The organism is Pseudomonas sp. NFX98 (assembly GCF_047784845.1).
Lineage (GTDB): Bacteria > Pseudomonadota > Gammaproteobacteria > Pseudomonadales > Pseudomonadaceae > Aquipseudomonas.
The window spans coordinates 1-53,964 of record NZ_JBLNNF010000012.1 but is presented as its reverse complement, the minus strand read 5'-3'; the positions used below and the strand labels follow the sequence as shown (position 1 = coordinate 53,964).

Genomic DNA, 53,964 nt, shown 5'->3' with positions numbered 1-53,964 from the left:
AAACCGTGGCCATCGAAGTGCCGGGCCTGAGCCTGTTCTACGGCGACAAACAAGCGCTGTACGACGTCAGCATGAACATCCCGAAACAGCGCGTGACCGCCTTCATCGGCCCGTCCGGCTGCGGCAAGTCCACGCTGCTGCGGACCTTCAACCGCATGAACGACCTCGTTGATGGCTGCCGTGTCGAAGGTGAGATCAACCTGTACGGCAACAACATCTACCGCAAGGGCGAAGACGTCGCCGAACTGCGTCGTCGCGTCGGCATGGTGTTCCAGAAGCCGAACCCGTTCCCGAAAACCATCTACGAGAACGTGGTCTACGGCCTGCGCATCCAGGGCATCAACAAGAAGCGCGTACTCGACGAAGCCGTTGAATGGGCACTGAAAGGCGCGGCATTGTGGGACGAAGTCAAAGACCGTCTGCACGAGTCGGCACTGGGCCTGTCCGGTGGTCAGCAGCAACGTCTGGTGATCGCGCGCACCATCGCCGTAGAGCCGGAAGTACTGCTGCTCGACGAACCGTGCTCGGCACTCGACCCGATCTCCACGCTGAAAGTCGAAGAGCTGATCTACGAACTGAAATCGAAATTCACCATCGTCATCGTGACCCACAACATGCAACAGGCCGCGCGGGTTTCCGACTACACGGCGTTCATGTACATGGGCAAACTGGTGGAGTTCGGCGACACCGACACCCTGTTCACCAATCCGGCGAAGAAGCAGACCGAAGACTACATCACCGGTCGCTATGGCTAGTTGAGGCAGCTACAAGCCGCAAGCTTCAAGCGGCAAGATAGAAGCGGTGCGATTTCAGGACTTATACATAACTGCTTGAAGCTTGCAGCTTGAAGCTTGCAACTTTCGCGGAGCGAAATAGATGATTAGTAAAGAAGGCCTTACCCACCACATTTCCGCGCAGTTCAACGCCGAGCTTGAGGAAGTGCGCAGCCACCTCCTGGCCATGGGCGGGCTGGTCGAGAAGCAGGTCAACGACGCGGTGACCGCGCTGATCGAGGCCGACTCCGGCCTGGCCCAGCAGGTGCGCGAGATCGACGACCAGATCAACCAGATGGAACGCAACATCGACGAAGAATGCCTGCGCATTCTGGCCCGTCGTCAGCCGGCGGCGTCCGACTTGCGCCTGATCATCAGCATTTCCAAGTCGGTGATCGACCTGGAGCGCATCGGTGACGAAGCGACCAAAATCGCCCGTCGCGCCATCCAGTTGTGCGAAGAAGGCGAAGCGCCGCGCGGTTACGTCGAGGTTCGCCACATCGGTGATCAGGTGCGCAACATGGTTCGCGATGCGCTGGACGCGTTTGCTCGTTTCGACGCCGACCTCGCGTTGTCGGTGGCGCAGTACGACAAGATCATCGACCGCGAATACAAGACCGCCCTGCGTGAGCTGGCGACCTACATGATGGAAGACCCACGCTCTATCTCGCGGGTCTTGAGCATTATCTGGGTACTGCGTTCGCTGGAGCGTATCGGCGACCACGCGCGCAATATCTCGGAACTGGTGATTTACCTGGTGCGCGGCACCGACGTACGTCACCTGGGCCTCAAGCGCATGAAAGAAGAAGTTGAAGGAACAAGCGGCGAAACCGCTAATGTTCCGGGCAAAGCTGACGATAAGTAAGATTGCCCAAGTAAAGCGCCCGGCCTTTTGGCCGGGCGTTTTTATTTGCGGTCCACTAATTCGTAAAGCAGCACCCCGCGAACGAAAAGTCCGGCGTGACTGAAGGTTTTTGGCAATGTGCCATCAGCAAAGCGGTATGCTTGCCGGGATTTTTTAAAGGGGTTATGGATGAGTAAGGTCAGTGTGTTGGTCGTGGACGATGCCTCGTTCATTCGTGACCTGGTGAAGAAATGCCTGCGTAACTATTTCCCGGGCATGCGGATCGAAGACGCCGTCAACGGCAGAAAGGCTCAGGCCATGTTGGTCAAGGAAGCGTTCGACCTGGTTCTGTGCGACTGGGAAATGCCGGAGATGTCCGGGCTGGAACTGCTGACCTGGTGCCGCGAGCAAGAAAACCTCAAAGGCATGCCGTTCGTGATGGTGACCAGCCGTGGCGACAAAGAGAACGTCGTGCAGGCGATCCAGGCCGGTGTCTCCGGTTACGTCAGCAAGCCGTTCACCAACGAGCAGTTGCTGACCAAGGTCAAGCAAGCGCTGCACAAGGTTGGCAAGCTCGACGCCTTGATCAACGTCGCGGCGACCAAAACCAGTTCGGCATTCGGCAACGACTCCCTGAGCGCCTTGACCGGCGGCAAACCTGCCGTGGTTGCGGCGGCACCTGCTGCAGCACCGTCCCGCGGACTGCTCAACAGCCCACCGGTCAAGGCACCGGTGGCCGCTGCTGCGGCCGGGGGAGGACGTGGCCAGGGTCAACTGCGCCTGCCGAACGGCATCCAGCAATGCGTGATCAAGGCCCTGAGCCTCAAGGAAGCACTGTTGGTGGTCAAACGCGCCGACACCCTGCCGCAAGTCCTCGACAGCGCCGTGCTCGACCTGGAGCAGGGCGACAACGCCGAAACCGCGCGCCTCAACGGCTACCTCCACGCGATCGTCGCCCACGAGCAGAAGCCCGACAGCGAATGGCTGCAACTGACCTTCCGCTTCGTCGATCAGGACGCGCAGAAACTCGACTACCTCTCCCGCCTGATTGCCCGTGGTACTGCGCAGAAGCACTTTATTCCTGGGGCTTGATACGCTTCGCCTGAGCGTCCGCTATCGCGAGCAGGCTCGCTCCCACATTGGAATTCATTTCCCTGTGGGAACGAGTCCGTGTATCCGATCTAGCGTACACATGGCTTGATTTATATTGGTTCTGATATAGATTGGTGGGTAAGGTTTTGCGTTTTCTGCCATGCCTTGCAACACACCTCAGCGTCACAAATCGCTTTTGCCTATTACGCTTTTCCTCTCGGTAATGGGAGAAGTTGATGGCGAGACACAAGGACGTGGTGTTTGTCGGGAGTGCGCTCAAGGATCTGAGAGCGTTTCCGGTTGATGCGCGCAGGGCTGCGGGATTCCAGTTGGATCTTTTGCAACAGGGCGATGAGCCTTTTGACTGGCGGCCCATGAAAACAGTAGGGCGTGGGGTCAACGAAATCAGAATCACTGAGGAGTCGGGGGCGTTCCGCGTGTTCTATGTGGTCAACCGGCCCGAGGCAATCTATGTGTTGCACGCCATGCACAAGACCACTCGGAAAACCGAAGCTCGGGACATCGAACTGGCACGCGCCAGATATCAGGAAATAGGTTAATGCCATGAAGGATCATCAAAACCAATCCCAGCGTTTCTCGAGTGTCTGGGATGCACTGGAAGAGACATCGCAGGAAGCAGCTAATATGCGTCTGCGGGCCAAACTGATGCGCACACTTTGCGCGACCATTCGAGCCTGGGAGCTTCCGCAGAAAGACGCGGCGAAGCGTCTGGAGATCACTCAGCCCAGGCTCAACGATATGCTTAATGGCAAGATCGACAAATTCTCTCTGGATGCGTTGGTCAATTTGTCAGCCGCCGCAAAGCTGGAAGTTGATATTTGCTTCCTCTCGACCCAGACACTTCAGTTGGCCTGACTCGTTCAATCCCGGCAGCTCACTTCCAAAGGTGACATCAGTTCTGTAGGCGCGAGCCTGCTCCGGGCGGCGCTCCGACGAGGGGCCAGAACGATCACCGCTCATCCCCCGCCCCGCCCATTTTGAAACAACTGTCGACCACGCCGGTCCATTCCGACTGCTAGGCTAAATCCCAGGCCTTACTCGACAGAATCCTTCCCCATGTTCGCGCGCCTGCTGTTTTTCTGTGGTCTGTGCATGGCCTGCGCCTCGGCCATGGCCATGACTATCTACAAGTCCACCGATGCCAATGGCGTGGTCTCTTACAGCGATCGCCCCACAAAAGGCGCCAAGGTGTTCGTTTTTCGTGATCGGATGGTCGAAAACCTTGGGCGTCAGGTGTACTACGTGATCATGAAGAAGGACGGCATGGATAGCGTGTACGTGCGCAACGACCTGTATGCGCCGGTAGAGATCGAATTAAGTTTTGCCGGGGTGAAGAACGTCAGCGGCGCACCGGGCCGGCCGATCCGGCGGGTGATACCGCTGCGCACCAGCGTTCGCCTGGCGCAGCTCACGGCGAAACAAGCCACAAAGCCGCTGGCGTATATCCCCAAGCTCAAATATTCGCTGGGCGACCCCTCAGGCACCGCCGTGGGCTACCGGTATCCGTTGCCCTGGCGTGGCGGCCCATTCCGGATCAGTCAGGGCGCCAATGGTCCCTACAGCCATTTCGGGCCCAAGAGCCGTTACGCCATAGACATTGCCATGCCTGAAGGCACGCCGATCATTGCCGCACGGGGCGGGGTGGTGGTGAAAACCGAAAACAGCCAGGCTGGGCGCGGCACCGATGCGTCCGGCAATTTCGTGCGGGTGCTGCACAATGACGGGACGATGGGCGTGTACCTGCACCTGAAAAAAGGCTCGGTCAGTGTTCGAGAGGGGCAAAAGGTGGCGGTGGGCAGCGCCTTGGCGCTGTCGGGCAACACCGGCAACAGCACCGGGCCGCACCTGCACTTCGTGGTGCAGCGCAATACCGGGATGGGGTTGGTGTCGATTCCTTATCGGTTCAATCAACCGGTAGGGGCGCTGCCCAACTTTGCGTTGGGCAAGCAATAGAGGCTTGAAGCAAAAGATCGCAGCCTTCGGCAGCTCCTACAGGTTCATGTGTACACCTGTAGGAGCTGCCGAAGGCTGCGATCTTTTGGGATCAATGCGGTTTGACGAATCGCATCAATCCAGCATCAACACCTTGGCCAGAATGATCTTCGGCCCTTTCATCTTCTTGATGATGATCCGCAGCCCTTCGACTTCCAGCACTTCTTCCTCTTCCGGAACCCGCTTCAGGCTTTCGTAGACCAGCCCGGCGAGGGTTTCGGCTTCAACGTGGTCCAGATCGATACCCAGCAGGCGTTCGACCTTGAACAGTGGCGTATCACCGCGCACCAGCAACTTGCCCGGCTGATACGCGAGGATCCCGCGTTCGGCCTTGCGGTGTTCGTCCTGAATGTCGCCCACCAGCACTTCCAGCACGTCTTCCATGGTCAGGTAGCCGATGATGTTGCCGTCGGCCTCTTCGACCACGGCGAAGTGCGAGCCGCCCTTGCGGAACTGTTCCAGCAATTGCGACAGCGGCATGTGCCGGGAGACGCGCTCCAGCGGACGGGTCAGTTCAGCCAGGTTGAACGACTCGGGAATGTGGTCCAGGGCCGCCAGTTCCAGCAACAGGTCCTTGATGTGCAGCAGGCCGACGAACTCCTGGCGCTCGCTGTCGTACACCGGATAACGGCTGAACTTGTGGCGACGGAACATCGCCAGGATCTGCTTGAGCGGAGCGTTGAATTCCAAAGTCACCAGGTCTTCGCGGGAGTTGGCCCAGTCGACCACTTCCAGTTCGCCCATCTCGACCGCCGAGGCCAGCACGCGCATGCCTTGGTCGCTCGGGTCCTGGCCACGGCTGGAGTGCAGGATCAGTTTCAGTTCTTCACGGCTGTAATGGTGCTCGTGGTGCGGGCCGGGTTCCCCTTGCCCTGCAATGCGCAGGATGGTGTTGGCGCTGGCGTTGAGCAGGTAAATCGCCGGGTACATGGCCCAGTAGAACAGGTACAGCGGCACGGCAGTCCACAGCGACAGCAGCTCGGGTTTGCGGATTGCCCAGGATTTCGGGGCCAGCTCGCCGACCACGATGTGCAGGTACGAAATGATGAAGAACGCGGTGAAGAACGACACACCTTTGACGATCTCGGCCGATTCGACGCCCACGGCGCTCAGCAAAGGTTCGAGGATGTGTGCGAACGCCGGCTCGCCGACCCAGCCAAGGCCCAGCGAGGCCAGGGTAATACCCAATTGGCACGCCGACAGGTAGGCATCGAGCTGACTGTGTACGGTGCGCAGGATGTGGCCGCGCCAGCCGTGTTGCTCAGCGATGGCTTCGACCCGGGTCGAGCGCAATTTGACCATGGCAAATTCCGCCGCAACGAAAAAGCCGTTGAGCAAAACCAGGATCAGAGCAAAAAGAATCATGCCGAAGTCGGCGAAAATTGTAGCGAGGGTCAAACCAGGGGAAGGGTCCATGATGGAGTTTTGCGGTTTCCGTGTATTCGAAAGGAAAGAAAAATGTGCGCCTGAAGTGCAGGCACAAGTCAGCCAATGTAGCGGCTGACTTGGCGATTGCCTAGTGGCGCGTGCCGGCCGGTATCAATCGGCGGTGCTGATGACCCTGGATTTGCTGACCTGCGCGGGGGCGAAATGGCAGGTGAACGTGCTGCCGTGGCCCGGCACGCTGCTGATTTCCATCCGCGCGCGGTGGCGCAGCAGCACGTGTTTGACGATCGCCAGGCCCAACCCGGTGCCGCCGGTGTTGGAGTTGCGACTGGAGTCGACGCGATAGAAACGTTCGGTCAGGCGCGGCAGATGTTTGCTGTCGATACCGATCCCGGAATCCTGCACGCTCAGGTGCGCGCCCTGTTCATCGCCCCACCAGCGAATGCGGATATTGCCTTCGGCCGGGGTGTACTTCACCGCGTTGAACACCAGATTGGAAAACGCACTGCGCAATTCCGCTTCGCTGCCCTTGAGCAGAATGGTCGGATCGGCTTCCAGAGTGATGCGCTGGTTTTTCTGGCCGGAGAGTTGCTGCGCATCGCTCTTGATCGATTGCAGCAGACCGTCGATGGCCACGGGCTGGTTATCCGACGGGTAATCGGTGGCTTCCAGCTTGGCCAGCAGCAACAAGTCGTTGAGCAACGTCTGCATACGCCCGCCTTGCTGCTGCATTTGTTGCAGGGCGCGGGTCCAGCGTGGGTTCACTTCCTCGACATTGTCGAGCAGGGTTTCCAGATAGCCGCAGATCACCGTCAGCGGCGTGCGTAGCTCGTGCGACACGTTGGCGATGAAGTCTTTGCGCATCTGTTCCAGTTGATGGATGCGTGTCACGTCGCGCACCAGCATCAGGTGTTCATTGTTGCCGTATCGAGTGATGTACAGCTGAATACGTACGCGGTCGTTGGTCGGCGAAGGGATTTCCAGCGGCTCGGCGTAGCTGTCCTGCTCGAAGTACTCTTTGAAGCGCGGATGGCGCACCAGGTTGGTCACCGGTTGGCCGCTGTCCTGTGGAGTCTTTAGACCCAGCAGGGTTTCGGCGGCGCGGTTCCACCATTCCAGGTTGCCGTCGCTGTCGAGCATGATCACCGCGTCTTTCAGCGCGGCAGTAGATTCCTGAACCCGGTCGATCACCGCCTGCAAGCGCCCGCGTACCCGTTGGTCACGACGTTGCAGGTGATAGATGCTGTCGAACACCTCGCCCCAAAGGCCATAGCCGTCGGGCGGTGCTTCATCGGGTTTGTGCAGGCGCAGCCATTCGTGCAGGCGCAGCAGTTGCTTGAGGGTCCAGGCCAGGTAAAGACCCAGGCCTGCGGCGAGACTCCAGCCGTAGTAGCCGGTGATCAGGCCGATCACCAGGCAGGCGGTGACCAGCAGCAGCATGTGGCGAATCAGGGTGCCATGCCAGTTTTGGTTCACTTGACGCGCGTCCTTGTCAGCTTGTCGGGCGGTAAAGGTCCGGGTCAGGCTTTGGTAGAAAAGCGGTAACCGGTGCCGCGCACGGTTTGTACCAGATTTTCGTAGGCATCGCCGAGGGCTTTGCGCAGGCGACGGATGTGTACGTCGACCGTACGTTCCTCAACGTAGACGTTGCCGCCCCAGACCTGATCCAGCAACTGGCCACGGGTGTAGGCGCGTTCCTGGTGGGTCATGAAGAATTGCAGCAGACGGTATTCGGTCGGGCCCATTTCCGCTGGCTTGCCATCGATGGTCACGCGGTGACCGATCGGGTCGAGCAGCAGGCCGCCGACTTCAATCGGCGCTTCGCCATCGGTAGGGCCGGCGCGGCGCAGCACGGCTTTGAGGCGCGCCACTAGCTCGCGCGGGGAAAACGGTTTGGTGATGTAATCATCCGCGCCGACTTCCAGGCCCTGGATCTTGTTGTCCTCTTCACCCTTGGCGGTGAGCATGATGATCGGGATGTCCCCGGTCAGCTCATCGCGCTTGAGGCGGCGGGCCAGCTCGATGCCGGACGTGCCGGGCAGCATCCAGTCGAGCAGGATCAGGTCCGGCTTGCGGTCGACGATGATGGCATGCGCCTGCTGGGAGTTCTCCGCCTCCAGGCAGTCATAGCCGGCCATTTCCAACGCAACGGCGATCATTTCGCGAATGGGCGCTTCGTCGTCGACGATCAGAATGCTCCTGCCAACCATGCCTTAATCCTCTTGTCATTTAACTGTCTTGCGCGCATTAGATAACGGAATTATTGCAGTCGTGTGACAGTATTTTAGTCGACCTGCGATTGTCACGATCCTGGACTAAGCTCTAAGTCCGAACCCTGACAACCACAAACGGAAGGTTTCCATGAATCACATTGCTCAATCCTGGAAGGCTTTGCTGGTCACTGCTGCGCTAACGCTGCCGACACTGGCCTTTGCCGCTGAACCGGTGATGATGAAAGACGGCATGATGGTCGACCATAAAGGAATGACCGTGTACACGTTCGACAAGGACTCGGGCGGCAAGTCGATGTGCAATGACGACTGCGCGAAGAACTGGCCACCGATGATGGCTCCGGCGGGCGCCAAGGCCGAAGGCAAATTTACGCCGATCAAGCGCGATGACGGCACAATGCAGTGGGCCTATGACGGCAAGCCGCTGTATACCTTCGTGAAGGACAAAGCGCCTGGAGACATGACAGGCGACAAGATGAAAGACGTCTGGCACGTCGTCCACGAATCGCAAAAATAAACGACAGGGGCTTTTGTAGGAGCAAGGCTTGCCCGCGATAGCGATTTTGAAGGCGCCATCGCGAGCAAGCTTTGCTCCTGCAAAGGCGTGCTAGCGCAACGCGTAATCCAGCACGATCCCGACGAAAATCGCCAGTCCGGCCCAGTGATTGTGCAAAAACGCCTGGAAGCAGCGCATCCGGTCCTTGCCGCGGGTGTACCAGAACTCCCAGGCAAAGCAGCCTGCCGCCACCGCCAAACCGAGGTGGAACCAGCCGCCGAGCTCGAATTTCGACCCCGCCAGCAGCAGGCAACCCAGCGCCAGGCCTTGCAGGGTCAGGATGATCACCCGATCCGCGTCGCCAAACAGGATTGCCGTGGATTTCACGCCGATTTTCAAATCGTCATCACGGTCGGTCATCGCGTAATACGTGTCGTAACCCACCGTCCACAGCAGGTTGGCGATCCAGAGCAGCCACGCCGCCGCCGGCAGTTCCCCGGTCTCGGCGGTGAACGCCATCGGCATGCCCCAGGAAAACGCTGCGCCCAGCACCACTTGCGGGTAGTAGGTGTAGCGCTTCATGAACGGGTACGTGAAGGCCAGCGCCAACCCTCCGAACGACAACCAGATCGTCGGCGCATTGGTGCACAGCACCAGTAGAAAACTCACGCCCATCAGCAAAGCAAAAAACACCAGTGCCTCTTTCGAGCTGATCTTGCCGCTGGCCAACGGACGTTGCGCGGTGCGTTTGACGTGGCCGTCGACCTTGCGGTCGGCCCAATCATTGATCACGCAGCCGCCGGCGCGGGTCAGAATCACGCCGAGGACGAAAATCACGATGTTGGCCAGTGACGGCGAGCCTTTTCCGGCAATCCACAGCGCCCACAGCGTCGGCCACAGCAGCAGGTAAATGCCGATCGGCTTGTCCATGCGCGTCAGCTGAATGAAATCCCAGGCCCGAGGGTTCAAGCGGTTGAGGGACTTGAGCAGGCTCTGGTACATCAGCAGTTCTCCGGGTGGGCGCGGGCGGCGCTCCACAGGGTCGGCAGGAAAATCTCGGCCACCAGCACGCTCAAGGTGCCGCGATCGAAGCGCGAGCGACGGCCCCACAACTCAGGCGCCTGTACTTCCGTCGGCAGCCAGTCTTGAGGATAGTGGCAAACCTCGATGGCGCGGCGCTGGAACGCGTGGTCGCAAAACAGCAACTCGCCCAATGAGCGGCTGCCCAATTCGTCCATGTGCAAGCCGTCACCCTGCAACGCACTGCGCGATGCGACGCTGCGGGCAAACACCCATGCCTGGCCATGCCCGCGCAGATACACTTCGCGCACCCAGCCTTCGCTGCCTTCGGCCAGGTCCAGCGCGGCGCACTCATCGGCGCGCAAGGTCTGCCAGCCTTCGTACAGCGGCGTGACGCTGAAGCCGTCATTCGACAGACGGGTCAGGCGCCGGGTCAGCGATCCTTCATCGAACAGCCAGTCGAGAGTAGAGGCGTCGGGGAGCGGAGCGAGTTGGCTTCTGGGAACCCAGAACGGGGATTTTGAGTGCGGCACAGTACGTCATTATTGGCAGCAAAGGAGGCGGCGAGCTTAACATGTCAGCTGATAAATTTGAGTGATCCGGCCGCCCGTTGCGTCGAACAGGCTTGCATCTGCGCGGCCCCATCAGTACAAAACGCGCTGAGCCGAACGGCAGCGCTGCAATCATCGATCGTCCGGCCGGCAAAAGCCTGAACTGAGGAAGTACCTGAATGAAAAAGTGGCAATGTGTGGTCTGCGGCCTGATCTATAACGAAGCCGACGGCTGGCCGGATGACGGCATTGCGCCGGGCACCCTGTGGCAAGACGTGCCGGAAGACTGGCTGTGCCCGGATTGCGGCGTCGGCAAGATGGATTTCGAAATGATCGAAATCAACTAAGACATTAAGAGGAGTAAGGAATGAACGCACCTGTCGTGATCGTCGGCACCGGCCTGGCTGGCTACAACCTGGCCCGGGAGTTTCGCAAACTCGATAGCGAAACCCCGCTGCTGCTGATTACCGCCGATGACGGGCGCTCCTACTCCAAGCCGATGCTCTCCACCGGGTTCGGCAAAAACAAGGACGCCGACGGCCTGAGCATGGCCGAACCCGGCGCCATGGCCGAGCAGTTGAAGGCCGAAGTGCGTACTCACACGCGCATCAGCGGCATCGACCCTGGCCACAAACGCCTGTGGATCGGCGAGGAAGCGGTGACCTACCGTGACCTGATCCTGGCCTGGGGCGCCGAAACCGTGCGTGTGCCCATCGAAGGCGATGCGGCGGATTGCGTGTTCCCGATCAATGACCTGGAAGACTACGCACGTTTTCGCGCGGCGGCGGCTGGCAAGCGTCGGGTGTTACTGCTCGGCGCCGGCCTGATCGGCTGCGAGTTCGCCAACGACTTGAGCCTCGGCGGCTATGAGGTGCAACTGGTTGCCCCGTGCGAACAGGTCATGCCGACGCTGTTGCACCCGGCGGCTGCCGCGGCGGTCCAGGCCGGGCTGGAAAGCCTTGGTGCGCGCTTCCATCTCGGGCCGGTGCTCACTCGCCTGCAACGCGTCGGCGAGGGTCTGGAAGCGCATCTGTCCGATGGTCAGGTCATCCCGTGCGACGTGGTGGTCTCGGCCATTGGCTTGCGTCCGCGCATCGACATGGCCGCTGCGGCCGGTTTGCAGGTCAATCGTGGTGTGATGGTCGACCGTCACCTGAAAACGTCTCACGCCAATATCTATGCGCTGGGCGACTGTGCCGAGGTCGATGGGCTGAATCTGTTGTACGTGATGCCCCTCATGAGTTGTGCGAGAGCGCTGGCCCAGACCCTCGCCGGCAATCCGACGGCGGTCAGCTACGGCCCGATGCCCATTACCGTGAAAACCCCGGTGTGTCCATTGGTAGTATCCCCGCCGCCACGGGGTTTGGAGGGTGTCTGGACGGTTGAAGGGCAGGGCGCCGACATCAAGGTTTTATGCCGCGATGCCTCAGGCAAACTGCTGGGTTATGCCCTGACAGGCACGGCCGTCATGGAGAAACTGGCCCTGAACAAAGAGCTTCCGGCGCTGCTGGCGTAAATAGCGGTCGTTCTGTCGGAATCACCCCCATTTTGCCCATACATTGGCCGCGTCGACACTGGCGCGGCTGGGCGCTGCGTGCCATCCTCACTCCCGTCTGCCGCAGAGTAGAGCATCTGCGGCGCTTTGGGCGCTGCTCCGCAGAGAGCAGCACGGACATAACAAAAACAAACCGTCAAAGGGGCTTCACTAATATGCGTAAACCAGAACTCGCCGCAGCCATTGCTGAAAAAGCAGACCTCACCAAAGAGCAGGCCAACCGCGTCCTCAACGCCGTTCTCGAAGAGATCACCGGCGCCCTGCACCGCAAAGACAGCGTGACGCTGGTAGGTTTCGGCACCTTCCTGCAACGCCACCGCGGCGCCCGCACCGGCAAAAACCCGCAAACCGGTGAGCCAGTCAAAATCAAGGCCAGCAACACCGTCGCCTTCAAGCCAGGCAAATCCTTGAAAGACAGCGTTAATCCGTAATCGCGGTGATCTCCTTCCCGAATAGGGAGGACCGCAATAAAAAAATGGGCATACCGATTAAATCGGATGCCCATTTTTTATGCCTGAAAAAACTGTGCTCCCACTGGGTTTAGTGGTGCTGTTACTTGCGGTTCAGCATCACCGGCAACTGCGCCACCAGCTTCACATTGTTCAACGGTGCCCGAATAAACCCGCGCTGGGTCCCGTCCGGCCCGATCACCGCGAGGTTGCCGCTGTGGTCGACGGTGTAATTCGGTTTGCTGGTATCCGCCGGGATGAACGGAATGCTCACCGCATTGGCGACTTTTTGCAGTTCTTCCACCGATTTGGGCGTGAGGCCGATGAACTGGGGATCGAAGTAACCCAGATACTGCTTGAGCTGTTTCGGCGTGTCGCGGTTCGGGTCGACGCTGACCAGCACGATCTGCAACTTGTCCACCGCTTCGGGCGGCAGCTCGCTCTTGATCTGCCGCAGCTGGGCGAGGGTGGTCGGGCAGATGTCCGGGCAGAAGGTGTAGCCGAAGAACAGCAGCGACCATTTGCCTTTGAGTTCGTTGACCGCCACCGGTTTGCCGTCCTGATCGGTCATCGTCACATCCGGCAGGTTGCGGCTTTGCGGCAGCAGGATGATGCCGGCGTCGATCAATGCCGTCGGGTCGCCCTGGCCTTTTCCGGACAGCACTTTATTGATGGTCAGGCCCAGGACCAGCGCGATCAGGGCGACAAGGATGAAGACGGTTTTCTGGGTTCGAGTCATAGGTTCAACAATAAGTAGTGGTCTACGAGCAGCGCGATAAACAGCAGGAACAGGTAGTAGATAGAGTACTTGAACGTGTTGATCGCCGCGTGCGGCCGAGTGCCACGGTACAGCACCACGGCCCATTGCAGGAACCTCGCGCCCAGGCCGATCGCGCAAATCAGGTAGAGCAGGCCGCTCATGTGAATCACGTACGGCATCAGGCTGACGGCCAGCAGGGCGAAGGTGTAAAGCAGGATGTGCACCTTGGTGTAATGCTCGCCGTGGGTCACCGGCAGCATCGGAATGTCAGCCTTGGCGTATTCCTCTTTGCGGTGGATGGCCAGCGCCCAGAAGTGTGGCGGGGTCCAGGCGAAGATGATCAGCACCAGCAGCAACGGTTCGGCGCTGATGTGGCCGGTGGCGGCGGTCCAGCCGAGCAGCGGTGGAGCGGCGCCCGCGAGGCCGCCGATGACAATATTCTGTGGCGTCGCGCGTTTGAGAAAACCGGTGTAGACAACCGCATAACCGAGCAAGGAGGCGAGGGTCAGCCACGCCGTCAGCGGATTGGTGAACGCCAGCAACAAGGCTTGGCCAAGCACCGCCAACGCCAGCGCAAACGTCAGGGCCGCCGCCGGAGACACCCGCCCTTCAGCCAGCGGTCGTTTGTGGGTGCGCGCCATGACCGCATCGATCCGCCGGTCCACCACGTGGTTGACCGCCGCCGCACCGCCCGCACACAAGGCGATCCCCAGATTGCCGAACACCAGCACGGTCCATGGCACCCCGGCGCGAGTGGCGAGGAACATCCCGACCAGTGAGGTGATGAGCATCAGCACCACCACTTTCGGTTTGGTCAGCTCCAGATAGTCACGCCAGATCGCCTGGCTATGACGTTCGCCGATCAGAATCGCCATGGCATCTCTCCTTTTATTGTTATGGGCCCGGCTGAATGTTTACGCGGGCTGAAGCGCCAGCGCGAAGGTTGCTTGACCCGAACCAGACTGGTTCGCGCGTGATAATTGACCAGCACCATCGTCAGTAGCAGCGCCGCACCGCCGGCGTTGTGCGCGACGGCTACCGGCAGCGGCAGATGGAACACCACGTTGCTGATGCCCAAGGTAATTTGCGCCGCGAGGGCGACCAACACCAACCCCGCCAGTCGCGTCATGCCGACTACTTTCAGTTGCCAGGCCAGGCCGAGTAGCACCAGCGTCACCAACAACGCGCCTATGCGGTGGGTCAGATGAATTGCCGTGCGCGCATCGCTGTCGAGTTGCCCGCCGAGGTAGTTCGGGCCGATGTGTTGGGTCAGGTGAAAGCCGTTGGCGAAGTCAGCCGGTGGCAACCATTGGCCATGGCAGGTCGGGAAGTCGATGCAGGCCACGGCGGCGTAATTGGAACTGACCCAGCCACCGAGGGCGATTTGCCCGATCACCAGCAGCAGCCCGGCCGTTGCCCAGTGCTGCAAACGCCGTGGCACGGTCAGTGCCGGGAGCACGCCGGACAGGCGCAAGGTCAGCAGAAACAACAGGCTCAACGTGGCAAAACCGCCGAGCAAATGCCCGGTCACCACTTGCGGCCAGAGCTTGAGCGTCACCGTCCACATGCCGAACGCCGCTTGCGCGAACACCACCGCCAACAGGAACAGCGGCAACTTCACCGGTTGCCCCGGATGCCGGCGATGCGTCCATGCGCGAGCGGCCAGGGCCACAATCAACAGCCCCAGCGTGCCGGCAAAGTAGCGGTGGATCATCTCGTTCCAGCCCTTGTGGGCTTCGACCGGCGTGTCCGGGAAATGCAATTCGGCATGGGCCAGTTGGGCTTCGCTTTTCGGCACGCTGATGAAGCCGTAGCAGCCGGGCCAGTCCGGGCAGCCGAGGCCGGCGTGGGTCAGGCGGGTATAGGCGCCGAGCAACACCACAATCAGTGCCAGCAAGGTGGCAAACAGCGCGAGGCGAAATCCAGGTTTGGCCATGACGATGCCCTTATCCGATGTTGGACAGTTTCAGCAGGTGACGCAGGTCGTTCAGCAGATCCTTGCCCTTCACGGCGGGGTCGTAGCGCAACACCAGATTGCCGTGCGGGTCGATGATCCACAGTTGCGGCGCGGTCTTGTCGCCATTGGCCTTGCTGAAGGTGTTGAGGTCCAGCGGATAGCGTTGCAGCTGCGGGTATTCGCGGGTCAGCTTGGCCTCGTAATCGGTTGCCAACGGCTGCGCAACGGCGATCGCGTGGCTGGCGCGCCCGGCGTCGCGGCCCAGGCCGATCTGAACCTGCCGCGCCAGATACACCAGTTGCTGGCAATCGACGGCGCAATCCTTGGGCGCGGTCACCAGCAACTGCCAGCGGTCTTCCTGTGCCTGCACGCCTAGGTCGGCACGGGTCTGGCCGTTGCCGATCAGTTCGCCGTGATAGCTGCGGCCTTCCGGCACCCAGAATTGCAATTTGTACATGCCGGTGGCGAGGACCATCGGCCCGATGACCCCGAGCAGAATCAACAGCAACTGCAAACGTCCTTTGCGCCGGTTCACCGACGGTTTTGCCTCAGACATGCTGGGTGGATTCATGGCCGCTCCCATGGTGTTTCTCCTTTGCGTTGTGCCAGCCGAGGTAGAGATAAAGACCGAACAGAGCGATCGACATGGCGAACCACTGCACGGCATAAGCGATGTGTTTTTCCGGGCCCATGGCAACGACCGGCCAATCGGCCTGGTAAGTCGCCGGCCCAATTTCTGCGCGTAATTCGTAGGCGAAACCTTCGCGGCCAAGTGACGTCCAGAGTTTCGCCGGGTCAACCGCCGTGACCAGTTGCGGCCAGGTCGCGCTGTCGGGATCGGCGTGCAACTGGAAGGTCGCGCCGGGAGAAACGTAGACCCAGGCGTCGAGACTCAGGGCCTGAGTCGGGGTGGTGAATTGCGGCGGTGTACGCCGGTCCGGCCACGGCAGCCAGCCACGATTGACCAGCAGCCAGAGCCCGGTCGCCTGATCGTGGAAGGGTTGCAGCAACTCGACGCCAACCTTGCCATTACGCTGGCGGTTATCCAGCAACAGGCTGTGGGCGGCATCGAACTGACCGTGCAGGCGAACGCGGCGGAAGGCTGGATCGGCGCTGTGTTGCAGCTCGGTGCTGGCCATTGGTTCGGCAGCCCGGCGCTCGGTGTAGGTTTGCAGCAGCGCGCTTTTTTCCGCGCCCCGGCTCAATTGCCAGAACCCGAGCGACACCAGCAGCGGCAGCAACAGGGCGACCACCAGTGTCGGCACGATGCCCGGCCGGAAACGCTTCATGGCATCGCCAGAAAGTCAGTCGGTGCGATAGCTATACTCAAGTGCATCGCTAGTCCCCCGGAGTCTCACCATGCTCAAAGCAGCCATCGTCCTGATGCTGATTGCCACGGTTGTCAGCCTGTTCAGCGGCCTGTTTTTTCTGGTCAAGGACGACAGCAGCTCGAACCGCCTCGTCATTGCCTTGAGTGTTCGTGTAGCGCTGGCCGCCATTACCGTCGGGTTGATCGCCTGGGGTTTTTTCAGCGGCCAGTTGGTATCTCACGCCCCTTGGTAGCTGTAGGAGCGAGCTTGCTCGCGAAGGTGTATCAGTCGAAATCAACGTGTCTGACACACCATCGCGAGCAAGCTCGCTCCTACAGTACGTAAACAAATACGAACAGCCCGATCCACACCACGTCCACGAAGTGCCAGTACCAACTCGCTGCCTCGAAGCCGAACTGATGCTCGTTGTCGAAGTGCCCGCGCATGATCCGCATCAGCATCACGAACAGGATGATAGTGCCGATGGTCACGTGCGCGCCGTGGAACCCGGTGAGCATGAAGAACGTGGCGCCATAGATGCCCGAGCCCAGGGTCAGGCCCAGTTCGTGGTAAGCGTGCATGTACTCTTCGGCCTGAAAACCGAGGAACGCGCAGCCCAGCAACACGGTGATCGCCAGCCAAATCTTGAGGGCGCCGCGATGACCCTTTTTCAAGGCGTGGTGGGCGATGGTCACGGTGACGCTGGAACTGACCAGCAACACGGTGTTGAGCAGCGGCAGGCCCCAAGGGCTGATGACTTCCTTGGGCGGCGGAAAGAGTTTGGAGTCCGGGTTGTTCAGCAGCGGCCAGGTGAACTCGAAGTTCGGCCACAGCATGTGGGCGATGCCTTTGGCGCCTTCGCCACCGAGCGCCGGCCCGGAAACGTGGCGCACATAAAACAGCGCACCGAAGAAGGCGATGAAGAACATCACCTCCGAGAAGATGAACCAGCTCATACCCCAGCGGAACGAGCGGTCCATTTGCGCGCTGTACAAACCGCCGCGACTTTCCTTGATCACCGTGCCGAACCAGCCGAACAGCATGTAGGCCAGCAGCAGGCCACCGACGAAAAAGATCAGCGGGCCGTGAGATTCAGGCCGCGCCGCTTTCAGGTCGTTGAACCAGGTGGCCAGGCCGAATACGGTGACGAACATCCCGACCGTGGCGATGATCGGCCATTTGCTCTGGGCCGGAACGTAATAATGTTCATGAGTTGCCATTTATTGTTCTCCTTATCGGGCACGCTCAACCGCCAGTGTTTACTGCGACCGGTGGATGTCGGGCGGTGATATCGAACAGCGTGTAGGACAGCGTAAGGTGCTTCACATCCTTGGGCATGTCACGGTCAACGATGAAACGTACCGGCATCTCGATCCGTTGACCGGGCTGCAGCACTTGCTGGGTAAAGCAGAAACATTCGGTCTTGTGGAAATACGCCGCCGCCGCGCTGGGCGCGATGCTCGGTACGGCCTGGGCGCTCATCGGCTTATCGGTGGGGTTGTGCGCAATGAAGATCATCTCGTTCACCGCCCCGGGGTTGGCCGTCAGCTCATCGTGCTTGGGATAGAAATCCCACGACATGTCGGCGGAATTGGTCGACAGAAACTGCACGCGCACCTGCCGCGAGGTATCGACCGTTTGCTCGCCCTCGTACTGCCCGGCGGTCTTGCCGTTGATGCCGAATGCCTTGCACATCACGTCGTAGATCGGCACCAGCGCAAACCCGAACACAAACATCGCCACCACCACCAGCAACAGACGAGTGACCAGCTTCTTCATCGAAATCGAATCAGCCATGACCTATGCCCTCTACCGAGAACCCTGTGGGAGCTGGCTTGCCAGCGATGGCTGCATGCCTGACACACCGCGGTGATCCCATCGCTGGCAAGCCAGCTCCCACAGGAATTTCCACAAGGCAGAAATTGTTCATTTCACTTCCGGCGGTGTAGTAAACGTGTGATACGGCGCCGGTGACGGAATGCTCCACTCCAGGCCTTCCGCCCCGTCCCACGGTTTGGCCGGTGCAGGCGGGCCGCCGCGAATGGTCTTGATCACGATGAACAGGAAGAACAACTGCGTGGTGCCGAACATGAACGCGCCGATCGACGACACCATGTTGAAGTCGGCGAATTGCAGGTTGTAGTCCGGAATCCGCCGCGGCATGCCCGCCAGCCCCACGAAGTGCATCGGGAAGAAGGCCATGTTCATGCCGATGAACGACAGCCAGAAATGCAGCTTGCCGAGAGTTTCGTCGTACATGTGGCCGGTCCACTTCGGCATCCAGTAATAGGCCGAGGCGAAGATCCCGAAGATCGCACCCGGCACCAATACATAGTGGAAGTGCGCGACCACGAAGTAGGTGTCCTGGTACTGGAAGTCCGCCGGGGCGATGGCCAGCATCAAACCGGAGAAACCGCCGATGGAGAACAGGATCACGAACGCCACCGCGAACAACATCGGCGTCTCGAAGGTCAGCGAGCCCTGCCACATGGTGCTGGCCCAGTTGAACACTTTCACCCCGGTCGGCACCGCGATCAGCAGCGTGGCGTACATGAAGAACAACTCGCCCACCAGCGGAATGCCGACCACGAACATGTGGTGCGCCCAGACGATGAACGACAGGAACGCAATACTCGCCGTGGCGTAGACCATCGAGGTGTAGCCGAACAGCGGCTTGCGCGAGAAGGTCGGAATGATCGAGCTGACGGCACCGAAGGCCGGCAGGATCATGATGTACACCTCGGGGTGACCGAAGAACCAGAACACGTGCTGGAACAGCACCGGGTCACCGCCACCGGCGGCACTGAAGAAACTGGTGCCGAAGTGGATGTCCATCAGCATCATCGTCACGCAACCGGCCAGTACCGGCATCACCGCGATCAGCAGGAACGCGGTGATCAGCCAGGTCCAGACGAACAGCGGCATTTTCATCAGCGTCATGCCGGGAGCGCGCAGGTTGAGGATGGTGGCGATCACGTTGATCGCCCCCATGATCGAGCTGATCCCCATCAAGTGGATGGCGAAGATGAAGAACGTCACGCTTTCCGGTGCGTATGTCGTCGATAGCGGTGCGTAGAAGGTCCAGCCGAAGTTCGGCCCGCCACCGGGGGTGAACAGGGTCGACACCAGCAGGATGAATGCGGCCGGCAACAGCCAGAAGCTGAAGTTGTTCATCCGTGGCAACGCCATGTCCGGCGCGCCGATCATCAGCGGAATCATCCAGTTGGCGAGGCCGACGAAGGCCGGCATCACCGCACCGAAAACCATCACCAGACCGTGCATGGTGGTCATCTGGTTGAAGAATTCCGGCTGGACGATTTGCAGACCCGGCTGGAACAGCTCGGCGCGAATCACCATCGCGAACGAGCCGCCGAGCAGGAACATGGAAAACGCAAACCACAGGTACAGCGTGCCGATGTCCTTGTGGTTGGTGGTCAGCACCCAACGCATCAGGCCTTTGGCAGGGCCGTGGGCGTGGTCGGCATGACCGTGGTCATCGATTACGGCGCTCATGGCCTGTCTCCTGTAACCGGATGGGCTGGGCAGGCCGGGGCGCATTGCCCCGACCGGTTCCTGAGGTGAGCAATGGACCGGGTCATTTGCTTTCCGCCTGTTTCAGCTCCAGCACTTCTTTCGGCGTGACCATGTCGCCCTTGTTGTTGCCCCAGGCGTTACGTTCATAGGTCACGACCGCTGCGATATCGACTTCCGAGAGCTGCTTGCCGAACGCCGCCATGGCGGTGCCGGGCTTGCCGTGGAAGACAATGCTCAGGTGCGCGTCTTTTGGTCCGGTGGCGATTTTCGAGCCTTTGAGCGCCGGGAACATCGGCGGCAGACCCTGACCCTCAGCCTGGTGACAGGCCACGCAAGTGGTGTGATAGATCTTGTCGCCGCGCTCCTTGAGCTCGTCGAGGGTCCATTCCTTGCTGGTCAGTTCCTTGAGTTGCGCCGCTTCAGCCTTGCGCTCGCCCAGCCATTTTTCGTAGTCGGCCTTTTCCTTGACCTCGACCACGATCGGCATGAACCCGTGGTCCTTGCCGCACAGTTCGGCGCACTGGCCACGGTAGATGCCGGGTTTTTCGATGCGCGTCCAGGCTTCGTTGACGAACCCCGGGATCGCATCGCGCTTGACCGCGAAGGCCGGCACCCACCAGGAGTGGATCACGTCAGCGGAGGTCACAAGGAAACGTACCTTGGCGCCAATCGGCAGCACCAGCGGCTTGTCGACTTCGAGCAAGTAGTGCTCGCCCTTGGCTTCCTTGTTGTGGATCTGGTCGGCGGGGGTGGCCAGGTTGCTGAAGAACTCAACGTCCTGGCCCAGGTATTTGTAGTGCCATTTCCATTGATAGCCGGTGACCTGGATATCGATATCCGGCTCACTGGCGTCGTACATCTTGATCAGGGTCGCCGTCGCGGGAACCGCCATGGCCACCAGAATGATGAAGGGCACGATGGTCCAGAGAATTTCGACGGTGGTGCTTTCATGGAATTTGGCGGCCACCTGCCCGGTCGAGCGGCGATGCAGGATCATCGACCAGAACATGGCGCCAAAAACGATGATGCCGATCACTACACAGATCCAGAAAATGGTCATGTGCAGGTCAAAAACAGCGTGACTGATTTCAGTCGCTCCAGGCGCCATATTCACAGTCCAGGCCGCTTGCGCCTGACTGAAAATCGACCACAACAGGAGGCCCATCCAGACATGTGGATGTCGCATCATTGCGGGTTCCCCTTATCGTTCTTGTTATCCCGCCGGCTTTCACCTGCGGCAAGGGAGCGGCTGCATCAGACTACGAACTTGAGCACCGGGCCTTGCTGCATATGCAGTCGGGCGTCATCAGCTAACTCCATTCATGAGCGAGTATAGACAGCGACTCCCACCTCGCAATGTGAAGGCGTAAATCATCTGAAACAGCATTAACTTGCGTTGCAGGGCACGAATGGAGAAGGATGCAGACGAGTGGTGGCAAACCGATATAACGGGGGCGTCTCAAGGATGAAACATTTATGACAAATGCGTCTTAGCATTTATCGTAAGCCAGCTAAGTTATGTCTTCCCTATTTCATTGCCTTTGTTTCCTGGAGTTTTCATGAACACCGCCGCATTGCGCGAGCAGATCCAAAAAGCCCAACAACACGAAGCCGAAACCGGACTGCTGACTCGTCAGCTGGAAAGCAAACTGCCTCATTTACACCCGGCGATCCAATTACCGGAAAACGACGCCAATGGTGTGCTGACGCGTTTTGTCGCTGCTTACATTGATGAAGTTCCTGATCTGCTGGATGCAGCCAATGAAGTTGCCAGGGAAGCGGGTATCGAGTCACAGATCAAACCGGTGCTGAAAATCGCTGAACAGTACTTCCTCCAGCCGCCCGCCATCATGGCCGGGCACGTCGGGCTCGACAGCCTGCTGGACGAAGCCTATCTGGCGCACCGTTTTGTCGAAGAGGTCAACGACCTGTACATCAAGCATTTCGGCCAGCCACTGATCCCCTTGGACATGACTGTCGCCAACCTGATTGCTCACCAGTTGATCGGTGAGGAATTTGCCAACCAACTCGATGAGGTCGTGCATCACGCCTTCGACGAAATGTTGAGCGAGGAGAGTTTCGCGCTGGAGTCGGTGGAAGCCTACCGCGAGAAACTCAGCAGCCCGGACACCGGCGCCGCGTGGAAACGCTGGCCGTGCATGTCGCGCCGTTTGGGCGTGGGTCTGGAGCTGGATCAGACAGTCGCCTGAATTTCAGGCGACATTGTTCCCTGTGGGAGCGAGCTTGCTCGCGATAGCGCCCTGACATTCAACATCAATGTTGACTGAACCACCGCAATCGCGAGCAAGCTCGCTCCCACAAGGGATCTTCAGCCAGCCGCACCTATACCGGTATTAGTCCGTACCCGCCCTTCAAGCCTGCGCTTCAAACCCCGCGACTCAATCAACAACTTCGAGCCCTTGGCCGCATTCGCCCGACCCCATTCCTCCAGTAACTCCAGACACGAGTGATCGATGTAACTCAGGTTATTGAGCGGCACATGCACCGTCGTGCCCGGCGCAATGCTGCCCAGTACTTTGGTCAACGCCGGCACTTTGAGAAACGTCGCCGCGCCCACCAGACGCAACTCCATCTCGCCGTCCCGGGGCAGATCGATCAGGCTGATTTTCAACCGTGAGGCCTTCAGCGCCAGTTTCACCAGGGTCAGGCCGAAACCGATCAGCACGCCGGTCAACAAGTCAGTGAAGATGATCGCCAAGGCCGTCGCGGCGTAGGTGAACATCGGCATCCGGCCATAGCGACCCAAACCGCGAAAGGCCTTGAGGTCGACCAATTTGAAACCCGTGTAAACCAGTACACCGGCCAGGCTCGCCACCGGAATGCTTTGCAGCACACTCGACAGCAACAAAACGAACGCCAATAGCCAGAGGCCATGGAAAATCGTCGAGTAGCGGGTGGTGGCACCGGCCTGGACGTTGGCCGAACTGCGTACGATCACCCCGGTCATCGGCAACGCGCCGAGCAAGCCGCAGAGCATGTTGCCCACGCCTTGGGCTGACAGTTCGCGATCAAAGTCAGAACGTTGGCCGCTGTGCATGCGGTCCACGGCCGCGGCGGACAGCAAGGTTTCGGCGCTGGCGATGAACGCCACCGCGAATGCAGCGATCAGCAGGCTCGGGTCGGCGAGGTTGAGCAGGTCCGCCGGGCGCAGCCAGTCAATCGCCTCCGCCAGGTTCGCCGGAACCTCAACACGTTTGACGGGCAATGCCAGCACCAGACTGGCGATTGTCGCCAGACCCACCCCGAGCAACGCTCCGGGAACGAAGCGCAATGAATGCGGGCGGAATTTTTCCCACAGCCACATCACGGCGATGGTCGAGAGACCGAGCAGGCCGGCCTGCCAGCCGAACGATGGCAATGCCTGGGCCACCGCACCGGGAAACGCCGTGAGGTTATCTAGGCCGGACGGTTTCGGCGCTGCGTCGAGCATCACATGCACCTGCGAAAGTACGATCAGCACGCCAATCCCGGCGAGCATGCCGTACACCACCGCTGGCGCCGTGACCCGAAACCAGCAACCGAGCTTCAAGCGCCCGGCCACCAGTTGCAGAAAACCCGCCAGCAAAAGGATCGGCCCGAGCATGGCCACGCCGTGCTGGCGCACCAGTTCGAACACCAGAACCGCCAGACCCGCCGCGGGCCCGCTGACTTGCAGCGGAGAACCCGCCAACCAGCCCACGACCAAACCCCCGACGATCCCGGTGATCAGGCCTTTGGCTGGCGGTAGTCCTGAGGCGATGGCAATGCCCATGCACAGGGGCAGGGCGACCAGAAACACCACCACCGAAGCCAACAGCTCCCGTGGCAGAACAGCTTTGAGTTGCGCAGCACGCATGATGATTCTCCCGAAGTTTTCTTCAGGCATGGCAAAGCCGGACTGTCTGTTCGGCAGCCACGGCTTATCCACACAAATGTTTAGGAGGTTTTAGAAGCGCGCTTTGGGCGTCGCCACCGGAATGGGCAGGCTGCCATTAAGTGGCAGGAAACAACCCTGGTCGGCGTCGTAGGCTTTTATTTCACTGGTCTCGATGTCGTAGACCCAGCCATGGATGAACAGATGACCGTTCGCCATGCGCGAGGCTACCGAGGGATGGGTGCGCAAGTGCTGCAATTGAGCGATGACATTCTCCTCAGTGAGGATATGCATGGTCTCGTTTTCATCGGCGCAATTGCAGTTGTCGTGCACCATGGTTTTGGCGACTTCCGCATGCCGTAGCCAGGCTTTGACCGTGGGCATTTTTTCCAGGCTGTCGGGGTTGAGCACCGCCCGCATCGCGCCGCAATCGGAATGACCGCAGATGATGATGTGCTGCACACCCAGCGCTAGCACCGCATACTCGATGGCGGTGGAAACGCCACCATTCATCTGCCCGTAAGGCGGTACGACGTTGCCGACATTGCGGGTCACGAACAGGTCGCCAGGCGAGCTGTGGGTGATCAGTTCAGGCACGATGCGCGAATCGGCGCAGGTAATGAACATCGCCCTTGGCTGTTGCGCCGTGGCGAGTTTTTTGAAGAGTTCTTCCTGCTGCGGAAAGATCTCATGATGAAAATGCAAGAAGCCGTCAACGATATGCTTCAACGCTGCATCGGCGGTTTCCGCCTCGGGTTGGGCAGAAGCCGACGCAGCCAACGGCTGTTTATCCTTGTCACTCATGATTCATCCTCTTTGGCGGGCTCAGGGTGTTATCCCGTATGTCCGGTGTGAAGCCAGTGGCTGGTTAAAAAACATCCAGGCCGGAAAGCTCGACCCGTCAGTCACTCGATGAACAAGGTAGCGGCCGAATCTTAACTCAAACTGAATAAAACGCTCTAGGACGTGTGTTCCAGGTCACAAAAAACGTGACCAGCCTAATCCTTGAGCGCGTTCTCCAGTACTCAACCATAGGCCAATTGTCCTCAAATCAACGACATTTGGCGACCCGGCGGACAGAAGGCTTCGCAGTCCAGGTTAAAACCTTCCCGACGATTGAGCCCCAGCCGCTTGATGGCCTTGGCAAAGCGCTGTGCCAGCAGGTCGGCAAACGGTCCTTCGCCGCGCATCCGTGCGCCAAAGCGACTGTCGTAGAGTTCGCCGCCACGGCTCTGGCGAATCAGGCTCAGGACATGCGCCGCCCGTTGCGGATAGTGGGCGGCCAGCCATTCTTCGAACAGCGGCGCCACTTCCAGCGGCAGGCGCAACATCATGTAGGCAGCGCTTTGCGCTCCGGCCGCCTGGGCTTCGGTCAGCAGGCTTTCGAGTTCGCTATCGTTGATCATGGGAATCATCGGCGAGCACAGCACCCCCACCGGAATGCCGGCCTCGCGCATGACCCTGATCGCCCGCAACCGGGCCTTGGGCGCGGCGGCGCGCGGTTCGAGGATGCGTTTGAGCTCGTCGTCCAGGGTGGTCAGGCTGATCATTACCGCCACCAGCCTTTGTTCGGCGAGCTCCGCCAACAGGTCGAGATCACGAAGGATCAGCGATCCTTTGGTGACAATGGTCACCGGATGTCTGTAGCGCAACAGCACTTCGAGGGTTTGCCGGGTGATCTTGTATTCGCGCTCGATCGGCTGATACGGATCGGTGTTGGAACCGAGGTTGATCGGTGCACATTGATAGCCACGTTTGGACAGCTGCTGCTCCAGCACATCCACAGCGTTGGTTTTGGCGATCAGCTTGGTCTCGAAATCCAGTCCCGGCGACATGTCCCAGTAAGCGTGGCTTGGTCGCGCGTAGCAATAAATGCATCCGTGCTCGCAACCGCGATAGGGATTGATCGAACGATCGAAGGGCAGGTCCGGCGAGTTGTTTTTGGTGATGATGGTTTTCGCCGTCTCGATGCGCACTTCGGTGCCTTGAGTCACCGGCGCTTCCTGATACCAGCCGTCGTCCTCGGCCACCGAGCGGCTCGGAGCAAAGCGATTGTGCGGGTTGGCGGCAGTGCCGCGACCGCGGGGAGGCAGAGGAGTGGCCATCGATGGAGTCCTTGATCTGTATATTCATACAGTAGTCGAGGTTGCGCGTGTTGGCCAGTACCGTTCAGCCGTTGATTGGCTGGCAGATCTTCCAGACCGCACTTCCATGCTAACTAGTAAATTGACGAAACATATAGGTCATGGCTGGATTAAAAGTTAGCTCGTATATTCGGGTCTTCAAGTAACCCCACTACAGCAAACAAATAAAAGGATTTATTTATGTCGTTCTTTAATTCACGCGGTATTTTTCTTCAACTTATGCAGCCGGGCCCATCGGAACCTAATACCGTTGTTTCGCTGCAACTTGCTCGCAAGGAGCAAAGCTGGGATGCGCAGAATGAGCAACAAATCGAAGCTCTGGTTGATTCGGTTTTTTTCACGGCTACCTCCACAGACCTTGGCAACTCTTTCAGTATCCGCACCGTTGACAAGGATGTAGACGGGGACCGGGTCATTGATGCCGATGACAAAGCCAAGTTACAGGCATTGGCCAAGGCGTACGCCAGTATCGTCAATCCCTGATCCCTGCCTTTCAGATCACTGGAAAGCAACATTGTTGGATGCATGCGGACTTCGCGTGCATTCAACTCAGCCACGAGGATAAAAATGTCCACTCCCATAAAAGCTGGTGTTTATCTACGACAAATAGAGACATCCGAAAATGTGCAGGTAGTTGTCAAACTCATAAGGACAGGTGAGTATCCTGATAAAACAATGGATCAGTTCGCTGCTGTTCTTGCGAATGCCCCCACCGTGACACTTCATATAGAAGACTATGGCAAGACTACAAAGCTCGATTTTGACCCATGGTCAGATATCAATGTCACTCCAGACAATAGCACCGACGAAAAGGACATTGCCGCCCTCACACAACTTGCGCTCGCCTTTTATGATCAACTGGTAATTGCTTCAGACGGAATAGTGTACCTCTATCGTCTTCCCGCTGAACCACCCGAGTTTCGAGTAGCTGTTGAGGAGTTCGACATTGATGAGGATGATCTCCAACTGTATAGCCAGCGCGTGTACGAGACCAAAGCTGCGGATTCCGGCTCGCCATTTGAAGTTAAAGGGCGCAACCCTTTAACTGGACAGTTGTTTGACTATGGGACCGCACTGAACGGGTTGCTCCAGGCCTTCATCAAACTGAAACTATGAACTGGGCCATGGCTTCACGATTCTTTGACAGCCAACTCACAGCCCTTTGACCGCTCAAGGGGGATGCTCACCGGTAACTTCCCGTCCCTTCCTGAACGGTCACCCGAGCATGTCCCTACTGCGTTTTTTTCCAGCGATGTACCTGTCGCTGGTCGCACTGTTCAACCTTGCGCCTGCACTGGCTGACGACGGCACTTCGCCCCGCCCGGCAGAATGGGCACAATCGGTCGAGGTGCAATACAACCTCTATCAAATGTCCCCGACGCTTTATCGAAGCGGGATGCCGGACCAGGGAGCGGTGCCTTTACTGAAACGACTCAAGGTTGGGACCGTCATCACGTTTCTGCCCGAATCGGATTCGCGCTGGCTGACTACGGCTGATATCACCCAAGTACAACTGCCCTATCGCACCAACCACGTCGATGACGCAGACATACTCAAGGCCTTGCGCACCATTCAAACCGCTGAAGCCAATGGTCCGGTGTTGTTGCACTGCAAGCACGGTTCTGACCGGACCGGTCTGATCGCGGCGATGTACCGGGTGGTGGTGCAAGGTTGGAGCAAGGAGGACGCGCTGAGCGAAATGACCCAGGGTGGCTTTGGTGACAGCACCCATTTCAAGGACGGGGTTCGTTACATGATGCAGGCGGATGTCGACAAGTTGCGCACGGCGTTGGCCAACGGCGATTGCAGCACCAGTCCATTTGCAGCGTGTTCAATGAAAAACTGGTTCCAGTCGGCGCATCTTCAGCAATAACGCCTTCCCCTGCATTGCGCAGTGGAAGGCGTTTTCTGATCAATGCTGCTCGTCAGGTTTCTTTTTCAGCTTCGGGTTCGGGAAAAACTGCACGGCCTGAACCTTGGTGTCCGGTGCTTTCAGGGCGGACGTATTGACCCGGGTGCCCAATTCCTTGGGCACCGACAGACCTTGTTCATTCAGCGTATCGGAATAGCCACAGGCCACGCACTCGCGATGTGGCACGCTGTCTTCGTTCCACATCATCAACTTGTCCGGCTCGCTGCAGGCCGGGCAAACCGCCCCGGCGATAAAACGTCGTTTGGTAATCACGGGACCCTCACTCATGCTGCCGCGTCCTCACTCAGGCCGCTGTGGCGCAAGAGTGCGTCAATCGATGGCTCACGGCCACGGAAGTCGACGAACAGCACCATCGGCTCCTGGGAACCACCGCGCGCGAGAATCGCTTCCCGGAACGCGCGACCGGTGGCCGCGTTGAGCACGCCTTCTTCTTCAAACTTCGAGAACGCGTCGGCGGACAGCACCTCAGCCCATTTATAGCTGTAGTAACCCGCGGCATAACCGCCCGCGAAGATGTGGGCGAAGCTGTTCGGGAAACGGTTGTAGGCCGGTGGACGCATGACCGCAACTTCGTCACGCACGCCTTCGAGCACTTGCAGCACACTGCGGCCGTCGCCATGGGTGGCGTGCAGTTCGAAGTCGAACAGCGAGAACTCCAACTGGCGAACCATCATCAGGCCGGACTGGAAGTTTTTCGCCGCGAGCATTTTCTGCAGCAGGTCCTGCGGCAGTGGCTCACCACTTTCATAGTGACCGGAAATCAGCGCCAGGCCTTCAGGTTCCCAGCACCAGTTTTCCATGAACTGGCTCGGCAGCTCGACCGCATCCCAGGCCACACCGTTGATGCCGGAGACACCGGCATGCTCGACGCGGGTCAGCAGGTGATGCAGGCCGTGACCGAACTCGTGGAACAGGGTGGTCACTTCATCATGGGTCAGCAGCGCAGGCTTGCCGCTGTCGGCCGGGGTGAAGTTGCACACCAGGTTGGCCACCGGGCTTTGCAGCACGCCGCCAGCGGTGCGGCGACGGTCGCGGGCGCCATCCATCCACGCGCCGCCACGCTTGTTGGCGCGGGCGTAGAGGTCGAAGAAGAAGCGGCCGACGTGCTGGCCGTTTTCCTTGATTTCGAACAGGCGAACATCCGGGTGCCAGGTGTCGAAGCCTTTCTGTTCGGCGATTTCGATGCCGTACAGACGTTGCACGATGGCGAACAGGCCGCCCAGCACTTTATCGATCGGGAAATAGGCGCGCAGGGCTTCCTGGGCAACGCTGTAACGTTGCTCGCGGAGTTTCTCACCGTAGAAACCGCTGTCCCAGCTTTGCAGGTCCGGGCAACCTTGTTCGGCGGCGTAAGCCTTTAGTTGTTGCAGGTCCTGCGCGGCGAACGGTTTGCTACGCTGGGCCAGGTCGCGCAGGAAACTCAGCACCTGATCGCTGGACTCGGCCATTTTGGTGGCCAGGCTCAACTCCGAGAAACTGGCGAAGCCCAGGAGTTTTGCCAGTTCCTGACGCAGGTCGAGGATTTCTTCCATGACCGGGCCGTTATCGTTCTGCCCGGCATTCGGGCCTTGGTCCGACGCGCGGGTGCAGTAGGCGGCGTAGACTTCTTCGCGCAGGGCACGGTCGTGGGCGTAGGTCATCACCGCGTAGTAGCTCGGGAATTCCAGGGTGATCAGCCATCCATCCAGCTCTTTAGCCTGGGCAGCGGCGGCCATTTGCGCCTTGGCTGAATCGGTCAGGCCGGCGAGGACGGCTTCATCGGTGATGTGCTTGGTCCATACCTGGGTCGCGTCGAGCAACTGATTGGAGAATCGACTGCCCAGCTCGGAGAGCTTGCTCTGCACTTCGGCGTAGCGTTTTTGCTCGGCTTCCGGCAGGTCGATACCCGACAGACGGAAGTCACGCAGGGCGTGTTCCAGGATAGTTTTCTGCGCCACATCGAAACCGGCGGCTTCCGGGCTGTTGGCCAGGGCTTCATAGGCCAGGAACAGTTCACGGTTCTGGCCCATTTCGGTGGAGTAGGCGCTCAAGGCCGGCAGGCACGATTCGTAGGCTGCGCGCAGTTCGGCGCTGTTGCACACGGCATTCAAATGGCTGACCGGGCTCCAGGCAGCGCCCAGGCGATCGTTGAGTTCGTCCATCGCCAGCACCAGGCCGGCCCAGGTCGGTTGTTTGCCCTGAGTCTTGAGGATCTCGATAATGGCGGCGCGGTTGTCAGCCAGGATCTGTTCAATGGCCGGTTGCACATGCTCGGCACGGATCGCGGAGAACGGCGGCAGGTCGTAGGACTGCAAAAGAGGGTTGTTCACGCTCACGGTTGGCACCTTGGCTGGAAGAAACATGCAGCCATCTTAATTACAATCGACGTTCACCGCAGCTATCAGCAACAGAGAGAAACCCTATCGTGAACCTTCGCAAGTATCAGAACCACACGCCGCTGCTGGGCAAAGGCGCTTTTGTCGACCGTTCGGCGGTGGTGATCGGCGATGTCGAGATCGGCGAAGACAGCTCGGTGTGGCCATTGACCGTGATCCGCGGCGACATGCACCGCATCCTCATCGGTGCGCGCACCAGCGTGCAGGATGGCTGCGTGCTGCACATTACCCATGCCGGGCCGTTCAACCCTGACGGGTTCCCATTGCTGATCGGTGATGACGTGACCATCGCCCACAAAGTCATGCTGCATGGCTGCACCGTCGGCAGTCGGGTTTTGATTGGAATGGGCAGCGTCGTCATGGACGGCGCAGTGGTTGCCGACGATGTGATCATTGGCGCCGGCAGCCTGGTGCCCCCGGGCAAGCGCCTGGAAAGCGGATTCCTGTATGTCGGTAGTCCGGTGAAACAGATCCGGCCACTGACTGACAAGGAACAAGCCTTTTTCACCTACAGCGCGGCGAACTACGTGAAGCTCAAGGATCTGCATCTGGCCGAAGGCTACGATCAGGTCTGAAACGTCTCGCTACTGCCCAGGAATTTTCATGCATTACCAAACCGTTCTGTTCGACCTCGATGGCACCCTGACCGACCCGCGCGAAGGCATCACCCGCTCGATCCAGTTTGCCTTGAGCAAGCTCGGCATCGATGAACCCGACCTGACCAAGCTCGAACACTTTATCGGCCCGCCGTTGTTGCAGGCGTTCATGCAGTTTTATGACTTCGATGAGCCGAAAGCCTGGGAGGCGGTGAATTTCTATCGCGAGCGTTTCAAGGTCACCGGCCTGTACGAAAATCGCGTGTTCGATGGCGTCACGCCGCTGCTCGAAACCCTTGGCGGACAAGGGCGACAGCTGTACATCGCCACCTCAAAGCCATGGGTCTTCGCCCGGGAAATCGCCCGGCATTTCGACTTCGCCAAACACTTCAAAGTGATCTACGGCAGCGAGCTGGATGGCACCCGGACCAATAAAGTCGAACTGATCGCGCACCTGATGGCGGAAGAAGGCCTGGACCCGGCCAATACCCTGATGATCGGCGACCGTAAGCACGACCTGATCGGTGCGCGCAGCAATGGGTTGGACGCAGCGGCGGTTGGGTACGGGTTTGGCAGTCGGGAAGAGCTGAGTGCCGAAGCCCCGGCCTTCCATTTTGAAACGCTGGATGAGATGCATCAGGCGTTTTTGCGGCGCTAATTAAATCGCCATCGCGGGCAAGCCTTGCTCCTACGGATTAATGTCGTTCACAACATTGTGGTTCGACCTTACCTCCTGTAGGAGCAAGGCTTGCCCGCGATGGCGTACTTCCAGACACGTCCTGAACAACTGTTATGACTCCAATCTTCCTATGTCGATCTAGCCTGAAGACAGGCCCTGATCAAAGAGGACAATCAATGCCAAGCCAGCATCACGCCCATCGTCTGCGCACCGGACGTTACTCGGAGGAAGGGCAAATCTATTTACTGACAGCCGTCGTACTGAATCGTCAGCCCGTTTTTTCCAGCTTCAAGACAGGCCGATTGGTTGTAAACGCATTTCGAAAAGCTCAACAAGAGCAATTTGCCAACTCATTAGCCTGGGTTGTGATGCCCGATCATTTTCATTGGCTTATTGAACTGCAAAATGCCCCGCTGCGAACTCTGATGGCACGCACCAAGTCTCGGACAACTGTGACGCTCAACCGCGAGCTACAGAGAGCAGGTTCATTGTGGCAGCCTGGATTTCACGATCGTGCCATTCGTAGAGAAGAGGATTTACAAGCAATCGCTCGATACATCGTTGCCAATCCATTGCGGGCGGGATTGGTGGGGAAGGTTGGGGATTATCCGTTGTGGGACGCGATCTGGTTGTGAGTCTGGTCTAGCGAACACTCAAGGGCGCTATCGCGGGCAAGCCTTGCTCCTACAGGTTGGTGTCGAGCGCAGATGCTTTGAGCGACAACAAGTCTGTAGGAGCAAGGCTTGCCCGCGATGACGTCAGCCCAACCACATCAAATGTCAGAACCTGCCAAAGTCTTCAACTCTGCTTTGCGCTGATCAACCGGTACCGCGCCAAGTTTCTCGACTTCGGCATAAAACCTCGCCCAATCCCCACCTACCTGCTTGAACAGCGCACCAAACGCCGGCACCCATTGGTCATACAGACCAAACGGCAGCAACCGGGCATTGTTCATCGGCGCATTGATCCACGCGTCGTAACGTTTGTCCCCGGCCCATTGGCTATCGCGCATCTGTCGGTATTCGCTGCGTAGTTGCTCAAACGCCTCTGCTTTGCGCTGGCGCATTTGCTCGGGCGGCAGCGGCAGGGTGTACAGTTTTTCAAGGCGGGTACGGGTGTCCAGCACCAGCTGAATGAATTGATCCCGTTGTTGCGCCTGTGTCCCGCTTTCGGGCGGTAGGCTGCGGTAAGCGCGCCATTGGCGGGTGCCTTCCTGCTCGACGAAGGTGGCGAATGACTCGTTGAACTCCGTGTCGTCCTTCACATAAACGCGCTGGTGCGCGAGTTCGTGAAAGATCAGCGTGGCCAGGCGCTCATCGCCCCAGCCCATCATCGAGTTCATGATCGGGTCGTTAAACCAGCCCAGGGTGGAATACGCCTCGACACCGCCGATCGACACGTCCATACCCTGTAGACGTTGCAGCGCTGCCTCACCGCGAGCCGCACTCTGGTTGTAGTACCCGCGATAGGCCACGCAACCTGCAATCGGGAAGCAATGATTCTGCGGCTTCAGGGAAAATTCCGGCGTGACGAACACGTTCCAGACCACGTAGGGCCGGCCGATGTCGGCATAGAGGCGATAGCTCTGATTGTCCGGCAGGTGCAGCTGTTGGCTGGCAAAGGTTCGAGCCTTTTGTGATTGAACCAGGTGCGCACGCAGTTTCTGATCGCGCTGTGGGTCGGCAATCACCTTGGAAACCGGCTCCCGTGCCCGCAGCAGTTGCAGCTGACCGCTGGCCAATTGGCTGTAGTAGCTGACGCTGGAACAACCGTTGAGCAACAAAAACAACACACCCGGAAACAAAACGCGCAAAACGCGATCAAGTAACCCAGGGCCTGGACGCAGCCTTATCAAAATAAAAAATTCCCGGAGAGTCTGCTCGCAAGACTATCCCGCTTGACTGGAGCTCCGCTATGCGCAAATTGATGCTGACGGGAGGCCTGCTGACGCTGGCCGGTTGTGCTGGATTCGGATTGCCTCACCATGATCCGACGCAAGCATGGATCGATCTGGAGTCGCATCAGGAAGACACGGCCCTGCTGGCAGTGGAAGTAGATAATAAAGCGGCCACCGACAAACGCTATTTTGAGGTGCAGCCCGGTAGCCATGAGCTGACGGTTCGCTACCAGTTCCCGGTCCAGCCCACCAATATCGGGCCCGACGCCGAGCCACTGTGGCGTGATTGCCAGATGAATGTGAAATTCAACGATTTCAACGCCGGTGAGCGTTATCAGCTGCAAGCGGGGAATATCGGTTTCCGACCATGGGCCAAGCTCTACGATCAGCAGCGAAAAGTAATTGGCCAAGGTACACCTGCAGGCTGCCAACGCACCTGATCGGCGCTATCCTGAAGATCCCGACATTGGGACATTCATCATGCGCAGGTTGATGCTGTTACTGGCCGCGAGTGCGATGGCCGGCTGTTCGACTCCGATGCCGGCGGCCAATCCGAATATGGCGTGGATCGACTTCTCTACGCCGTTTCCCAACGATAAATTGCTGATGGCCGAGCGACTGGATAATCAGCGTTTACGCGAGGGGCGCTTTTTCCAGGTCACTCCAGGTAGCCACGAACTGACCGTGCGTTTCGACTTCGAAGTGCCGAGCGGCGGTTCGGACTTGTTTGGCGGTGGTTCGGAGCGGCTGTGCTACATGATTATCAAGTACGATCACTTCGAGGCCGGTCAGCGTTATCTGCTGCAAGCCCGCTCCATGGCGTTCACCCCCGAAGCACGGCTGTATAACGCCAAACATGAAATTGTCGCAGAAGAGCGCCAGATCAACTGTGTGCCGTGAGGCCGATCAGCGGTCATTCTTCTGATAGATGATTTTCTTGGTGCCGTTCTCGCACGAGCCCACGACCATGTTCTGATCGTGTACTTCGTCGTTGCGAACGATCTCCAGGGTGTAGGACGTCACCCCGCGGGCCTGGATCTTGGCTTCGATCTCGGCCTTGAGTTCTTCACAGGGTTTCGGTGCTGCCAAAGCCGAAGAGGCCATTGCGCAACAGATAACCGCCAAGGCAAAACGTTTCATGGTTGAAGCTCCCTTGAGGCAGCGCGCATGGACATGCGTTTTTGCTGCTGTCATTTATTCGACCATAGTTTTGCGACCGTTGTTTTGTTTCAACGCAAAAAGATCGCAGCCTGCGGCAGCTCCTACAGATTCACTCTGCCTTTGTAGGAGATGCGAAGGCTGCGATCTTTGAGCCGGTTTAATTCACCAACGTCGCGTCAAGGCTGATCTTGGCATTCAGCACCTTGGAAACCGGGCAACCTTCTTTGGCCTTGTTGCTCAGTTCTTCGAATTGCGCCTGGCTGGCGCCGGGAATTTTTGCCTTGAGGATCAGTTTCACCGCCGTGATCGCAAAACCGCCTTCTACCTGGTCCAGGGTGACTTCGGCATTGGTATCGATACTGTCGGCCTTGAGGCCTGCGTCGCCGAGAATCATGGAGAAGGCCATGGAGAAACAACCCGCATGCGCGGCGCCGATCAGCTCTTCCGGGTTGGTGCCCCTACCGCCTTCGAAGCGCGCCTTGAAGCCGTAAGGCGCTTCCCTGAGCACGCCGGTTTCCGTGGAAATCGAGCCGATGCCGGTTTTCAGATCACCTTCCCAATGGGCCGATGCTTTCTTGATGATAGCCATGCCTTGTCTCCTCAAGCTCCGGCGCGAAGCGTCGCGCCTTCGTGGTTTTGGTCGCTAGGTTCTGAGGATAGACGGTGACGCAAAGTTCACTTCATCCGATCGGTCCGCTTTTTTGGTAGGAATTTTCCCCGTGCTATTGAAACTCGGGTATATGCCCACATTGCATGAAACACGCTTATAGAATCGGCAGGTTTTCGTTCGCAAGAAAAAACCTGCGCCCTCAATTGGAGAAGCAGGTTCATGAAACGACTGTCCGATATCAAGTTCTCGACCCTCGATCTGGTGCCAGTGCGGGAAAACGGCAGCGCGGCCCAGTCGCTGCGTAACTCGCTGGACCTGGCGCAACATGTCGAGAAATTCGGCTACCACCGGTTCTGGGTCGCCGAACACCACAACATGGACGGCATCGCCAGTTCCGCGACTTCGGTGCTGCTGGGTTATCTCGCCGGCGGCACGTCGACCATTCGCGTGGGTTCCGGCGGCGTCATGTTGCCTAACCACGCGCCGCTGGTGATTGCCGAACAGTTCGGCACCCTCGAAAGCCTGTACCCGGGCCGCATCGACCTGGGTCTCGGTCGTGCTCCCGGTTCCGATCAGATGACCGCCCGTGCGCTGCGCCGCGAGCGTTCCGGCAGCGCCGACGACTTCCCTGAAGATGTCGCTGAACTGGTGCGTTATCTCGGCCCGCGCACCCCGGACCAACGTGTCATCGCAATGCCCGGCACCGGAACCAATGTGCCGATCTGGCTGTTGGGCTCCAGCCTGTTCAGTGCGCAATTGGCAGGCGAGCGCGGTTTGCCCTACGCCTTCGCGTCACATTTCGCACCGCGCTTCATGCACGAAGCCATTCGCGTCTATCGCAATCACTTCAAGCCTTCAGCGGTGCTGGACAAGCCCTACGTGATGCTCGGCGTGCCATTGGTGGCTGCCGACACCGATGAGCAGGCCGACTATTTGGCGACTTCGGTGTTCCAGCGCATTCTCGCGTTGATGCGTGGCCAGAGCCTGGTGCAGCGTCCGCCGGTGCAAACCATGGATGGTCTGTGGCTGCCCCATGAGAAAGCCGCGGTGCAGGACTTTCTGGGGCTGGCCATGATTGGCAGCCCGCAGAAGATCCGGGCGAAACTGGACGTGCTGATCGAGCAGACCCAGCCCGATGAACTGATTTTTACCTGCGACCTGTACGAACATGCCGATCGTCTGCATTCCTACGAGCTGTTGGCGCAAGTGATGAAGGGCTGACATTTCGGTCCGTGCACAAAAAAGCCGACGTTATGCGTCGGCTTTTTCATACACAGCGGTTCACTCTAGCGTTTGTAGACAATTTCCTTCGTACCCTTTTCACAGGTGCCGACGACTTTTCCGTCAGCCGCACTGCCTTTGTCGACAATCTCCAGCGAATAATTGGAAACGCCCTTGGCATCAAGCTTTGCGGCGATCTCGGCTTTCAGCTCTTCGCAGGATTTGCCGTCAGCGAAGGCAGTACCCGCCAGGCTCAACAAACCTACCGCCAAAATAAACTTCTTCATCGGTCGCATTCTCTGGTCGGATCAAAAAGGGGCATCCAGGCACTGGCCGGAGACGCTCATTCAGCGCTTTGCCATTCCTTGTGGCATTCGGCCAGCGCGCAAGTTCAGAAGACTAGACCAAAGTCAGCTGCTGGCAATCCGGAATCCGACCTTGAGGGTGACCTGGAAGTGCGCTGCCTTGCCATCCTTGATATGCCCACGGGTTTCGATGACTTCAAACCATTCCATGTACTTGAGACTTTTACTGGCCTCGGCCAGTGCGTTGTTGATCGCGTCTTCGATGCTGCTGGTGGACGAGCCAACCAGTTCGACTTTCTTGTAGGTGTGATGGTCAGTCATGGCGTTCTCCTTAGGGTGTGAAATACAGCCTAGCAGTGAATTTCCGTCTTACTTCTGTCGGTTCGTCCGACATGGAAGTTCACATTTACTGCACTTTCTCGAGCCCCTGAAGTCCCAACCAACACACGCCACTCATCAACAATGCAGGAGAGCCACCATGGCCAACAGCTCGTTACGTAAAGCCTCATTGCAAAGCATGGAAGCGGAGATCGAGAGTCTGCTCAAATCCTTGGAAAACCTGAAGGACGACGCCTCGGACGAGTCGCGTAAAACCCTCAAGGTGCTTAAAGGCAACGCCGAGAACGCGCTGAGACACTCGCGCCATCTGCTCGCCGATGCTTATGAAGAGGTCAAGGTGAAAACCCGGGAAACCGGAATCGCGACCCGGGACTACGCCCAGGAACACCCTTGGACTACAGCCGGTGTTGCCGTTGGTGCGCTGGGCCTGCTGGCGGCTTACCTGTTGTTCAAACGCGGTGACTAATCTGCCTGGCGCAGCTCGTTTTTGAGCCATTGCGCCAGTTGCCGGGCGCGCCCGTCCGCGGCGCGCTTGGGTAACCACAACGCCAGATGCGCCGGGGTTTCGCTGAAACCCCACGGTGCGACCAGGCGACCCGCCTTCAAGTCTTCGGCCACCAGCGGTTCAGGGGCGATCGCCACGCCCAACCCGGCTACCGCCGCCTCCAGCAAGTAATACAAATGCTCGAAACCCTGTCCGTACTTCAACGCTTTGGCGTCGAGGCCACTTTGTTGCGCCCAGCTGGGCCAGGCTTGCGGACGCGAGGTGGTGTGCAGCACTGATTCGCTCAGCAGCGCTGTGGCGGGCGCCGACTTGAGCCGTTCATACCCGGCAAACCGTGGACTCATCACCGGACCGATCCGTTCGCTGGCGAGCTCGAATACCTGCATATCCGCTGGCCAGGGCGGTTCGGCAAACACCAGCAAGGCATCCAGGCCGGGGCGGCGGGGGTCGAGATCGCCTTCTCCGGCCGACAGGTGCAATCGAAGGTCGGGCAAGTCGGCATTCAACCGTCCAAGACGCGGAATGAACCATCGCGCCAGCAAGCTTCCCGAACAGCCGAGGACAAAAGGCGCATCGGCGGTGCTTTGCGTGAGTTCTGCGCACACGGTACGCAGTCGCTCGAAGGCTTCAGCGCTGGCGTCGCGCAAACGCAGGCCGGCATCTGTGAGTTTCAGGCCGCGACCGTCCTTGATGAAAAGACTCACGCCGAGGTGTTCTTCCAGCACTTTCAGCTGACGACTGACTGCACCATGGGTGACATGCAGCTGCTCGGCGGCCTGACTGACACTGTTCAGGCGGGCCGTCGCTTCGAAGGCGCGCAGGGCGTTCAGCGGTGGGAGGTCGTGGCTCATGGGATCTGTGAGTTTTCCTGACAGGTTGCGGCGATCTTATCGGTTTTCAGTCTGGTACGTCAGGGGTAAAGTGGACTTCATTGTCACTTCACGCATTCAACTGGAGCGCCCCATGACCCAGACTAATCTGCGCAACGGCCCTGACGCCAACGGCCTGTTTGGCGCGTTCGGTGGCCGTTACGTCGCTGAAACCCTGATGCCGTTGATCCTCGATCTGGCCCGCGAATACGAAGCGGCCAAGGAAGATCCTGCATTCAAGGAAGAATTGGCCTACTTCCAGCGCGACTACGTCGGTCGTCCAAGTCCGCTGTATTTCGCCGAGCGTCTGACCGAGTTCTGCGGCGGCGCGAAGATTTATCTCAAGCGTGAAGAGCTGAACCACACCGGCGCGCACAAGATCAACAACTGCATCGGCCAGATCCTGCTGGCGCGGCGCATGGGCAAAAAACGTATCATCGCCGAGACCGGCGCCGGCATGCACGGCGTGGCGACCGCTACCGTGGCGGCACGTTTCGGCCTGGACTGCGTGATCTACATGGGCACCACTGACATCGAGCGTCAGCAGGCCAACGTATTCCGCATGAAGCTGCTGGGCGCTGAAGTGATCCCGGTCGTGGCCGGCACCGGCACCCTGAAGGACGCGATGAACGAAGCCCTGCGTGACTGGGTGACCAACATCGACAGCACTTTCTATCTGATCGGCACCGTGGCCGGTCCGCACCCTTATCCAGCGATGGTTCGCGACTTCCAGGCCGTCATCGGCAAGGAAACCCGCGACCAGTTGCAAGCCCAGGAAGGCCGCCTGCCGGACAGCCTGGTGGCGTGCATCGGCGGTGGTTCCAACGCCATGGGCCTGTTCCACCCGTTCCTCGACGACAAGAGCGTGGACATCATCGGTGTTGAAGCGGCCGGCTACGGCATCGAAACCGGCAAACACGCGGCCAGCCTCAACGGCGGCGTACCGGGTGTGCTGCACGGCAATCGCACCTTCCTGTTGCAGGACGACGATGGCCAGATCATCGACGCCCACTCGATTTCCGCTGGCCTGGACTACCCGGGTATCGGTCCGGAACACGCCTGGTTGCATGACATCGGCCGCGTCCAGTACACCTCGGTGACCGACGACGAAGCCCTCGCCGCGTTCCACCAATGCTGTCGCCTGGAAGGGATCATTCCTGCCCTGGAAAGCGCCCACGCTTTGGCTGAAGTGTTCAAACGCGCACCGAACCTGCCGAAAGATCACCTGATGGTGGTGAACCTGTCCGGCCGTGGCGACAAAGACATGCAGACCGTGATGCACCACATGGAACACTCTCAACAAGAGCAATCCAAGCAGGAGAAACACTGATGAGCCGCCTGCAAACACGCTTTGCCGAACTCAAGGAACAGAACCGCGCCGCCCTGGTGACCTTCGTCACTGCTGGTGACCCGAGCTACGACACCTCGTTGGCGATCCTCAAAGGCTTGCCGGCGGCTGGCGCCGATGTGATCGAGTTGGGCATGCCCTTCACCGATCCAATGGCCGACGGTCCGGCGATCCAGCTCGCCAACATCCGTGCGTTGGCTGCCAAGCAGAACCTGGCGAAAACCCTGCAAATGGTTCGCGAGTTCCGCGAAGGCAATACCGATACGCCACTGGTGCTGATGGGCTACTTCAACCCGATCCACATGTACGGCGTGCCGCGTTTCATTGCCGAAGCCAAAGAGGCCGGTGTTGACGGTCTGATCGTGGTTGACCTGCCGCCGGAGCATAACGGTGAGCTGTGCGACCCGGCGCAGGCGGCAGGTCTGGACTTTATCCGCCTGACCACACCGACCACCGATGACGTGCGTTTGCCGACAGTTCTCAATGGCAGTTCCGGGTTTGTGTACTACGTGTCGGTGGCCGGTGTGACCGGTGCTGGCGCGGCCACGCTGGAGCACGTCGAAGAGGCGGTCGCTCGTCTGCGCCGCCATACCGATCTGCCGATCAGCATCGGTTTCGGCATTCGCACACCGGAGCAAGCGGCGAACATCGCGCGTCTGGCCGATGGTGTGGTAGTGGGCTCGGCGTTGATCGATCACATCGCCAATGCGACGACGCCGGAGCAGGCTGTGGATGGCGTACTGAGCCTTTGCTCGGCGTTGTCCGAAGGCGTGCGTAAGGCTCGCGTCAGCTGAAGGTAAAGTTCCTGATACAGAGGAATTAGAGCCTTCCGGCACAGACTAATCAGCAAGACCGAGGGCTTCAGGACTACGTTCTGAGGCCCTTTTTGCTGTTTGTGTTGTGAGGAAAGACCTGATGAAAATGCCGAAACGTCTGATTGCCAGCCTGGGTGTGCTGATGCTCAGTGCGACGCCGTTGCTGCACGCCAGCGCCGATCAACGCGACGATCATGACCACGGCGGCCCGCAGCAGGGGCATTACGACAACCACGATAACGATCATCGTGGCGGGCAAGACAACCATCGCGGTGGGCCGCCGCCACGGGACTTTGGTCCGGTGCGCCAGACGATTCACGACCATCACGACTATTTCGTCCGTGGTGCGCCGCCGCCTCCAGGCATTCATCTGGAGCGCGGCCGGCCGCTGCCGCGCGGCTACTACGGCGAGCGTCTGGACAACCGCGCGCTGAGTCGGCTTCCGTACTACCCCGGCTACGAATGGCGCCGGGCGGGTGGTGATGTTGTGTTGATCGCCGTAGGAAGCGGGGTGGTTTATGAAATTCTCGAAGGGGTGCTTTGATTAGCGTCTAGGAAAAAGGGTCTCGCGGCGGTTTGCCGCGGGACCCTTTTTTACGGCAGCTCCAAGCCACCCGCTGCTTTGTGCAGCTTGCGCAGATGTTCACCGATCTGTTTCACGTTGGCTTCGTTGGCCGCCATCTCTGCTGCGCGCTTCGGCTCAAGCAGTGCTCGAACTTCCTTGTCCAGATCCCCGGTCAGTGCCTGAAGCTGTTTCTGGCGCAGGCTGGTTTCCGATTCCAGGCGTTGCCATTCATTCGGCTGCGGCAAGCCATATCCACCACTGCCGAGCAGCTCCGCCGGACGGCTTAGGAAGCCGCTGTTATCGAGAATTTGCCTGAGTGTCGCGTTAGCCTTGTCCATTCCGCCGTTTTTCAGTTCACGAGCCCCGAGATAACGCTGTTTGACTTCGTCCTGAGCCAGCAGCAACTGGCGCCTGAAACTCGCCTGTTCGAGCAGCAGCAGTGCTGCGCTGGTGCGCAGGTCAGCCTGTTCGAACCATTTGCGACGGTCTTCCGCCTTCAAGTCCAGCCAGTCTTCGACGGTTTCCTGTTTGACCGGCAAGTGCTTTTTCAGCACTTCGAACATTGCTTGATAGCGATCGCGGAAGGAGTCGAATCGATAGCCCAGGCGCAGTGCTTCCCGGGGATCGTCCAGCACACTGGTATCCGCCAGTTCGCGCCCTTTCAGCACTTCCAGAAGACCGTTGGGCATGATGTTGTCCAGAGCGACCAGTTTTGAATTGTTGGTGCCGCTGCGCAGTAACTTCAGCTCCTCCACCGCGCAGTTGTTGGACAGGAAGAAGTAGTTACCGTCGTAGCTCCAGTGCATCTCGGCGGCACGCTCCACCACGCCTTCAATCTCGCTGCGCGACAGATTAAGTGGCACGGAAGCGAGGCTGCGCAATTCAGTCTTGGTGTATTCGTCGATCACTTGGGCCAGCGGCAACACAAACAGGCGCGACGGGTATTTGCCCACCAATCCATCCCAGCTCGACAGCTGCACATCGCCGACGAAGGCGCGGTAGGACAGCACCAGGTGCTGATCCAGGTCCAGCCGACAGTCCGGACCGCGTGGTCGGCCCGGCTTGCAGATCACCAGCCGCAACATGCTGTGGCCCCAACGGCTGACCCAGTTTTGGTTGGCCTCGGCCAGCAGGTAATCGACGGCATACACCCGCTCTGGATCGACCTGGCCCAATGGTGTCTTGGCGAAGTCGTTGCCGGCATTGAGGAAGGCGAAGGTTTTGCCGCAGGCGTCTTTGGCGGCGGGTGCCCAGCCGAAGTGTTCCTTGTAGTAGCGGTACAGGGCAGGGCGACGGCAGGCGTAACTCGGGTCGAGGAGGAAATACTCCATGTTGACCGCGACAAACTCCTTCGGGCTGCTGGTTTCGTAGATGTCCGGGCTGCGCGCGATCTGACGGTTGTGCTGCTCGCGTTCGCCGCGACGGCCAACGTATTGCTGCCAACCGGCGAGGTCGAGCAGGCGCGGGTCATCGCTGAGGGTGAAGCGGCGGCCGGACTGGCCGCGACACTGATCGGGTATGCCAACCAGACCCGAGCTGCTGTCCTGACGGCTGCAACGCTGGATCAAAGTACGCTCCGCCTGCGTCCACAGGCGCGAGCGGTCGTAGATGTGGGTCAGTTCGTGCAACACCGTCGCGAGCATTTCCCGGCGCACGGTGCCATGGGGACGATAGGTTTTCTTGGTTGCGGCGCTACCGTCGGTGAGGCTGGCCAGCAGCTTGCGATTCAAATCGAGCTCGGCCACCAGCGACGCCTGACCGTAGGCGTTAGCGGGCATGTCATCGGTCCAGCCAACGTCGATGCGTCGGTCCAGTTGCTCGATGAAACGCGGTGGCAGCGCCTGCATGGCTTCATCGAGCAAGGCCTGGCTGGCTTGCTGCTGTGCAGGACTCAGACCGTCAGTCTTGAGGCGTAATTCCAGGCCGGCGTTGGCGCTGGGGCCCAACAGCAGCAGCGCCCCGGCCAACAGCCAGGCTGTTGGCCGCCTCACAGTGCGAGGATGGCTTCAGCTAGATCCTGGTCACTGGCATCGCGAGCTTCTGGCACTCGGGTGCGCAACAAATCGAACGCAGATTCCAGATGTGCACCACGGATATCGCCATTACTGGCGACGAAACTGGCGGCATCGTCCTGGGCTTCGCGAACGATTTTCGAGTCGCGAATCGATGTCGTGGTATCAGACGTGAAATCGAGTGTGCGCTGGGTCGCGCGGATAAGAATGTTGCTGGTGGCAACCAGGGTTTGGGCCTGGGCCACGTCAGCCAACAACAACAGGCCTAGGGTGGCGACAATCAGCGGGTTACGCATGGAACGACTCCGGGGAAACAGGGGATAACTATTGGACGAGAATTGCCTGTGCCAGTTCAAGGTCGCTGACATGAAGTTTTGGCTCGGTCTGGCGCAGATAACGCAGGGCCGACTCCAGTTGTGCGCCTCTCAGTTGGCCGTCAGTGGCGATGAATGCCGCGGCATCATTACGGGCGGCGAGCAGCAGTTTATGGTCGAAGGGCGCAGAGGTCACCATGCTCGTGGCGTAACCGCTGGCCACGGTGCCTTGGGTCGACAGGTTGAAGGCGTCGAACGCATGCGCCGAACCCGAATAGCTGGCCGCAAGAAAGATTGAAGTGGCGAACAGATTTGAAAGAAAACGCATGAGACTCGACAGTTGAACGTGAGTCCCAAGGCTAGCGCAACGCCCGGTCTAGAGCCAGCGCTGAAACATTGGGACACGCTGCGTGTCCCAGCGTCAGTACGTCGCTTAGATCGTCAGGATTGCTTGAGCCAGTTGTGCATCGGTTGCGTTCAACTGTGGCGACTGGTGACGGATATGGTCGAGCGCGCTTTCCAGTTTTACGCCGCGAATGGCGCCTTCACTGGCGACGAAGCTAGCGGCGTCGTCACGGGCGGCGAGCACGATCTTGTCATCTTTAAACGAAGACGTGACGTCGGAGGTCGCATCGGAGGTGGCTTTGAGTGCACCGACAACGGCATCGGTGGTCACGATGAAGCTGGTGGCGTGGGCATTGGCAGCCACGGCAAGCAGGGCCGCAGCGCTGAGCAGACGAAGACGGGACATGGTGTAACTCCTTTGGGTAAGCCGATTGAAAAGTGGCGCAGTGTCTGATGAGTCAGACGTCAGGGGGTGTTTGTTCGCCACATTCTGAATTGATAGTAGGCCTCTGCGTGACGCCGCGACAATCTGATCGTGTTGATCTGGCACAGTGTCCAGGTCAGATAAAGTCTATCGGTTCAACTGTGCAGGTATAATTCAGTTTATTTGAAACTGTACTGCTTCTGGTTTTTTGCTCGCTAAAACGACAAAACCCGTCGTGGTTTCCCACGACGGGTTTTGCTTGTTCAATTCGGGTTGCTGGCGGTGGACCCTTCAGGTCAGAGCCAGCGACGCTAACTTAGCGCCAGAACGGCTTGCTCAGCTCTTCGTAGCGTTGTGCTTCGCTAATCCCGGCGTCAGCCAGCAGACGCGAATCCAGGCGAGCCAATTGATGGCGGCTGGAGATGCGGCGCTGCCACAGCATCAGGTTGGCGATAACGCGCAAAGGCATGGAAGCCTGGGTTTTTGCAGCAGTGTCTTGAAAGAACAGATCGGAACTGAGTGTACGTTCCATGGTGGGTCATCCTTCCGCTTGTGGCGGGATTAGGTAGTGGTTTAACTGGTGCCCATGATCCTCTCGTTTGCCTAGTCTCTGTAGATACAGTTCATCTGTATTGTGAGAGCTCAGTTAACTGTTTATAGGTGGTGTACTGGTCGAAATTGAGGCAACTGTACCTGTCTGCTCGCTTATGGTGCGTTTTTAATAATTTGAAGGGTGGGCGTAGGGAAAAGCCGTAGGAAATGACCGGTACAGCAGTACAGTTTTTGGAAGGAAATGGCTTGGCAACAGCAAGCTGACGAAAATGTGTTTGCGTCAGCTGCCATCTGTACCAATCACACGGCAAGCATTCGCCCGGTTTCTTCCAGGTTCATGTGCCAACTGAGGGCATCGCGCAGGATGTGAGGCGTGTGTCCGCCGAGGGCGCAGGCGGCAGTGAAGTAGTCGTTGAGGGCTTGGCGATAATCCGGGTGCACACAGTTATCGATGATGGCGCGGGCGCGTTCCCGAGGCGCCAGGCCGCGCAGGTCGGCCAGACCGACTTCAGTGACGAGGATGTCGACGTCATGCTCGGTGTGGTCAACATGGCTGACCATCGGCACTACGCTGGAAATCGCGCCGCCCTTGGCGATTGACTTGGTCACGAATACCGCCAGATGCGCGTTGCGCGCGAAGTCACCGGAGCCGCCAATGCCGTTCATCATCCGCGTGCCGCACACGTGGGTGGAGTTGACGTTGCCATAAATGTCGAACTCGAGCGCCGTGTTGATGCCGATGATACCGAGGCGACGTACCACTTCAGGGTGGTTGGAAATCTCCTGCGGGCGCAGGACCAGCTTGTCCTTGTAGCGTTCCAGGTTGCCGAACACGTCGGCGTTACGGCGGCTCGACAGCGTGATCGAGCTGCCCGAGGCAAAGCTCAATTTACCGGCGTCGATCAGATCGAAGGTCGAGTCCTGAAGCACTTCGGAGTACATGGTCAAATCTTCGAACGGCGAATCGATGAGACCGCACATCACCGAGTTGGCGATCGTACCGATCCCGGCCTGCAGCGGACCGAGCTTGTTGGTCATGCGTCCGGCATCCACTTCCTGCTTGAAGAAGCCGATCAGGTGGTCGGCAATGGCCTGGGTATCAACGTCCGGGGGCAGCACGGTGGATGGCGAGTCGGATTGATTGGTGATCACGATCGCGACGATTTTTTCCGGTGGAATCGGGATGGCCGTGCTGCCAATGCGATCGTCGACCTTGACCAGTGGAATCGGCGTGCGGGTCGGGCGATAGGTCGGGATATAGATGTCGTGCAGGCCTTCGAGATTCGGGTTGTGCGCGAGGTTGATCTCGACGATCACCTGTTTGGCAAAAATCGCGAAGCTGGCCGAGTTGCCCACGGAAGTGGTCGGCACGATATGGCCTTGTTCAGTGATAGCCACCGCTTCGATTACTGCGATGTCCGGCAGCTTCAATTGCTGGTTGCGCAGCTGCTCGACGGTTTCCGAGAGGTGCTGGTCGATGAACATCACTTCACCGGCGTTGATCGCCTTGCGCAGGGTGCTGTCCACCTGGAACGGCATGCGTCGTGACAGGACACCCGCTTCGGTGAGCTGCTTGTCGAGGTCGTTGCCCAGGCTGGCGCCGGTCATCAGGCTGATCTTCAGCGGTGTGACCTTGGCCCGTTCGGCCAGTGCGTGGGGTACGGCCTTGGCTTCGCCGGCGCGAGTGAAGCCGCTCATACCGACGGTCATGCCGTCTTCAATCAGAGCGGCAGCCTCGGTGGCGCTCATCACTTTATCCAACAACGAAGGCAGGCGAATACGGTCACGGTACATGGATTGTTATCTCGGGCAACGGGTAGCAGGATGCGCAGTCTAGTGAATTTCACTGGCCTGTGTCCCGCTACCAAGGTCGCAAACGAGGCGTCTATTCCGGGGCTTTAAAGCAAAACACCGTTACCGGATCGGTAATAAAGGTGCTGATTGCCTGACGTTTTGCGCAAACAAAAACGCCCCGGCGAGTCGGGGCGTTCCAGTGTTGCGAAGATCTTTACTCGACGGCTTTAACCATGTCTTCGATGACTTTTTTGGCGTCACCGAACACCATCATGGTTTTGTCCAGGTAGAACAGTTCGTTGTCCAGGCCGGCATAGCCGCTGGCCATCGATCGCTTGTTGACGATGATGGTCTTGGCCTTGAACGCTTCGAGAATCGGCATGCCGGCGATTGGCGATTTCGGGTCGTTCTTCGCGGCCGGGTTGACCACGTCGTTGGCGCCCAACACCAGCACCACGTCGGCCTGGCCGAACTCGGAGTTGATGTCATCCATCTCGAACACCTGGTCGTAAGGCACTTCGGCCTCGGCCAGCAGTACGTTCATGTGGCCGGGCATCCGACCAGCGACCGGGTGGATCGCGTACTTCACGGTGATGCCGCGATGGGTCAGCTTCTCGGTCAGCTCCTTCAGCGCGTGCTGTGCCCGTGCGACCGCCAGGCCGTAGCCCGGAACGATGATCACGGTGTCGGAGTTGGTCAGCAGGAAAGTCGCGTCGTCAGCCGAACCGGACTTCACCGGACGCGCTTCTTTCGAACCTGCCGGGCCGGCATCGGCCGTGTTGCCGAAACCACCGAGCAATACGTTGAAGAACGAACGGTTCATCGCCTTGCACATGATGTACGACAGAATCGCACCGGACGAACCGACCAGGGAGCCGGCGATGATCAGCATCGAGTTGTTCAGCGAGAAGCCGATACCCGCCGCAGCCCAGCCTGAGTAGCTGTTGAGCATCGACACCACAACCGGCATGTCGGCGCCGCCAATCGGGATGATGATCAGCACGCCCATGATGAACGCAAGGGCCAGCATCAGCGCGAACGCCGTCAGGCTGCCGGTCAACATGAAGGTCACGCCGAGAGCCAGCGTCGCCAGGCCCAGCAGCAGGTTAAGCTTGTGTTGGCCGCCGAACTGTACCGGTGCGCCCTGGAACAGGCGGAACTTGTACTTGCCCGACAGCTTGCCGAAGGCGATGACAGAACCGGAGAAGGTGATCGCACCGATGGCCGCGCCGAGGAACAGCTCCAGACGGTTGCCCGCCGGAATCGGGTCGCCCAGTTGCTTGACGATACCCAGCGATTGCGGCTCAACGACCGCAGCGATGGCAATGAACACCGCGGCCATACCGATCATGCTGTGCATGAAGGCGACCAGTTCCGGCATCTTGGTCATTTCAACGCGCTTGGCCATGATCGAACCGGCAGTGCCGCCGACCAGCAGGCCGACAATCACGTAGCCGATGCCGGCGGTGGCCAGCTCAGCGCCCAGCTTATAGATGAGGCCGATGGTGGTGAGGATCGCCAGCGCCATGCCGAGCATGCCGAACAGGTTGCCGCGGCGCGAGGTTGTTGGGTGCGACAGGCCTTTGAGGGCCTGGATAAAGCAGATCGACGCGATCAGGTAGAGCGTCGTGACAAGATTCATGCTCATTACTTCGGCGCCTCTTCTTTTACGGCTTTCGGGGCTTTTTTCTTGAACATCTCAAGCATGCGGCGGGTGACCAGGAAGCCACCGAACACGTTGACCGCTGCCAGTGCCACCGCCAGGGTGCCCATGGTTTTGCCCAGTGGTGTCACGGTCAGGGCCGCAGCGAGCATGGCACCGACGATCACGATCGCCGAGATTGCGTTGGTCACCGCCATCAGTGGAGTGTGCAGCGCAGGTGTAACGTTCCAGACCACGTGATAACCGACATAAATCGCCAGCACGAAGATGATCAGGTTGTAGATACCGGGGGAGATAAGCTCTTCCATCGTCTGAATCCCTGCTTAGGCGTTTTTGCGGATGACTTGGCCGTCGCGGCACATCAAGCACGCGGCGACAATATCGTCTTCGAGGTTGATCTCGAACTGGCCTTCCTTGGTGAAGACCAGTTTCAGGAAGTCCAGCAGGTTGCGGGCGTACAACGCCGAAGCGTCAGCCGCCACTGCGCCGGCCAGGTTGGTCGGCCCGACAATGGTCACGCCATTTTCGACGACCACTTGGTCCGCCACGGTCAGCGGGCAGTTGCCGCCCTGGGCTGCTGCGAGGTCGATGACCACCGAGCCTGGCTTCATCTGCGCCACGGTTTCCGCGCTCAACAGCGTCGGTGCCTTGCGGCCCGGAATCAGCGCGGTGGTGATGACGATGTCGGCCTGTTTGGCGCGTTCGTGTACGGCTGCGGCCTGGCGCTGCATCCAGCTGGCCGGCATAGGGCGTGCGTAACCGCCAACACCGACGGCGCATTCACGCTCTTCATCGGTCTCGTACGGCACGTCGACGAACTTGGCGCCGAGGGACTCGATCTGCTCTTTAACCGCAGGACGCACGTCAGACGCTTCGATCACTGCACCCAGGCGTTTCGCCGTGGCAATCGCCTGCAAACCGGCAACGCCGGCGCCGAGAATCAGCACGCGCGCCGCTTTCACGGTGCCCGCAGCCGTCATCAGCATTGGCATGAAGCGCGGATAGTAGTGGGCTGCCAGCAACACGGCTTTGTAGCCGGCGATGTTGGCTTGCGAGGACAGCACATCCAGGCTCTGGGCGCGGGAGGTACGTGGCGCGGCTTCCAGCGCAAATGCGGTAATGCCGCACTCGGCCAGTTTGGCGATGGTCTCATTGCTGAACGGGTTGAGCATGCCCACCACAACGGTGCCGCTCTTGATCAGAGTCAGCTCGCTGTCGCTGGGAGCGACCACCTTCAGAATCAGCTCGGCACCAAACGCATCGCTGGCGCTGCCAATGCTTGCACCTGCCGCTTCATAAGCACTGTCGACAACACTGGCACTAATGCCTGCGCCGCTTTGAACAGTGACCTTATGACCCTGGCCGATCAGCTTCTTAATGGTTTCCGGGGTTGCAGCAACCCGTGTTTCACCGGTCTGGGTTTCGAGAGGAACACCAATGTGCACGTCAAATCTCCTGCGTGATCTTATTGAGTAAACCCATGCACTACGGATGGTGCGGCTGGGGCGGCCGATCAGCACGATCCCGCTAAATCAGGGCGGGGCGCGGCATTTTGCAGGCGAACTTTGTGCCCTTCAAGGGATTATGATGGGTGACGGAAAATTAACTACAAGTCACCCCGTGACCGAATGTCGCAACCACCCGCCTCAATCCCTTATGGACCGTGCCTTGCAAGGATTCTGGCCGAAATTCAAGAATTTACACATCGGCCATATGAATGATGCGCCATTGCTTCTAAATAGAGGCTCAAAGCCACGTCTTCAGGCGCTTATGGGACGTTTGTACGACTTCCAGATACAGTTTGCTGTTATGCGACAAATACTTATATCTGTAGGGTTTTAATTTTACTGACTACGGGGTCAGCTAACGCCAGAAAGCCTTTATTCTTCTGTGCTGTAGCTGTGTGCCTGGTTTACCAACCAATCTCGAAAAGCCCTTAAAGACGCAGATTCGACCTTTCGTTCAGGAATCATCAGGTAATACGCCTTGATGCTGGAGAGCGCCTGAGGGTTGGCAATCACCAAGCGTTTCTCGGCCAATTCGCGCTGAATCAGAAACGGTGGAATCAAGGCGATGCCCATATCGTGCATGGCTGCCTGGGCCAGCATGGAGAATAGCTCGTAGCGTGGGCCTGTCATGTCGCGAGGCACATTCAGGTGCTGGGAATCGAACCATTGGCGCCAGGCGTAGGGGCGAGTGGTTTGTTGAAGGAGGGGCAACTCGGCGATTTCGCTGGCTGTGAGAAGGGTCTTTTTTCCGAGTAGGTTTGGGCTGCACACAGGCAGAGGATGTTCACCCATCAGGCGGTGGGATTCTGTACCCGACCAGTCCGCATCACCGAAGTAAATCGCGGCGTCAAAGTCCGTGTCGGCAAACAGGAACGGACGCGTCCGGTTCGTCAGGTTGACCGTCACCTCCGGATGCTTTTGCTGGAAATCCTTAAGTCGTGGGAGCAGCCATTGGGTGCCGAAAGTCGGAACCACCGCCAGCTCGATCACATTGGTACCTTGCTGGCCCATCACCGACAGGGTGTCCCGCTCGACCGCATCAAGTTGTGTGGCGACCCGGCGGCTGTAGGAAAGACCGGCTTCCGTCAGCTTCACTCCGCGCCGCGAGCGTCGGAACAATTCCACGCTGAGGAACTCCTCAAGACTGGCGATCTGTCGGCAAATCGCGCCTTGGGTCAGCGAAAGCTCCTGCGCTGCCTTGGTAAAACTCTCATGGCGAGCAGCTGCCTCAAAGCTGATCAGGGCGGTTGTGCTGGGTATCTTTCTGCGCATGTACGTCTACCTCACTAATACATTGCATTAAATGCGTTTCGCGACGTTTCGGAGTGAGAAATTAGCACAACAGTATGCGAAATCCTCGTTTGCCGAGATGCCGAACCCGGCCTAGGATCAGTCCACGTTATTTGACCTGTTTCGAGAGGACACACTCATGGCCGGTAAAGCTAGCTTCAACTGGATCGATCCTTTGCTGCTGGATCAACAGCTCACCGAAGAAGAGCGCATGATTCGCGACACCGCTGCGCAGTTCGCTCAGCAAAGTCTGGCGCCGCGTGTGCTCGAAGCGTTCCGTCATGAGAAAACCGATCCGGCGATCTTCCGCGAGATGGGCGAAGTGGGCCTCTTGGGCGCAACCATCCCCGAGCAGTACGGCGGCAGTGGTCTGAACTACGTCAGCTACGGCCTGATTGCCCGTGAAGTCGAGCGTGTCGACTCCGGCTATCGCTCGATGATGAGCGTGCAGTCTTCGCTGGTAATGGTGCCGATCAATGAGTTCGGTACTGAAGCGCAGAAACAGAAGTACCTGCCGAAACTCGCCTCGGGTGAGTGGATCGGCTGCTTCGGTCTGACCGAGCCTAACCACGGTTCCGACCCGGGTGCGATGATTACTCGTGCACGCAAAGTCGAAGGCGGCTACAGCCTCACCGGCAGCAAGATGTGGATCACCAACAGCCCGATCGCCGACGTGTTCGTGGTCTGGGGCAAGGACGATGCGGGCGACATTCGTGGATTCGTTCTCGAGAAGGGCTGGAAAGGCCTGAGCGCTCCGGCGATTCACGGCAAGGTTGGCCTGCGTGCGTCGATCACCGGCGAGATCGTCATGGACAACGTATTCGTGCCGGAAGAGAACATCTTCCCGGATGTCCGTGGCTTGAAAGGTCCGTTCACCTGCCTCAACTCGGCACGTTACGGCATTTCCTGGGGCGCACTGGGTGCTGCCGAGTTCTGCTGGCACACCGCTCGCCAATACACTCTGGATCGTCAGCAGTTCGGTCGCCCATTGGCGGCTACTCAGCTGATCCAGAAGAAGCTGGCGGACATGCAGACCGAAATCACCATGGCGCTGCAAGGCTGCCTGCGTCTGGGTCGCATGAAGGACGAAGGGACTGCGGCGGTCGAAATCACTTCGATGATGAAGCGCAACTCCTGCGGCAAGTCCCTGGACATCGCTCGCATGGCCCGTGACATGTTGGGCGGCAACGGCATCTCGGATGAGTTCGGTGTTGCCCGTCACTTGGTCAACCTGGAAGTGGTGAATACCTATGAAGGTACGCACGACGTCCACGCGCTGATCCTCGGTCGTGCGCAGACCGGCATCCAGGCGTTCTATTAATAGGAGAACGTCCATGGGCGCGCTTTCGCATCTGCGGGTACTGGATTTATCGCGAGTATTGGCCGGGCCGTGGGCCGGGCAGATTCTTGCGGACCTTGGCGCTGAGGTGATCAAAGTCGAGCGCCCGGGCAATGGCGATGACACGCGCGCCTGGGGGCCGCCCTTCCTTAAAGACGCCTATGGCGAAAACACCAGCGAGGCCGCCTATTACTTGTCGGCCAATCGCAACAAGCAATCGGTCACCATCGACTTCACGCGTCCGGAAGGGCAGAAGCTGGTGCGTGATCTGGCGGCCAAGTCGGACATTCTGATCGAGAACTTCAAGGTTGGTGGTCTGGCGGCGTATGGGCTGGACTACGAAACACTGAAGGCGATCAACCCGGATCTGATCTATTGCTCGATCACCGGATTTGGTCAGACCGGTCCATATGCCAAGCGTGCCGGTTATGACTTCATGATCCAGGGGTTGGGTGGTCTCATGAGTCTGACGGGGCGACCTGACGGGGATGAGGGCGCGGGGCCGGTGAAGGTCGGTGTTGCGCTGACCGACATATTGACCGGGCTCTACTCGACCGTGGCGATCCTTGCCGCGCTCGCGCATCGGGATCATGACGGTGGTGGGCAGCATATCGATATGGCGCTGCTGGATGTGCAGGTGGCCTGTCTGGCTAACCAGGCGATGAATTACCTGACGACGGGCAATGCTCCGAAACGCTTGGGCAATGCTCATCCGAACATCGTGCCTTATCAGGATTTTCCTACGGCGGATGGCGACTTCATCCTTACCGTGGGTAATGACGGGCAATTCCGCAAGTTTGCGGAAGTGGCCGGGCAACCTCAGTGGGCAGATGATCCGCGCTTTGCGACCAACAAGTTGCGGGTGGCCAATCGGGCTGTGCTGATTCCGCTGATCCGTCAGGCGACGGTATTCAAGACCACGGCTGAATGGGTGGCGCAGTTGGAGCAGGCTGGTGTGCCATGCGGGCCTATCAATGATCTGGCGCAGATGTTTGCCGATCCTCAGGTCAAGGCGCGCGGGTTGGCGATCGAGTTGCCCCATGCGCTGGCCGGAATGGTGCCTCAGGTGGCGAGTCCTATTCGCTTGTCAGAGACGCCGGTGGAGTATCGTCATGCGCCTCCTTTATTAGGTGAGCATACGCTGGAGATTTTGCAGCGGGTGCTGGGGTTGGATGCCGGTGCAGTGGCGGCTTTCAAAGAGTCGGGCGTCCTCTGAAGGTTTCTTCTATATAGAGGGAGTGGTTTTGCTGACTGTTTTCTTGCCTTCTGTAAGTTATTGATAGAAAACCAAAATCAGTGCTTGACGGCAGATTTCAGGTGTCTATAATTCGCCCCACTTCCGGCGCAGTCGAAACGGAAAACTCCTTGGTAAACAACGAGTTACGCAGTTTTCGACAGCGGGTTGCTTCAGTTCATCGAAGCCAGAAGGAAGTTGAAAAAGAGGTGTTGACAGCAGCGTGTAACGCTGTAGAATTCGCCTCCCGCTGATGAGAGATCTGAAGCGCAAGTGGTTGAA

At 59.0% G+C, this 53,964-nt stretch carries 62 protein-coding genes (1 of these 62 only partly in view); 27 read left to right on the top strand and 35 right to left on the bottom strand.

Annotated elements, in window-relative coordinates:
- The 6 genes from pstB to ACM110_RS17220 form a co-directional block, all read left to right on the top strand.
- Positions 1-755, top strand: partial view of a phosphate ABC transporter ATP-binding protein PstB gene (gene pstB / locus ACM110_RS17245; protein ID WP_416128721.1) — the 3' portion only. The gene continues 79 nt to the left of window position 1, outside the view; the window shows 755 of its 834 coding nt (coding positions 80-834); its start codon lies beyond the left edge, outside the window; it ends in the stop codon at positions 753-755.
- A 121-nt stretch (positions 756-876) separates the two neighbouring features.
- On the top strand, positions 877-1,638 hold the full coding sequence (gene phoU, locus ACM110_RS17240; protein ID WP_008150055.1) for a phosphate signaling complex protein PhoU: 762 nt from the start codon (positions 877-879) through the stop codon (positions 1,636-1,638).
- 168 nt (positions 1,639-1,806) lie between these two features.
- Positions 1,807-2,709 (top strand): response regulator, encoded by a 903-nt coding sequence (locus ACM110_RS17235; RefSeq protein WP_416128720.1) that lies wholly within the window; start codon positions 1,807-1,809, stop codon positions 2,707-2,709.
- A 236-nt stretch (positions 2,710-2,945) separates the two neighbouring features.
- Positions 2,946-3,269: a type II toxin-antitoxin system RelE/ParE family toxin gene (locus tag ACM110_RS17230; protein WP_416128719.1), complete on the top strand. Its 324-nt coding sequence runs from the start codon at positions 2,946-2,948 to the stop codon at positions 3,267-3,269.
- 4 nt (positions 3,270-3,273) lie between these two features.
- The gene (locus ACM110_RS17225; protein ID WP_416128718.1) at positions 3,274-3,585 is read left to right on the top strand and encodes a helix-turn-helix domain-containing protein; all 312 of its coding nucleotides are present in this window, start codon (positions 3,274-3,276) and stop codon (positions 3,583-3,585) included.
- 201 nt (positions 3,586-3,786) lie between these two features.
- Positions 3,787-4,683 (top strand): peptidoglycan DD-metalloendopeptidase family protein, encoded by an 897-nt coding sequence (locus tag ACM110_RS17220; RefSeq protein ID WP_416128717.1) that lies wholly within the window; start codon positions 3,787-3,789, stop codon positions 4,681-4,683.
- A 114-nt stretch (positions 4,684-4,797) separates the two neighbouring features.
- On the opposite strand, the gene ACM110_RS17215 is transcribed toward ACM110_RS17220, so the two are convergent.
- The 3 genes from ACM110_RS17215 to phoB form a co-directional block, all read right to left on the bottom strand.
- A complete protein-coding gene (locus ACM110_RS17215; RefSeq protein ID WP_416128716.1) occupies positions 4,798-6,138 on the bottom strand; it encodes a hemolysin family protein in 1,341 nt (446 codons plus the stop codon).
- Positions 6,139-6,261: 123 nt separating this feature from the next.
- Entirely contained in the window at positions 6,262-7,548 is a 1,287-nt protein-coding gene (gene phoR / locus ACM110_RS17210; RefSeq protein WP_416128820.1) for a phosphate regulon sensor histidine kinase PhoR, read from the bottom strand.
- Between the two features lie 80 nt (positions 7,549-7,628).
- Entirely contained in the window at positions 7,629-8,318 is a 690-nt protein-coding gene (gene phoB / locus ACM110_RS17205) for a phosphate regulon transcriptional regulator PhoB (protein WP_034149326.1), read from the bottom strand.
- A gap of 151 nt (positions 8,319-8,469) precedes the next feature.
- Between phoB and ACM110_RS17200 the strand changes: the two genes are divergently transcribed.
- Positions 8,470-8,856: a hypothetical protein gene (locus ACM110_RS17200; protein ID WP_338584033.1), complete on the top strand. Its 387-nt coding sequence runs from the start codon at positions 8,470-8,472 to the stop codon at positions 8,854-8,856.
- Between the two features lie 90 nt (positions 8,857-8,946).
- On the opposite strand, the gene ubiA is transcribed toward ACM110_RS17200, so the two are convergent.
- Both ubiA and ACM110_RS17190 read right to left on the bottom strand, forming a co-directional pair.
- Positions 8,947-9,837 (bottom strand): 4-hydroxybenzoate octaprenyltransferase, encoded by an 891-nt coding sequence (gene ubiA, locus ACM110_RS17195; protein ID WP_416128715.1) that lies wholly within the window; start codon positions 9,835-9,837, stop codon positions 8,947-8,949.
- Complete coding sequence (locus ACM110_RS17190) at positions 9,837-10,388, bottom strand: chorismate--pyruvate lyase family protein (RefSeq protein ID WP_416128714.1); 552 nt, start codon at positions 10,386-10,388, stop codon at positions 9,837-9,839. The genes ubiA and ACM110_RS17190 overlap by 1 nt, the downstream gene beginning before the upstream one ends.
- A gap of 197 nt (positions 10,389-10,585) precedes the next feature.
- Between ACM110_RS17190 and ACM110_RS17185 the strand changes: the two genes are divergently transcribed.
- The 3 genes from ACM110_RS17185 to ACM110_RS17175 all read left to right on the top strand — a co-directional run bounded on the left by ACM110_RS17185 (position 10,586) and on the right by ACM110_RS17175 (position 12,392).
- Complete coding sequence (locus ACM110_RS17185) at positions 10,586-10,753, top strand: rubredoxin (RefSeq protein WP_007954349.1); 168 nt, start codon at positions 10,586-10,588, stop codon at positions 10,751-10,753.
- A gap of 20 nt (positions 10,754-10,773) precedes the next feature.
- Entirely contained in the window at positions 10,774-11,922 is a 1,149-nt protein-coding gene (locus ACM110_RS17180) for an NAD(P)/FAD-dependent oxidoreductase (RefSeq protein WP_416128713.1), read from the top strand.
- A gap of 194 nt (positions 11,923-12,116) precedes the next feature.
- A complete protein-coding gene (locus ACM110_RS17175) occupies positions 12,117-12,392 on the top strand; it encodes an HU family DNA-binding protein (protein WP_003213368.1) in 276 nt (91 codons plus the stop codon).
- A 121-nt stretch (positions 12,393-12,513) separates the two neighbouring features.
- Here the strand turns inward: ACM110_RS17175 and ACM110_RS17170 are convergent, their stop codons facing one another.
- From ACM110_RS17170 to ACM110_RS17150, 5 genes are read right to left on the bottom strand one after another with little or no spacing between them, the layout of a single operon-like run.
- A complete protein-coding gene (locus ACM110_RS17170) occupies positions 12,514-13,149 on the bottom strand; it encodes an SCO family protein (protein ID WP_416128712.1) in 636 nt (211 codons plus the stop codon).
- Positions 13,146-14,045, bottom strand: a complete 900-nt coding sequence (gene cyoE, locus ACM110_RS17165; RefSeq protein ID WP_416128711.1) for a heme o synthase — start codon at positions 14,043-14,045, stop codon at positions 13,146-13,148. The genes ACM110_RS17170 and cyoE overlap by 4 nt, the downstream gene beginning before the upstream one ends.
- Positions 14,033-15,106, bottom strand: coding sequence for a COX15/CtaA family protein (locus tag ACM110_RS17160; RefSeq protein WP_416128710.1), 1,074 nt, complete (start codon positions 15,104-15,106; stop codon positions 14,033-14,035). The genes cyoE and ACM110_RS17160 overlap by 13 nt, the downstream gene beginning before the upstream one ends.
- A gap of 10 nt (positions 15,107-15,116) precedes the next feature.
- Entirely contained in the window at positions 15,117-15,710 is a 594-nt protein-coding gene (locus ACM110_RS17155) for a hypothetical protein (RefSeq protein ID WP_338584040.1), read from the bottom strand.
- Entirely contained in the window at positions 15,676-16,416 is a 741-nt protein-coding gene (locus ACM110_RS17150; protein WP_416128709.1) for an SURF1 family protein, read from the bottom strand. The genes ACM110_RS17155 and ACM110_RS17150 overlap by 35 nt, the downstream gene beginning before the upstream one ends.
- 70 nt (positions 16,417-16,486) lie before the next feature.
- On the opposite strand from ACM110_RS17150, the gene ACM110_RS17145 reads away from it, so the two are divergent.
- Positions 16,487-16,690 (top strand): twin transmembrane helix small protein, encoded by a 204-nt coding sequence (locus tag ACM110_RS17145; protein WP_008064738.1) that lies wholly within the window; start codon positions 16,487-16,489, stop codon positions 16,688-16,690.
- Positions 16,691-16,769: 79 nt separating this feature from the next.
- On the opposite strand, the gene ACM110_RS17140 is transcribed toward ACM110_RS17145, so the two are convergent.
- From ACM110_RS17140 to coxB, 4 genes are all read right to left on the bottom strand, one after another.
- On the bottom strand, positions 16,770-17,657 hold the full coding sequence (locus ACM110_RS17140; RefSeq protein ID WP_338584042.1) for a cytochrome c oxidase subunit 3: 888 nt from the start codon (positions 17,655-17,657) through the stop codon (positions 16,770-16,772).
- A 25-nt stretch (positions 17,658-17,682) separates the two neighbouring features.
- Positions 17,683-18,234: a cytochrome c oxidase assembly protein gene (locus tag ACM110_RS17135; protein WP_034149469.1), complete on the bottom strand. Its 552-nt coding sequence runs from the start codon at positions 18,232-18,234 to the stop codon at positions 17,683-17,685.
- A gap of 129 nt (positions 18,235-18,363) precedes the next feature.
- On the bottom strand, positions 18,364-19,950 hold the full coding sequence (gene ctaD / locus ACM110_RS17130) for a cytochrome c oxidase subunit I (protein ID WP_416128708.1): 1,587 nt from the start codon (positions 19,948-19,950) through the stop codon (positions 18,364-18,366).
- Positions 19,951-20,032: 82 nt separating this feature from the next.
- Positions 20,033-21,160, bottom strand: a complete 1,128-nt coding sequence (gene coxB / locus ACM110_RS17125; protein ID WP_416128707.1) for a cytochrome c oxidase subunit II — start codon at positions 21,158-21,160, stop codon at positions 20,033-20,035.
- A 370-nt stretch (positions 21,161-21,530) separates the two neighbouring features.
- Between coxB and ACM110_RS17120 the strand changes: the two genes are divergently transcribed.
- Entirely contained in the window at positions 21,531-22,181 is a 651-nt protein-coding gene (locus ACM110_RS17120; protein ID WP_416128706.1) for a hypothetical protein, read from the top strand.
- A 119-nt stretch (positions 22,182-22,300) separates the two neighbouring features.
- On the opposite strand, the gene ACM110_RS17115 is transcribed toward ACM110_RS17120, so the two are convergent.
- From ACM110_RS17115 to ACM110_RS17105, 3 genes are all read right to left on the bottom strand, one after another.
- Entirely contained in the window at positions 22,301-23,827 is a 1,527-nt protein-coding gene (locus ACM110_RS17115) for a SulP family inorganic anion transporter (RefSeq protein WP_416128705.1), read from the bottom strand.
- Between the two features lie 90 nt (positions 23,828-23,917).
- Positions 23,918-24,649, bottom strand: coding sequence for a carbonic anhydrase (locus ACM110_RS17110; protein ID WP_338584047.1), 732 nt, complete (start codon positions 24,647-24,649; stop codon positions 23,918-23,920).
- 242 nt (positions 24,650-24,891) lie between these two features.
- Positions 24,892-25,950, bottom strand: coding sequence for a PA0069 family radical SAM protein (locus tag ACM110_RS17105; protein WP_416128704.1), 1,059 nt, complete (start codon positions 25,948-25,950; stop codon positions 24,892-24,894).
- A gap of 219 nt (positions 25,951-26,169) precedes the next feature.
- Between ACM110_RS17105 and ACM110_RS17100 the strand changes: the two genes are divergently transcribed.
- The 3 genes from ACM110_RS17100 (at position 26,170) to ACM110_RS17090 (ending at position 27,862) form a co-directional block, all read left to right on the top strand.
- Positions 26,170-26,472, top strand: coding sequence for a hypothetical protein (locus ACM110_RS17100; protein WP_416128703.1), 303 nt, complete (start codon positions 26,170-26,172; stop codon positions 26,470-26,472).
- Between the two features lie 84 nt (positions 26,473-26,556).
- Positions 26,557-27,105, top strand: a complete 549-nt coding sequence (locus tag ACM110_RS17095; protein ID WP_416128702.1) for a hypothetical protein — start codon at positions 26,557-26,559, stop codon at positions 27,103-27,105.
- A 109-nt stretch (positions 27,106-27,214) separates the two neighbouring features.
- Entirely contained in the window at positions 27,215-27,862 is a 648-nt protein-coding gene (locus tag ACM110_RS17090) for a tyrosine-protein phosphatase (protein WP_416128701.1), read from the top strand.
- Positions 27,863-27,901: 39 nt separating this feature from the next.
- Here ACM110_RS17090 and ACM110_RS17085 read toward each other — a convergent pair whose 3' ends face one another.
- Entirely contained in the window at positions 27,902-28,189 is a 288-nt protein-coding gene (locus ACM110_RS17085; RefSeq protein WP_056854468.1) for a YheV family putative zinc ribbon protein, read from the bottom strand.
- Positions 28,186-30,264, bottom strand: a complete 2,079-nt coding sequence (gene prlC, locus ACM110_RS17080; protein WP_416128700.1) for an oligopeptidase A — start codon at positions 30,262-30,264, stop codon at positions 28,186-28,188. The genes ACM110_RS17085 and prlC overlap by 4 nt, the downstream gene beginning before the upstream one ends.
- 62 nt (positions 30,265-30,326) lie before the next feature.
- Here prlC and ACM110_RS17075 point away from each other — a divergent pair, with 62 nt between their 5' ends.
- The 3 genes from ACM110_RS17075 (at position 30,327) to ACM110_RS17065 (ending at position 32,207) form a co-directional block, all read left to right on the top strand.
- Complete coding sequence (locus ACM110_RS17075; RefSeq protein WP_416128699.1) at positions 30,327-30,872, top strand: gamma carbonic anhydrase family protein; 546 nt, start codon at positions 30,327-30,329, stop codon at positions 30,870-30,872.
- 28 nt (positions 30,873-30,900) lie between these two features.
- Positions 30,901-31,551, top strand: coding sequence for an HAD family hydrolase (locus tag ACM110_RS17070; protein WP_416128698.1), 651 nt, complete (start codon positions 30,901-30,903; stop codon positions 31,549-31,551).
- A gap of 197 nt (positions 31,552-31,748) precedes the next feature.
- On the top strand, positions 31,749-32,207 hold the full coding sequence (locus tag ACM110_RS17065) for an REP-associated tyrosine transposase (protein ID WP_416128697.1): 459 nt from the start codon (positions 31,749-31,751) through the stop codon (positions 32,205-32,207).
- Between the two features lie 137 nt (positions 32,208-32,344).
- Here the strand turns inward: ACM110_RS17065 and ACM110_RS17060 are convergent, their stop codons facing one another.
- On the bottom strand, positions 32,345-33,427 hold the full coding sequence (locus tag ACM110_RS17060) for an aminopeptidase (protein WP_416128696.1): 1,083 nt from the start codon (positions 33,425-33,427) through the stop codon (positions 32,345-32,347).
- Between the two features lie 59 nt (positions 33,428-33,486).
- Here ACM110_RS17060 and ACM110_RS17055 point away from each other — a divergent pair, with 59 nt between their 5' ends.
- Together ACM110_RS17055 and ACM110_RS17050 are read left to right on the top strand one after the other, a co-directional pair.
- Positions 33,487-33,909, top strand: a complete 423-nt coding sequence (locus tag ACM110_RS17055; protein ID WP_338584057.1) for a hypothetical protein — start codon at positions 33,487-33,489, stop codon at positions 33,907-33,909.
- A 40-nt stretch (positions 33,910-33,949) separates the two neighbouring features.
- Positions 33,950-34,369 (top strand): hypothetical protein, encoded by a 420-nt coding sequence (locus ACM110_RS17050; RefSeq protein WP_416128695.1) that lies wholly within the window; start codon positions 33,950-33,952, stop codon positions 34,367-34,369.
- 6 nt (positions 34,370-34,375) lie between these two features.
- Here the strand turns inward: ACM110_RS17050 and ACM110_RS17045 are convergent, their stop codons facing one another.
- Positions 34,376-34,609: a DUF1161 domain-containing protein gene (locus ACM110_RS17045; RefSeq protein ID WP_416128694.1), complete on the bottom strand. Its 234-nt coding sequence runs from the start codon at positions 34,607-34,609 to the stop codon at positions 34,376-34,378.
- Between the two features lie 178 nt (positions 34,610-34,787).
- Positions 34,788-35,219 (bottom strand): OsmC family protein, encoded by a 432-nt coding sequence (locus ACM110_RS17040; protein WP_416128693.1) that lies wholly within the window; start codon positions 35,217-35,219, stop codon positions 34,788-34,790.
- A gap of 240 nt (positions 35,220-35,459) precedes the next feature.
- Here ACM110_RS17040 and ACM110_RS17035 point away from each other — a divergent pair, with 240 nt between their 5' ends.
- On the top strand, positions 35,460-36,461 hold the full coding sequence (locus tag ACM110_RS17035; protein ID WP_338584062.1) for an LLM class flavin-dependent oxidoreductase: 1,002 nt from the start codon (positions 35,460-35,462) through the stop codon (positions 36,459-36,461).
- A 65-nt stretch (positions 36,462-36,526) separates the two neighbouring features.
- Here ACM110_RS17035 and ACM110_RS17030 read toward each other — a convergent pair whose 3' ends face one another.
- Both ACM110_RS17030 and ACM110_RS17025 read right to left on the bottom strand, forming a co-directional pair.
- Complete coding sequence (locus ACM110_RS17030; RefSeq protein WP_338584063.1) at positions 36,527-36,748, bottom strand: DUF1161 domain-containing protein; 222 nt, start codon at positions 36,746-36,748, stop codon at positions 36,527-36,529.
- A gap of 123 nt (positions 36,749-36,871) precedes the next feature.
- Positions 36,872-37,087: a dodecin gene (locus tag ACM110_RS17025; protein ID WP_338584064.1), complete on the bottom strand. Its 216-nt coding sequence runs from the start codon at positions 37,085-37,087 to the stop codon at positions 36,872-36,874.
- Between the two features lie 157 nt (positions 37,088-37,244).
- Here ACM110_RS17025 and ACM110_RS17020 point away from each other — a divergent pair, with 157 nt between their 5' ends.
- Positions 37,245-37,571, top strand: a complete 327-nt coding sequence (locus ACM110_RS17020) for a DUF883 family protein (RefSeq protein ID WP_416128692.1) — start codon at positions 37,245-37,247, stop codon at positions 37,569-37,571.
- On the opposite strand, the gene ACM110_RS17015 is transcribed toward ACM110_RS17020, so the two are convergent.
- A complete protein-coding gene (locus tag ACM110_RS17015) occupies positions 37,568-38,461 on the bottom strand; it encodes a LysR family transcriptional regulator (protein ID WP_416128691.1) in 894 nt (297 codons plus the stop codon). The two genes, ACM110_RS17020 and ACM110_RS17015, sit on opposite strands and share 4 nt — an antisense overlap.
- 112 nt (positions 38,462-38,573) lie before the next feature.
- Here ACM110_RS17015 and trpB point away from each other — a divergent pair, with 112 nt between their 5' ends.
- The 3 genes from trpB (at position 38,574) to ACM110_RS17000 (ending at position 41,186) form a co-directional block, all read left to right on the top strand.
- Complete coding sequence (gene trpB, locus ACM110_RS17010; protein ID WP_416128690.1) at positions 38,574-39,809, top strand: tryptophan synthase subunit beta; 1,236 nt, start codon at positions 38,574-38,576, stop codon at positions 39,807-39,809.
- Complete coding sequence (trpA, locus tag ACM110_RS17005; protein ID WP_416128689.1) at positions 39,809-40,621, top strand: tryptophan synthase subunit alpha; 813 nt, start codon at positions 39,809-39,811, stop codon at positions 40,619-40,621. The genes trpB and trpA overlap by 1 nt, the downstream gene beginning before the upstream one ends.
- A 121-nt stretch (positions 40,622-40,742) precedes the next feature.
- Complete coding sequence (locus ACM110_RS17000) at positions 40,743-41,186, top strand: anti-virulence regulator CigR family protein (protein WP_416128688.1); 444 nt, start codon at positions 40,743-40,745, stop codon at positions 41,184-41,186.
- Between the two features lie 50 nt (positions 41,187-41,236).
- Here the strand turns inward: ACM110_RS17000 and ACM110_RS16995 are convergent, their stop codons facing one another.
- From ACM110_RS16995 to ACM110_RS16950, 10 genes are all read right to left on the bottom strand, one after another.
- Complete coding sequence (locus tag ACM110_RS16995) at positions 41,237-43,198, bottom strand: DUF4105 domain-containing protein (RefSeq protein ID WP_416128687.1); 1,962 nt, start codon at positions 43,196-43,198, stop codon at positions 41,237-41,239.
- Entirely contained in the window at positions 43,195-43,515 is a 321-nt protein-coding gene (locus ACM110_RS16990) for a DUF2388 domain-containing protein (protein ID WP_338584072.1), read from the bottom strand. The genes ACM110_RS16995 and ACM110_RS16990 overlap by 4 nt, the downstream gene beginning before the upstream one ends.
- A 28-nt stretch (positions 43,516-43,543) precedes the next feature.
- Positions 43,544-43,861, bottom strand: a complete 318-nt coding sequence (locus ACM110_RS16985) for a DUF2388 domain-containing protein (RefSeq protein WP_416128686.1) — start codon at positions 43,859-43,861, stop codon at positions 43,544-43,546.
- 105 nt (positions 43,862-43,966) lie between these two features.
- Positions 43,967-44,284 carry a DUF2388 domain-containing protein gene (locus ACM110_RS16980; RefSeq protein ID WP_338584074.1) on the bottom strand — a complete coding sequence of 106 codons (318 nt, stop codon included), beginning with the start codon at positions 44,282-44,284 and terminating at the stop codon, positions 43,967-43,969.
- 334 nt (positions 44,285-44,618) lie between these two features.
- On the bottom strand, positions 44,619-44,834 hold the full coding sequence (locus ACM110_RS16975) for a DUF1127 domain-containing protein (protein WP_077047090.1): 216 nt from the start codon (positions 44,832-44,834) through the stop codon (positions 44,619-44,621).
- Positions 44,835-45,154: 320 nt separating this feature from the next.
- Positions 45,155-46,648, bottom strand: a complete 1,494-nt coding sequence (locus tag ACM110_RS16970) for an acetyl-CoA hydrolase/transferase family protein (protein ID WP_416128685.1) — start codon at positions 46,646-46,648, stop codon at positions 45,155-45,157.
- Positions 46,649-46,862: 214 nt separating this feature from the next.
- Positions 46,863-48,296, bottom strand: a complete 1,434-nt coding sequence (locus ACM110_RS16965; protein WP_416128684.1) for an NAD(P)(+) transhydrogenase (Re/Si-specific) subunit beta — start codon at positions 48,294-48,296, stop codon at positions 46,863-46,865.
- Positions 48,296-48,619, bottom strand: a complete 324-nt coding sequence (locus ACM110_RS16960; protein ID WP_003187010.1) for an NAD(P) transhydrogenase subunit alpha — start codon at positions 48,617-48,619, stop codon at positions 48,296-48,298. The genes ACM110_RS16965 and ACM110_RS16960 overlap by 1 nt, the downstream gene beginning before the upstream one ends.
- A gap of 15 nt (positions 48,620-48,634) precedes the next feature.
- Positions 48,635-49,756 carry a Re/Si-specific NAD(P)(+) transhydrogenase subunit alpha gene (locus tag ACM110_RS16955; RefSeq protein WP_338584078.1) on the bottom strand — a complete coding sequence of 374 codons (1,122 nt, stop codon included), beginning with the start codon at positions 49,754-49,756 and terminating at the stop codon, positions 48,635-48,637.
- Between the two features lie 435 nt (positions 49,757-50,191).
- Positions 50,192-51,091, bottom strand: coding sequence for a LysR family transcriptional regulator (locus tag ACM110_RS16950; RefSeq protein ID WP_416128683.1), 900 nt, complete (start codon positions 51,089-51,091; stop codon positions 50,192-50,194).
- A gap of 157 nt (positions 51,092-51,248) precedes the next feature.
- Here ACM110_RS16950 and ACM110_RS16945 point away from each other — a divergent pair, with 157 nt between their 5' ends.
- Positions 51,249-52,430: an acyl-CoA dehydrogenase gene (locus ACM110_RS16945; RefSeq protein ID WP_338584080.1), complete on the top strand. Its 1,182-nt coding sequence runs from the start codon at positions 51,249-51,251 to the stop codon at positions 52,428-52,430.
- A 13-nt stretch (positions 52,431-52,443) separates the two neighbouring features.
- Complete coding sequence (locus ACM110_RS16940; protein WP_416128682.1) at positions 52,444-53,664, top strand: CaiB/BaiF CoA transferase family protein; 1,221 nt, start codon at positions 52,444-52,446, stop codon at positions 53,662-53,664.
- Positions 53,665-53,964 lie beyond the last annotated feature (300 nt).

What these genes read in the sequence shown, in the direction of transcription:
- phoU (WP_008150055.1), top strand. Translation starts at nt 877, where the DNA reads ATGATTAGTAAAGAAGGCCTTACCCACCACATTTCCGCGCAGTTCAAC.
- ACM110_RS17235 (WP_416128720.1), top strand. Translation starts at nt 1,807, where the DNA reads ATGAGTAAGGTCAGTGTGTTGGTCGTGGACGATGCCTCGTTCATTCGT.
- ACM110_RS17230 (WP_416128719.1), top strand. Translation starts at nt 2,946, where the DNA reads ATGGCGAGACACAAGGACGTGGTGTTTGTCGGGAGTGCGCTCAAGGAT.
- ACM110_RS17225 (WP_416128718.1), top strand. Translation starts at nt 3,274, where the DNA reads ATGAAGGATCATCAAAACCAATCCCAGCGTTTCTCGAGTGTCTGGGAT.
- ACM110_RS17220 (WP_416128717.1), top strand. Translation starts at nt 3,787, where the DNA reads ATGTTCGCGCGCCTGCTGTTTTTCTGTGGTCTGTGCATGGCCTGCGCC.
- ACM110_RS17215 (WP_416128716.1), bottom strand. Translation starts at nt 6,138, where the DNA reads ATGGACCCTTCCCCTGGTTTGACCCTCGCTACAATTTTCGCCGACTTC.
- phoR (WP_416128820.1), bottom strand. Translation starts at nt 7,548, where the DNA reads ATGCTGCTGCTGGTCACCGCCTGCCTGGTGATCGGCCTGATCACCGGC.
- phoB (WP_034149326.1), bottom strand. Translation starts at nt 8,318, where the DNA reads ATGGTTGGCAGGAGCATTCTGATCGTCGACGACGAAGCGCCCATTCGC.
- ACM110_RS17200 (WP_338584033.1), top strand. Translation starts at nt 8,470, where the DNA reads ATGAATCACATTGCTCAATCCTGGAAGGCTTTGCTGGTCACTGCTGCG.
- ubiA (WP_416128715.1), bottom strand. Translation starts at nt 9,837, where the DNA reads ATGTACCAGAGCCTGCTCAAGTCCCTCAACCGCTTGAACCCTCGGGCC.
- ACM110_RS17185 (WP_007954349.1), top strand. Translation starts at nt 10,586, where the DNA reads ATGAAAAAGTGGCAATGTGTGGTCTGCGGCCTGATCTATAACGAAGCC.
- ACM110_RS17180 (WP_416128713.1), top strand. Translation starts at nt 10,774, where the DNA reads ATGAACGCACCTGTCGTGATCGTCGGCACCGGCCTGGCTGGCTACAAC.
- ACM110_RS17175 (WP_003213368.1), top strand. Translation starts at nt 12,117, where the DNA reads ATGCGTAAACCAGAACTCGCCGCAGCCATTGCTGAAAAAGCAGACCTC.
- ACM110_RS17170 (WP_416128712.1), bottom strand. Translation starts at nt 13,149, where the DNA reads ATGACTCGAACCCAGAAAACCGTCTTCATCCTTGTCGCCCTGATCGCG.
- cyoE (WP_416128711.1), bottom strand. Translation starts at nt 14,045, where the DNA reads ATGGCGATTCTGATCGGCGAACGTCATAGCCAGGCGATCTGGCGTGAC.
- ACM110_RS17160 (WP_416128710.1), bottom strand. Translation starts at nt 15,106, where the DNA reads ATGGCCAAACCTGGATTTCGCCTCGCGCTGTTTGCCACCTTGCTGGCA.
- ACM110_RS17155 (WP_338584040.1), bottom strand. Translation starts at nt 15,710, where the DNA reads ATGGGAGCGGCCATGAATCCACCCAGCATGTCTGAGGCAAAACCGTCG.
- ACM110_RS17150 (WP_416128709.1), bottom strand. Translation starts at nt 16,416, where the DNA reads ATGAAGCGTTTCCGGCCGGGCATCGTGCCGACACTGGTGGTCGCCCTG.
- ACM110_RS17145 (WP_008064738.1), top strand. Translation starts at nt 16,487, where the DNA reads ATGCTCAAAGCAGCCATCGTCCTGATGCTGATTGCCACGGTTGTCAGC.
- ACM110_RS17140 (WP_338584042.1), bottom strand. Translation starts at nt 17,657, where the DNA reads ATGGCAACTCATGAACATTATTACGTTCCGGCCCAGAGCAAATGGCCG.
- ACM110_RS17135 (WP_034149469.1), bottom strand. Translation starts at nt 18,234, where the DNA reads ATGGCTGATTCGATTTCGATGAAGAAGCTGGTCACTCGTCTGTTGCTG.
- ctaD (WP_416128708.1), bottom strand. Translation starts at nt 19,950, where the DNA reads ATGAGCGCCGTAATCGATGACCACGGTCATGCCGACCACGCCCACGGC.
- coxB (WP_416128707.1), bottom strand. Translation starts at nt 21,160, where the DNA reads ATGATGCGACATCCACATGTCTGGATGGGCCTCCTGTTGTGGTCGATT.
- ACM110_RS17120 (WP_416128706.1), top strand. Translation starts at nt 21,531, where the DNA reads ATGAACACCGCCGCATTGCGCGAGCAGATCCAAAAAGCCCAACAACAC.
- ACM110_RS17115 (WP_416128705.1), bottom strand. Translation starts at nt 23,827, where the DNA reads ATGCGTGCTGCGCAACTCAAAGCTGTTCTGCCACGGGAGCTGTTGGCT.
- ACM110_RS17110 (WP_338584047.1), bottom strand. Translation starts at nt 24,649, where the DNA reads ATGAGTGACAAGGATAAACAGCCGTTGGCTGCGTCGGCTTCTGCCCAA.
- ACM110_RS17105 (WP_416128704.1), bottom strand. Translation starts at nt 25,950, where the DNA reads ATGGCCACTCCTCTGCCTCCCCGCGGTCGCGGCACTGCCGCCAACCCG.
- ACM110_RS17100 (WP_416128703.1), top strand. Translation starts at nt 26,170, where the DNA reads ATGTCGTTCTTTAATTCACGCGGTATTTTTCTTCAACTTATGCAGCCG.
- ACM110_RS17095 (WP_416128702.1), top strand. Translation starts at nt 26,557, where the DNA reads ATGTCCACTCCCATAAAAGCTGGTGTTTATCTACGACAAATAGAGACA.
- ACM110_RS17090 (WP_416128701.1), top strand. Translation starts at nt 27,215, where the DNA reads ATGTCCCTACTGCGTTTTTTTCCAGCGATGTACCTGTCGCTGGTCGCA.
- ACM110_RS17085 (WP_056854468.1), bottom strand. Translation starts at nt 28,189, where the DNA reads ATGAGTGAGGGTCCCGTGATTACCAAACGACGTTTTATCGCCGGGGCG.
- prlC (WP_416128700.1), bottom strand. Translation starts at nt 30,264, where the DNA reads ATGTTTCTTCCAGCCAAGGTGCCAACCGTGAGCGTGAACAACCCTCTT.
- ACM110_RS17070 (WP_416128698.1), top strand. Translation starts at nt 30,901, where the DNA reads ATGCATTACCAAACCGTTCTGTTCGACCTCGATGGCACCCTGACCGAC.
- ACM110_RS17065 (WP_416128697.1), top strand. Translation starts at nt 31,749, where the DNA reads ATGCCAAGCCAGCATCACGCCCATCGTCTGCGCACCGGACGTTACTCG.
- ACM110_RS17055 (WP_338584057.1), top strand. Translation starts at nt 33,487, where the DNA reads ATGCGCAAATTGATGCTGACGGGAGGCCTGCTGACGCTGGCCGGTTGT.
- ACM110_RS17050 (WP_416128695.1), top strand. Translation starts at nt 33,950, where the DNA reads ATGCGCAGGTTGATGCTGTTACTGGCCGCGAGTGCGATGGCCGGCTGT.
- ACM110_RS17045 (WP_416128694.1), bottom strand. Translation starts at nt 34,609, where the DNA reads ATGAAACGTTTTGCCTTGGCGGTTATCTGTTGCGCAATGGCCTCTTCG.
- ACM110_RS17040 (WP_416128693.1), bottom strand. Translation starts at nt 35,219, where the DNA reads ATGGCTATCATCAAGAAAGCATCGGCCCATTGGGAAGGTGATCTGAAA.
- ACM110_RS17035 (WP_338584062.1), top strand. Translation starts at nt 35,460, where the DNA reads ATGAAACGACTGTCCGATATCAAGTTCTCGACCCTCGATCTGGTGCCA.
- ACM110_RS17030 (WP_338584063.1), bottom strand. Translation starts at nt 36,748, where the DNA reads ATGAAGAAGTTTATTTTGGCGGTAGGTTTGTTGAGCCTGGCGGGTACT.
- ACM110_RS17025 (WP_338584064.1), bottom strand. Translation starts at nt 37,087, where the DNA reads ATGACTGACCATCACACCTACAAGAAAGTCGAACTGGTTGGCTCGTCC.
- ACM110_RS17020 (WP_416128692.1), top strand. Translation starts at nt 37,245, where the DNA reads ATGGCCAACAGCTCGTTACGTAAAGCCTCATTGCAAAGCATGGAAGCG.
- ACM110_RS17015 (WP_416128691.1), bottom strand. Translation starts at nt 38,461, where the DNA reads ATGAGCCACGACCTCCCACCGCTGAACGCCCTGCGCGCCTTCGAAGCG.
- trpB (WP_416128690.1), top strand. Translation starts at nt 38,574, where the DNA reads ATGACCCAGACTAATCTGCGCAACGGCCCTGACGCCAACGGCCTGTTT.
- trpA (WP_416128689.1), top strand. Translation starts at nt 39,809, where the DNA reads ATGAGCCGCCTGCAAACACGCTTTGCCGAACTCAAGGAACAGAACCGC.
- ACM110_RS17000 (WP_416128688.1), top strand. Translation starts at nt 40,743, where the DNA reads ATGAAAATGCCGAAACGTCTGATTGCCAGCCTGGGTGTGCTGATGCTC.
- ACM110_RS16990 (WP_338584072.1), bottom strand. Translation starts at nt 43,515, where the DNA reads ATGCGTAACCCGCTGATTGTCGCCACCCTAGGCCTGTTGTTGTTGGCT.
- ACM110_RS16985 (WP_416128686.1), bottom strand. Translation starts at nt 43,861, where the DNA reads ATGCGTTTTCTTTCAAATCTGTTCGCCACTTCAATCTTTCTTGCGGCC.
- ACM110_RS16980 (WP_338584074.1), bottom strand. Translation starts at nt 44,284, where the DNA reads ATGTCCCGTCTTCGTCTGCTCAGCGCTGCGGCCCTGCTTGCCGTGGCT.
- ACM110_RS16975 (WP_077047090.1), bottom strand. Translation starts at nt 44,834, where the DNA reads ATGGAACGTACACTCAGTTCCGATCTGTTCTTTCAAGACACTGCTGCA.
- ACM110_RS16970 (WP_416128685.1), bottom strand. Translation starts at nt 46,648, where the DNA reads ATGTACCGTGACCGTATTCGCCTGCCTTCGTTGTTGGATAAAGTGATG.
- ACM110_RS16965 (WP_416128684.1), bottom strand. Translation starts at nt 48,296, where the DNA reads ATGAGCATGAATCTTGTCACGACGCTCTACCTGATCGCGTCGATCTGC.
- ACM110_RS16960 (WP_003187010.1), bottom strand. Translation starts at nt 48,619, where the DNA reads ATGGAAGAGCTTATCTCCCCCGGTATCTACAACCTGATCATCTTCGTG.
- ACM110_RS16950 (WP_416128683.1), bottom strand. Translation starts at nt 51,091, where the DNA reads ATGCGCAGAAAGATACCCAGCACAACCGCCCTGATCAGCTTTGAGGCA.
- ACM110_RS16945 (WP_338584080.1), top strand. Translation starts at nt 51,249, where the DNA reads ATGGCCGGTAAAGCTAGCTTCAACTGGATCGATCCTTTGCTGCTGGAT.
- ACM110_RS16940 (WP_416128682.1), top strand. Translation starts at nt 52,444, where the DNA reads ATGGGCGCGCTTTCGCATCTGCGGGTACTGGATTTATCGCGAGTATTG.